This window comes from Bacteroides sp. (assembly GCA_036351255.1).
Classification (GTDB): Bacteria; Bacteroidota; Bacteroidia; order Bacteroidales; family UBA7960; genus UBA7960.
This window is the reverse complement of sequence record JAZBOS010000100.1, coordinates 1-50,716: the sequence shown is the minus strand read 5'-3', so window position 1 is coordinate 50,716 and position 50,716 is coordinate 1. Positions and strand designations below refer to the sequence as shown.

At 47.4% G+C, this 50,716-nt stretch carries 37 protein-coding genes; 12 read left to right on the top strand and 25 right to left on the bottom strand.

All coding sequences use genetic code 11. From position 1 onward, the window contains the following. Together V2I46_09870 and tsaA are read right to left on the bottom strand one after the other, a co-directional pair. Positions 1 to 117 (bottom strand): YqaE/Pmp3 family membrane protein (locus V2I46_09870; GenBank protein MEE4177806.1); only part of this gene is annotated, 117 nt, incomplete at its 3' end. A 219-nt stretch (positions 118 to 336) separates the two neighbouring features. Beyond that, positions 337 to 816, bottom strand: coding sequence for a tRNA (N6-threonylcarbamoyladenosine(37)-N6)-methyltransferase TrmO (gene tsaA, locus V2I46_09865; protein ID MEE4177805.1), 480 nt, complete (start codon positions 814 to 816; stop codon positions 337 to 339). A gap of 713 nt (positions 817 to 1,529) precedes the next feature. On the opposite strand from tsaA, the gene V2I46_09860 reads away from it, so the two are divergent. Beyond that, on the top strand, positions 1,530 to 1,976 hold the full coding sequence (locus tag V2I46_09860; GenBank protein ID MEE4177804.1) for a C-GCAxxG-C-C family protein: 447 nt from the start codon (positions 1,530 to 1,532) through the stop codon (positions 1,974 to 1,976). Between the two features lie 61 nt (positions 1,977 to 2,037). On the opposite strand, the gene V2I46_09855 is transcribed toward V2I46_09860, so the two are convergent. The 4 genes from V2I46_09855 to V2I46_09840 all read right to left on the bottom strand — a co-directional run bounded on the left by V2I46_09855 (position 2,038) and on the right by V2I46_09840 (position 8,753). Next, entirely contained in the window at positions 2,038 to 6,324 is a 4,287-nt protein-coding gene (locus V2I46_09855; protein MEE4177803.1) for a T9SS type A sorting domain-containing protein, read from the bottom strand. 293 nt (positions 6,325 to 6,617) lie between these two features. After that, a complete protein-coding gene (locus V2I46_09850; protein ID MEE4177802.1) occupies positions 6,618 to 7,052 on the bottom strand; it encodes a nuclear transport factor 2 family protein in 435 nt (144 codons plus the stop codon). Between the two features lie 250 nt (positions 7,053 to 7,302). Next, positions 7,303 to 7,758, bottom strand: coding sequence for a DUF2147 domain-containing protein (locus V2I46_09845; protein MEE4177801.1), 456 nt, complete (start codon positions 7,756 to 7,758; stop codon positions 7,303 to 7,305). Between the two features lie 119 nt (positions 7,759 to 7,877). After that, on the bottom strand, positions 7,878 to 8,753 hold the full coding sequence (locus V2I46_09840; protein MEE4177800.1) for a hypothetical protein: 876 nt from the start codon (positions 8,751 to 8,753) through the stop codon (positions 7,878 to 7,880). Positions 8,754 to 8,869: 116 nt separating this feature from the next. Here V2I46_09840 and treS point away from each other — a divergent pair, with 116 nt between their 5' ends. The 5 genes from treS to V2I46_09815 all read left to right on the top strand — a co-directional run bounded on the left by treS (position 8,870) and on the right by V2I46_09815 (position 20,557). Further along, on the top strand, positions 8,870 to 12,172 hold the full coding sequence (treS, locus tag V2I46_09835) for a maltose alpha-D-glucosyltransferase (GenBank protein MEE4177799.1): 3,303 nt from the start codon (positions 8,870 to 8,872) through the stop codon (positions 12,170 to 12,172). 54 nt (positions 12,173 to 12,226) lie between these two features. Beyond that, positions 12,227 to 14,089 carry a malto-oligosyltrehalose trehalohydrolase gene (gene treZ / locus V2I46_09830; protein ID MEE4177798.1) on the top strand — a complete coding sequence of 621 codons (1,863 nt, stop codon included), beginning with the start codon at positions 12,227 to 12,229 and terminating at the stop codon, positions 14,087 to 14,089. Positions 14,090 to 14,272: 183 nt separating this feature from the next. Continuing rightward, positions 14,273 to 15,850, top strand: a complete 1,578-nt coding sequence (otsB, locus tag V2I46_09825) for a trehalose-phosphatase (GenBank protein ID MEE4177797.1) — start codon at positions 14,273 to 14,275, stop codon at positions 15,848 to 15,850. 14 nt (positions 15,851 to 15,864) lie between these two features. Then, entirely contained in the window at positions 15,865 to 18,354 is a 2,490-nt protein-coding gene (locus tag V2I46_09820) for a glycosyl hydrolase family 65 protein (GenBank protein MEE4177796.1), read from the top strand. 10 nt (positions 18,355 to 18,364) lie between these two features. After that, positions 18,365 to 20,557, top strand: a complete 2,193-nt coding sequence (locus tag V2I46_09815) for a bifunctional alpha,alpha-trehalose-phosphate synthase (UDP-forming)/trehalose-phosphatase (GenBank protein MEE4177795.1) — start codon at positions 18,365 to 18,367, stop codon at positions 20,555 to 20,557. Here the strand turns inward: V2I46_09815 and V2I46_09810 are convergent. From V2I46_09810 to V2I46_09770, 9 genes are all read right to left on the bottom strand, one after another. After that, the gene (locus V2I46_09810) at positions 20,554 to 21,489 is read right to left on the bottom strand and encodes a mechanosensitive ion channel domain-containing protein (protein MEE4177794.1); all 936 of its coding nucleotides are present in this window, start codon (positions 21,487 to 21,489) and stop codon (positions 20,554 to 20,556) included. The two genes, V2I46_09815 and V2I46_09810, sit on opposite strands and share 4 nt — an antisense overlap. A 130-nt stretch (positions 21,490 to 21,619) precedes the next feature. Beyond that, positions 21,620 to 22,858 carry a dipeptidase gene (locus V2I46_09805; protein MEE4177793.1) on the bottom strand — a complete coding sequence of 413 codons (1,239 nt, stop codon included), beginning with the start codon at positions 22,856 to 22,858 and terminating at the stop codon, positions 21,620 to 21,622. A 79-nt stretch (positions 22,859 to 22,937) separates the two neighbouring features. Next, a complete protein-coding gene (locus tag V2I46_09800; GenBank protein ID MEE4177792.1) occupies positions 22,938 to 23,492 on the bottom strand; it encodes a hypothetical protein in 555 nt (184 codons plus the stop codon). Positions 23,493 to 23,495: 3 nt separating this feature from the next. Next, a complete protein-coding gene (locus V2I46_09795) occupies positions 23,496 to 24,242 on the bottom strand; it encodes an outer membrane lipoprotein-sorting protein (protein MEE4177791.1) in 747 nt (248 codons plus the stop codon). A gap of 27 nt (positions 24,243 to 24,269) precedes the next feature. After that, on the bottom strand, positions 24,270 to 25,544 hold the full coding sequence (locus V2I46_09790) for an FtsX-like permease family protein (protein MEE4177790.1): 1,275 nt from the start codon (positions 25,542 to 25,544) through the stop codon (positions 24,270 to 24,272). Beyond that, positions 25,541 to 26,716 carry an FtsX-like permease family protein gene (locus tag V2I46_09785; protein ID MEE4177789.1) on the bottom strand — a complete coding sequence of 392 codons (1,176 nt, stop codon included), beginning with the start codon at positions 26,714 to 26,716 and terminating at the stop codon, positions 25,541 to 25,543. The genes V2I46_09790 and V2I46_09785 overlap by 4 nt, the downstream gene beginning before the upstream one ends. A gap of 11 nt (positions 26,717 to 26,727) precedes the next feature. Further along, positions 26,728 to 27,420: an ABC transporter ATP-binding protein gene (locus V2I46_09780; GenBank protein MEE4177788.1), complete on the bottom strand. Its 693-nt coding sequence runs from the start codon at positions 27,418 to 27,420 to the stop codon at positions 26,728 to 26,730. Positions 27,421 to 27,456: 36 nt separating this feature from the next. Further along, positions 27,457 to 28,593, bottom strand: coding sequence for a hypothetical protein (locus tag V2I46_09775; protein MEE4177787.1), 1,137 nt, complete (start codon positions 28,591 to 28,593; stop codon positions 27,457 to 27,459). Positions 28,594 to 28,623: 30 nt separating this feature from the next. Then, complete coding sequence (locus V2I46_09770) at positions 28,624 to 29,226, bottom strand: TetR/AcrR family transcriptional regulator (protein MEE4177786.1); 603 nt, start codon at positions 29,224 to 29,226, stop codon at positions 28,624 to 28,626. 193 nt (positions 29,227 to 29,419) lie between these two features. On the opposite strand from V2I46_09770, the gene V2I46_09765 reads away from it, so the two are divergent. Next, positions 29,420 to 31,447: a TonB-dependent receptor gene (locus V2I46_09765; protein ID MEE4177785.1), complete on the top strand. Its 2,028-nt coding sequence runs from the start codon at positions 29,420 to 29,422 to the stop codon at positions 31,445 to 31,447. Positions 31,448 to 31,451: 4 nt separating this feature from the next. Here V2I46_09765 and V2I46_09760 read toward each other — a convergent pair whose 3' ends face one another. The 9 genes from V2I46_09760 to V2I46_09720 all read right to left on the bottom strand — a co-directional run bounded on the left by V2I46_09760 (position 31,452) and on the right by V2I46_09720 (position 40,827). After that, positions 31,452 to 31,670 (bottom strand): hypothetical protein, encoded by a 219-nt coding sequence (locus tag V2I46_09760; protein MEE4177784.1) that lies wholly within the window; start codon positions 31,668 to 31,670, stop codon positions 31,452 to 31,454. Positions 31,671 to 31,746: 76 nt separating this feature from the next. Further along, on the bottom strand, positions 31,747 to 32,628 hold the full coding sequence (locus V2I46_09755; GenBank protein MEE4177783.1) for a dihydrodipicolinate synthase family protein: 882 nt from the start codon (positions 32,626 to 32,628) through the stop codon (positions 31,747 to 31,749). Between the two features lie 86 nt (positions 32,629 to 32,714). Beyond that, positions 32,715 to 33,644 carry a glyoxylate/hydroxypyruvate reductase A gene (locus V2I46_09750; GenBank protein MEE4177782.1) on the bottom strand — a complete coding sequence of 310 codons (930 nt, stop codon included), beginning with the start codon at positions 33,642 to 33,644 and terminating at the stop codon, positions 32,715 to 32,717. Between the two features lie 3 nt (positions 33,645 to 33,647). Further along, positions 33,648 to 34,235 (bottom strand): CDP-alcohol phosphatidyltransferase family protein, encoded by a 588-nt coding sequence (locus V2I46_09745; protein ID MEE4177781.1) that lies wholly within the window; start codon positions 34,233 to 34,235, stop codon positions 33,648 to 33,650. 18 nt (positions 34,236 to 34,253) lie between these two features. Next, positions 34,254 to 34,928 (bottom strand): hypothetical protein, encoded by a 675-nt coding sequence (locus V2I46_09740; protein MEE4177780.1) that lies wholly within the window; start codon positions 34,926 to 34,928, stop codon positions 34,254 to 34,256. A gap of 20 nt (positions 34,929 to 34,948) precedes the next feature. After that, the gene (locus tag V2I46_09735; protein MEE4177779.1) at positions 34,949 to 35,668 is read right to left on the bottom strand and encodes a phosphatidate cytidylyltransferase; all 720 of its coding nucleotides are present in this window, start codon (positions 35,666 to 35,668) and stop codon (positions 34,949 to 34,951) included. A 41-nt stretch (positions 35,669 to 35,709) separates the two neighbouring features. After that, positions 35,710 to 36,507 (bottom strand): sulfite exporter TauE/SafE family protein, encoded by a 798-nt coding sequence (locus tag V2I46_09730; GenBank protein ID MEE4177778.1) that lies wholly within the window; start codon positions 36,505 to 36,507, stop codon positions 35,710 to 35,712. Positions 36,508 to 36,677: 170 nt separating this feature from the next. Continuing rightward, the gene (locus V2I46_09725; protein ID MEE4177777.1) at positions 36,678 to 37,259 is read right to left on the bottom strand and encodes a CDP-alcohol phosphatidyltransferase family protein; all 582 of its coding nucleotides are present in this window, start codon (positions 37,257 to 37,259) and stop codon (positions 36,678 to 36,680) included. Between the two features lie 322 nt (positions 37,260 to 37,581). Further along, positions 37,582 to 40,827, bottom strand: coding sequence for a glycoside hydrolase family 2 TIM barrel-domain containing protein (locus V2I46_09720; GenBank protein MEE4177776.1), 3,246 nt, complete (start codon positions 40,825 to 40,827; stop codon positions 37,582 to 37,584). 267 nt (positions 40,828 to 41,094) lie between these two features. Here V2I46_09720 and V2I46_09715 point away from each other — a divergent pair, with 267 nt between their 5' ends. The 5 genes from V2I46_09715 (at position 41,095) to V2I46_09695 (ending at position 48,868) form a co-directional block, all read left to right on the top strand. Further along, on the top strand, positions 41,095 to 42,936 hold the full coding sequence (locus V2I46_09715) for a sodium:solute symporter family protein (protein ID MEE4177775.1): 1,842 nt from the start codon (positions 41,095 to 41,097) through the stop codon (positions 42,934 to 42,936). Between the two features lie 50 nt (positions 42,937 to 42,986). Then, positions 42,987 to 44,054: an aminoglycoside phosphotransferase family protein gene (locus V2I46_09710; protein MEE4177774.1), complete on the top strand. Its 1,068-nt coding sequence runs from the start codon at positions 42,987 to 42,989 to the stop codon at positions 44,052 to 44,054. 101 nt (positions 44,055 to 44,155) lie between these two features. Continuing rightward, complete coding sequence (locus V2I46_09705) at positions 44,156 to 45,568, top strand: Gfo/Idh/MocA family oxidoreductase (GenBank protein ID MEE4177773.1); 1,413 nt, start codon at positions 44,156 to 44,158, stop codon at positions 45,566 to 45,568. Between the two features lie 581 nt (positions 45,569 to 46,149). After that, positions 46,150 to 47,031 (top strand): hypothetical protein, encoded by an 882-nt coding sequence (locus V2I46_09700; GenBank protein MEE4177772.1) that lies wholly within the window; start codon positions 46,150 to 46,152, stop codon positions 47,029 to 47,031. 460 nt (positions 47,032 to 47,491) lie between these two features. Then, the gene (locus tag V2I46_09695; GenBank protein MEE4177771.1) at positions 47,492 to 48,868 is read left to right on the top strand and encodes a sigma-54 dependent transcriptional regulator; all 1,377 of its coding nucleotides are present in this window, start codon (positions 47,492 to 47,494) and stop codon (positions 48,866 to 48,868) included. Positions 48,869 to 48,892: 24 nt separating this feature from the next. Here the strand turns inward: V2I46_09695 and V2I46_09690 are convergent, their stop codons facing one another. Then, complete coding sequence (locus tag V2I46_09690) at positions 48,893 to 50,458, bottom strand: ATP-binding protein (GenBank protein MEE4177770.1); 1,566 nt, start codon at positions 50,456 to 50,458, stop codon at positions 48,893 to 48,895. Positions 50,459 to 50,716 lie beyond the last annotated feature (258 nt).

The following is a 50,716-nucleotide window of genomic DNA, read 5'->3' as shown; positions in this document are numbered from 1 at the left end:
TCCGGGAACCCATCCTGCAAGGGTCAGCAGGAATACGATGAGCACGGAACCACAACCCTGATCGATCACCGCCAGGGGTGGAAACAAAATGGCAAAAAGGACTCTCAGGAAAGACATGAAATTCGCTTTTTTGGTTTCTGATGTAATGGCCTGTCATGCTCTTTTCTTAAAAAGCAGGAATCATCTGCTTTTTAAATAGGTTGAACCAGGCTTTGCCAGGCATTCCTGATGCAAATATAAAAATTTCCTGTAAAAAAGGGATAACACCCTGGTTTACAGCCAGGGGGTTGATGATCAACGATTGGTATTTCGTAACACATAGATTCGTGAATGTTTTCAGCTAAACCGGTCGTCTGACCTAACTTCATTAGGATACCCGGTGACCCTGTTGATCCATCCGCTTTTTTCAATTTCGTGGATGTCAAACTGGGAAATATAAGGTTTAATGTCGAGCAGGGGGGTGCCGTCGAGCATATCCACATTTTCCACCTCCAGGATGTTGTCGGTGATGCTGATGAGTTTTACCACCGAAAGCCCGATGGCATTCGGCCTCCTGGGAGCACGCGTGGCAAATACCCCGTGGGGCTGGTCGTCAAGAAACGGGACCACCTCCAGCTCAAAACCTTTCGATCGGTGCAAGTGGTAAATCAGATAAATATGTGAAAAATGCTCCAGGTCGAGCAAACCTTTCACAAATCTTTTCTTCAGAACCACGGTTCCCTTGATGCCTTTCGCGCCGCTCGACTGTATCGGCATCCCTTCCTTGCGTTTATAAGGCGTATGGATGGTCCCAATGGGGGTGAATGGTATGGCCATGGCTTGTTGTGTTTTATCCAGGTTTTTTCAAACCTCAAATTGATTTAATTCGAAATCCTTCAAAAACAGGAAGTCGTTTTCTGTTTTTTCTTTTTTGTGACCTAATGAGCCTGGATTCAATAACATTATTTGATGGTCCGATAAAGTTACGCCAAACCAACAAATGGAGTGAAAGAAAAAATGGAGATTGAGATTTAGTGGGCGCACCTTAAATGTGTTTTTTCAATTATTATTTTTCATTTATCAAATCCCGGGGAACATGGTGTTTTGCCCGGTTTTTTATACCAGATCTTAATGCGCTCCTGGTTTTTTTCTCCCTTAAATGTTCGGACTGAAAGCATACCAAAGAGGTAGTTAATACGGAGTTAATACGGAGTTTATTCGGTTTAAACCGAATAAACTCCGTATTAACTATGAGTCAGGTATGGCTTAGGAGTGTTTTTTTTGTGGGTACGACTTAGGAAAAAATTTAAAATGATAAATGATAAATTAAAAATGAAAGAGAAAGTTAAGCGTAATTTAGGGGGGTACGACTTTTTGAAATTTATTGTTCTATCTTCCGAATTATTATTTTCGGATCAGTTCTTTCCAAACCATGGAAATTCTGATTTTTTGATTTGATAAATCAATCCTCGAAAGGCAGTTGATTTTTGCCGTGATCTGGTGAGAATCTTGCCGAATGCTTTACCTTTGTTTTATCAAAAAGGAGGGTTATGACGGAAAGACAGAAAAAAGCGGAGGCTGCCTTTTTGGGTGGTTATAACTGTGCGCAGTCGGTGTTGCTGGCCTTTAATCAGGACATCGGGCTTGCTGATGAGGCCTTGCTGCGGATCTCCTCGGGTTTTGGCTCGGGCATGGGCCGCATGCAGGAGACCTGCGGAGCGCTTACCGGCGGAATGATGGTGATCAGCTACCTTTATGGCAAGCACAAACCCGTTGACCCGGTTTCGAAGGAGCGATCCATTGAAATGATCAGCGCATTTGTAAAGGCTTTCAGGAAGAAACACAAGCAGGCCAACTGTTTCGACCTCCTTGGACTTGACCTGGGCACTGAAGAAGGCAGACACCAGCAGAAAGCCGATCCTTCCTATAAAAAGAAATGCACCACTTATGTGACGGATGCGGTGGACATCCTTGAACGGGAAATCCTGGAACTGTAAGGAAAAAATGAAAAAGGGCCTTTTCGAGGGCCCTTTTTCATTTTGAAAACGAATGCTGGTCTTATTTCACAAGCATTATTTTCCTGGAGATTATTGCGTTTCCTGAATAGACGCGGAGGAAATAAACCCCCGGCCTGAGGCCTTCGAGCCTGATTTCGGCTTCAGCCATTTTGGGGCGCTGCTCAAGCATTATCACTCCCTGAAGATCAATTATTTGCAGGTAATCTATGCCTGCTGGCAGGCGCAGGTTTACCCTGTCGTAAGCAGGGTTGGGGAATGCCTGCAGTTCATTGTCAGCTAAAACATCTTCAATGCTTGTGGTAGATTGGAAAAAAGCCCCGAATAGTGTATCCTGACCCAGCACTACAGAAATTGGATTCTGCGTGAATGGATCATAACCATTAGACCATTCACTGAAGATATAGCCATCATTGGGGATGGCCAGCAGGGTAAGCTCGGTTCCTTCTTCAAAGACATAGGGACTGCTTTGTTCCTCGTTGCTGATGCTGACGGTAACCTGTCCGCTGCCCTCAGGTTCCACCTGTATGATCAGCTGGTAGGTGGGGGGCGCTTCAGACTGGAAGTTGGCAATGAGCAGGGCTTCCTGGGCTGGCATCGTTAGCGTGAATTCGGGCGCTTCGCTGACCATCTCCCCGTTAAGGGTCCAGTGCTCAAACAGGAAACCTTCAGCAGCCTGGGCAGCAATCGGGATTTCATGCCCGGCCTGGTATTCGCCGGCCGCATACTGGCTGACGGTGCCCCCGTGGGGCGGGTTGGCACGCAGTCCCAGGCTGTGCAACTCGATAAACTGGTTGCGGGCAATGTTGGTCAGGATGGGCGGATTCTGATCGAAATAAATGGCTGCGGTATTCTCGACAATGGTGCCCGGGGCGATGTCATCCTTTGCCTTGATCAAAAACTTCACGTGCCCCTGGCTGGCCTCGAGGTTGTTGGCGCTGTAGTCGAGATAGATATTGTTGAAGGCGAACTTCATAACAGGGCCATCCTCGGTGCTGATCTGGGAGACCTGCACGGGATGGGTGCTCTCGAGCAGGCTGAAAGTGTTGAGATCGAGATTATCATCGATGGCATCGAGAATATAAACATCCTTGGCCGAGAAATTGCCGTCGTTCTGGAAGCGGACGGTATAGGTGAGCCACTTCTTGTCGATGTGGGTAAGGGCCACTTCGTTGGTCGAGCCCGGGTTGGCAAGCTTGTCGTTGGGGTCATACGAGCTCATGATACGCGGGCGGTAAGGGCCGTCGTTATATATATCCTTAGGATCGATATAGGGTGGCTCTTCGTAAATATCCTCCGGCAGGATGTAAGGCGACAAATCGCCCGGGTCACCGCTGCGGGGATCCTGCAGGCGGGGGATGAGGAAAATATTGTCGCCCCCGCCCGGATTATCGGGATCGCCCGAAAAATCACTCGAACCTACCCTGGCCACGCCATAGGTGATGGTGTTGCCTGTATGTTCGGCCGAGAACAGGGCAGTCTTCACTTCTATGATATAAGTCTCCAGCGGGGCGATGCTTCCCAGCACCAGGCTAATGGTGGTGCCTTCTTCTCCTTCATTTATAACCGGTTCCACAGCCATCTCTTCCTGGTTATAGTTCCCTGGGTCCAGGTTGAAGCTCCACTGGTGGTTCCTGGGGTTGATGGTGAGGCTGGAGATCAGGTGAAGAATGCCGTTGGGGCTGAATTTGTAAACATTCACTTCCTCAATGTCGGGGATCGTAGTCTCGGGGGTTTCAGGATCTTTCAGGAAGACAAAATCAAGGTCAAGATCGTTGAAGGTCTTGCTATAGGAAACGTTTCCAATGGCGGTGACGAAGGAATTCTCGAAGTTTTCGCGTACGAAGCCCCAGGCCCCGGTCTTGGCTGAGGATTTCACCACCAGGGAGTTGATATTCTTTGACTTAAGCAGAAAATCATCGACTTCGTGGTCTTGTTCAAAACCACTCACTGTGATTTGCTTTTGTGGTTCCTCGCAAACCGCAAAGCTGTTGACCACGGGCAGGGTGATGACGTAATCGGTTTCCTCACCAATGAAGCTGAAGTAATAGGTTCCGTCGCTGGCGGTGAAGGTATCCACCTGTCTGTCGCCCGCCACAAGCGATACTTTCTGGTTACCAAAGCCTTCACCTTCGTCGAACTGGTCATTTTCGTTTACGTCAAGATAAACCCTCCCGGTAATGCCATAGGTTTTACCCCAGTTGAGGAAGGGGGCAGAAACATTATCAAGGGAGGCCTTGAGCCATTTACCCGATCCGTGACCCCAGAAGTTGCCTTCGGCATCAAAGGTCATTGCCGGCCGGTAAAAACCAACGTAGGGAATTAAGCCATTGGTGCCTTCCACTTCGAGGACACTGAAAGCAACATCCACGGTGCCGGGATTTTCGATTGTAATGACTTTAGCGGCATCGTGGGTGAAGATATGAATCCTGCCGTCCACATCGGCCATGCCACCCAGCATGTTGCTGTACATATGGCTGTAATCGGCGCCAGTATATTTGGTAAAATCCACACCATCGAAATAAATGACTGCCGAACTTCCCACGAAGGTCATTTTTCCGTTGGGCATTGGAATGATGGCATTCAGGTAACCGATGCTGCCGCTATTGGTTTGATAGTTTGTAGTCGTGGCGGTTATGGGGTCGAATTTCTTGGCCTCGATGTTGTTATCCACCATGCGGAAGAACCAGGCATTGCCTTCACTGTCGAGGTTGAAGTCGTAAAGGTATCCATAGGCTTCCTCATCGAGTTGGTGCTGGGCCACGATCTTGTTGTTCTTATAAACAAAAAGACGCCTGCCCGGGCGGTCGAAAGCCCAGATTTGATCCTTATACCTGCGGAGTTTCACAATCTGGTTGGTGCCGGGATCCTGGAGATTGTACACCAAGGGGCTATCGATTTTTTTGGCTGCACCGCCATAGATGACGGGAAGCTGGTCGTTGTCGACGAGAAAGGAGTTGGTGCCCCCCAGGCTGTATTGCCTGCTGGAGTTGCCTTCCGAATCCCAGTAGGCCAGGATGCCTCCATCGTAGTCATTGAAAAAATATACCCCATCTTCTGCAGGGTAAGCATAACGGTAACGATTGGCAAACTTGCTTGAAATGTTGGTGGACTGGTCATCATTGATCCCGCTCCACTGCCCGTTAGCATAAATGGCGGCTTCGTAATTTTCATTTTGGGAGGAGGATCCGTCATGGGTAAAAAGATAGATTTTATTGTTATACCAGTGCACCCCATGAGGGGCATAGGTCATTGGAAACCCTGTGGCAGCCATCTCAGCCATTGAAATGAAAGTCAACTGGGGCTCGGCTTCACCGAAATCAATCTGCAGGTAACCGCTGGCATTGAGGGCAGTGGCCCAAAGGGTGCCCTCGCCGTCGATGGCCACACTCTCAAAATTATAGTTGATGGCAGGATTGCTGGAGGGAAAGGTATAGGTGGTGAAGGTATTATCGGTCACATTCATTTTTGCCAGGGCGCCAGAAGAATAACCGCTTAGCGCAATCCAGAGGTTTCCTTCCTGATCAAACTGGAAATCGCGAACATAATCATGAGAAAGTTGATTTCCTGTATTGAATACCACATAGTCACTCAGGTCAGACAAATTGGTCTTATAGAGGCCATTGGAGCTGCCTATGTATAAGTATCCTTCGTGCACCAGAAATTTCTTTCCGGCAAGGGCACTGCTGCTCGACCCGGGCATGATTCCCAGATACTGGAGATCAGACCCCGTAAGGCTGAAAAGATAATTGGTCGTGCCCGCACTTGCGAGGATGTATGTCTTTTGGGTAACAGGATCATGGGTGAACACTTGCGAATAAACAAAGCCCAGTGAACCCCCATCATTGTTTAGGTAGGGAAGGATTTCAAATTCTTTGGTTTCCAGGTCAAGGATGTGCAATTTATCCATGTTCAGGTGAGTGAACAACAACTTGCCTTCGGGAGTGACCATGGCGTTCCGGATGCTGGCTGCATTGGAAGTGGGGCTTGAACGCGGTGCGGTATAATCGGGGAAGTTGTCCCAGCTGCCGTCTTCCTTCAGGATGGAAATGCCTGAAGGCGTACGAAACACCAAATCATCGTTATAATGGTTGATGACAATGTCCTGGATGCTGCGGGCATTGAGTCCATAACTGGCTTCAACAACGCCCAGGTTGCCGACACGGTCGCAGAAACTGATCTTGCCTATCGCTTCTGGAATTTCTGTTTCACAAGCATTTGGGTAATAGGTCACCTTGGTACCCGTGTGATAGGTTTCCAGCAAGGTTGCCTGAGCTGCAGCAGATAAACCTATCATTGCTGCCAGCAAAAAGGATAACATTCTCTTCATAGCTATTGAATTGATGAATTAAAAAAGTTAAACGCTTATTTGAATTTAAGCATTTCTTTTTAAAACATCAAATCAAAATTTCTATATACATATGTTTTTTGGTGTTAAAGCACTATAAATCTTCCGGTCATTCAGAAAGAATTCATTCTGTGCAAAACACAAAAAAGGGGCGGGGTAATGAAAAAACAGGCCAGGAGGCTTTAATCAATGGTTAGGTGAAACCTAAGCAGGTAATCTCCTGAAAAGAATTATAAAATACGCGGGCAGTAGGCGAAAAGGATTCCAGTTTTGCCTCAATGCTGGTAATAGACCTTGCTAACGATCTTCCAGCCGTCGCTGAATTTATACAAAGAAATGTAATCCGTAAAGATCCGGATGCTTTCGCGGTAGAGTTCGAGTTTAACCATTGCCACGGTACCGGTAACCTCTACATCGATAAATTTCCCAGTGATGTTGGGCTGAGTCGTGTTGGGGTTTGCTTTTCGCTGTTCAACGCGCTCAATCCAATTGCTGATAGGGAATTTCGAGAGCTTCCCGTCACGGAAAACAAGCATTTCAAAATCGGGGTGGAAGCCATCACGGATGGTCTGTATATCGCCCAGATTCTGGAGGCCATCGATATAGGCCCCCTGTATGACCTGCTTTACGACTTCTTCTTCACTCATGGTTTGTGCAGACAGCCCAAAAGGGAGGAGCAGAGACAGGAAAATGAGAAACATTTTTTTCATGATTGCTTTTTTTAAATTAACAATGATTGAATTTCTTTCGGAGGAGTGTATCAATTAATATGCCTTTATTTTTAATGCCTGTAAAAATCAATTTATTAAGGAAATCAGGGGTTTTGGGTTTGGTGAGCCTTAGCGCACTTGTCTGTATGCCTGCGCACAGTCATGTCCGAAGGCGGACTAAAAGGAAACGGTCTGAAGCCTCCCTGGGGCTCTTCAGACCGTTTCAATCCTATCGCAAAGAAGGCAAGCCCTATTGACGAATGGCCCTTTCGCGGGTCCAGAAGGAGTTGCGGCCAAGCATGCGCATGCCCATCACATAGCCACGCAGCACCAGTTTGTTGTTGCCGTCGAGTTTCATAAAGGCGGTATAGGTTTTCCCGTTGTCGGGATCGTAGATGGTGCCACCAGTCCATTCCTTATCGCCTGCATCGTAGGAGAAGCCTTTGAGAATCTGCAATCCGAGCAGGCGCTGGTTTTTCAGGTTTGCTTTTGGGTTTTCCTTGTCGAGTTTGGGTCTTCCGTTTTCATCGAGGGGTTCATCGAGCCAAACGATTTTTCCCACGAACTGACCATTGGAAGCCTTGGTAATCTCGATCTGCGAAGTGCCTTCTTCGGTGAGCCAGATACCCAGGATGGCGTCGGCCTGTGCAAAAATGGGCAGGCTGATTAGCATGGCCACAGCCATCAGTAAGAGTTGTTTTTTCATGTGTGAATTTTTTTGGTGAATAGGTTTTGTATGACCCGAAAAAACCTTCCAGAGGGGAAGTCTTTTCACGGCCATCAAAATTAAGAAAATAAATGTTTAAAACAAGTGTGGCATAAGGATCATCCGATCTCCATCATTTTTCGGAAAAGCGCTTCAAGATCAGTGGATAAGTCAGGGTCCTGATCAACGAGGAAGCGGATAAGGGCTTCTCCTCCGGCGTAAAAGGAGAGCCGGCTGAAGTCGCCGTTGCGCCCAACCCGGTTGATTTTGTGGCCAAGTTGTTGCCGGAGTTTGTTTTCAATAAAAAGAGCAAATCCTTCTTTCCATTGTTGCCAAACCATATATTGGTAGTCGAAAGGGCTGAGCATTTGCTGCAGGGCTTTGCTGTTGAGCCATAGGGCTTCTTCGTCGCCGCGGTCGAGGGCGCCGAGCATTCGCCGGTAGGTTTCTTCCACGCGGTCATCGTCATAGGGGAAGGGATGGTTCATTTCCCACATGAAATCCTGTTTTTCGGCCGCATGCCGGGCCAGGGGCAGGGTTTCGCGCAGGGCAGGTTCCACCGTTTCCCATTGGTGGCAATGAATGAACTCGTGGAAGATGGTGAGGTAACCCAAGGGGGTGTCGAACACATCACCGGTGACGATGCAAGCGGCCTTTCCCCCGTAAAAATCTAGCGGGAAGGCCGCCCGCACCCCTTCAGGCACGGGCATGTTTGTGGGTGCGTGCGTCACCAGACGGTATTGGGTTCGGGTGGAGTCCAGGTCAAAGACGTAGAATTGCCCATCCTGGGCCACGGCAATGGGGTAGAGGTTGCTGACAAAGGGATGTACGCCCTTGAGCAGGTCGCGGTATTCAAAGACACGCACCAGGGGCTCCTTGTAATGCCGGGCCATGGCCTCAGGTGTTATCAGCGGGGCTCCAGCCAACTGTCCCATCAGCAGCATGGAAAGGAAGAATAACTTAACGGTTTTCATTTTTGCCTTGTCAGCGTTCATCTGATTCAAATATAAATAAAAATGCCTGAAAACCAGCCTTCAGGATCTTTTTTTTATTTTTTGTATCTTTGTAATACATTGAAATTCTGTCAAATAATTTCCACTTTCCATCATCTATGCGTTTATTAAATTCTGAGCCTGACCATTCTCTTTGGTACAAAGATGCCATCATTTACCAAACTCACGTTCGTTCGTTTTACGACAGCAACGGGGATGGCATCGGGGATTTCAGGGGGCTGATCGAGAAGCTGGATTATATTCAGCGACTGGGGGTCAACACCCTCTGGCTCATGCCCTTTTATCCATCTCCATTGAAAGACGGGGGCTATGATATCTCTGATTTCACCGACATACATCCTGATTACGGGACGCTTGCTGACTTCCGGCGTTTTGTAAAGGAAGCACACCGGCGAGGGTTAAGGGTCATCACCGAATTGGTGCTGAACCATACCTCTACCGAGCACAAGTGGTTTCAGCGGGCGCGCAAGGCCAAGCCCGGCAGTGCTTATCGCGATTTTTATGTGTGGAACGATACACCTGATAAGTATCAGGATGCCCGGATCATCTTTCAGGACTTCGAGGTATCGAACTGGACCTACGACCATGAGGCCAGAGCTTATTACTGGCACCGCTTTTATTCGCATCAGCCTGACCTGAACTTTGAGAACCCGCGTGTACAGGCTGAGATCCGGAAGATCCTTGATTTTTGGCTGGAGATGGGCGTGGATGGTTTTCGGCTGGATGCGGTACCCTATCTGTTTGAGGCTGAGGGCACCAATTGTGAAAACTTGCCTGAGACCCACGCATATTTAAAAAAGCTGCGGAAATATGTGGATGACCATTATCCCGGGCGAATGCTTTTGGCAGAAGCCAATCAATGGCCCAACGATTCACGCGCATACTTTGGCAATGGTGATGAGTGTCACATGGCCTTTCATTTTCCGCTGATGCCGCGCCTCTATATGGCCTTGCGGATGGAAGATCGTTTTCCAGTGGTTGATATCATGGAGCAAACCCCACAAATTCCCGACAACTGCCAGTGGGCCATATTCCTGCGTAACCATGATGAGTTAACCCTGGAGATGGTCTCTGACGAGGAACGCGATTATATGTATAAGTCGTTTGCGCAGGATCCTCGCAAGCGAGTAAACGTGGGTATCCGGCGTCGGCTTTTTCCCTTGCTTGGAGGTGACCTTCGCAGCATCGAAATGCTGAACTTCTTGTTGTTCTCAATGCCCGGGACTCCCATCGTTTATTATGGGGATGAAATCGGGATGGGGGATAACTATTACCTCGGAGACCGCGACGGGGTGCGCACCCCCATGCAATGGTCGCCCGACAAAAATGCAGGCTTTTCGGCCGCTGATCCCCAGAAACTTTATCTTCCGGTGGTCATCGACTCCAACTATCATTATTCCACCGTTAATGTGGAGAACCAGGAACGCAATCTTTCTTCCTTTCTGTGGTGGAAGCGGCGGGTAATTGCCAAGCGTAAGCAATATAAGGCTTTTGGAAGGGGCAGCATCCGTTTTGTGAACACCAATAACCCAAAGGTCCTGGCTTTTGTCAGGGAATATGAGGAAGAGACTATCTTAGTTGTGGTCAACCTCTCGCGCTATTCGCAGAGCGTTGAACTGGACCTGCATGAGTATATTGGTTCGGTTCCAATGGAAATCTTCAGCCGCAATGACTTTCCGCTCATCACCGATGAACCCTGGACATTCAGTATGCAGTTTAAAAATTATTTTTGGTTTGAGCTTCGCAAGCCAGGCAAAGAGATCTCGGAAGGAGATGCGAACCTTGAATTGTTAACCTGCAGCCGCCGGCAGTGGAAGGAAATGAGACCTTTGTTGCAGGATTCCATAAAATATTACTTATACGACCACATCAAGCGCAGCAAGTGGTTTAGCGGCAATGCCCGGAAGTTACGCGATATCAAGATCGTTGATATCTTGTCACTCCAGAAGGAAAGAGATACCCCTTTCCTGTTTATTGTTCAGCTAGACCTGATCGAGAGTAACAAGGATATCTATATGATGCCGGTATCCCTGGCCTTTAACAATCGTGCTGCAGAAATGCGGGCCAGGAACCCTGAAGCGGTGATTGCCCCGATCAGGATGGATGGGGAGGACGGGCTGCTTTACGACGGGGTTTTTGATCCCTATGTCGAAGAGGTATTGTATGGATTAATTCGTAAACGAGCAAAACTGAAGGGACTTGAGGGTGAGTTTGAAGGTTCCTCGGGGAGACGGCTGAGGCAGCTGAACCCCGAAGATGCTTTTCTGAAGACGCAGGTGGTTGCCTGTAAGCGATCCAATACTTCGGTGACCTTTGGTGACAAGTTTTTCTTTAAATTGTATCGCAATCCTCAGGAAGGGGAGAATCCGGATGTGGAGGTCCTGAAACATCTCACCCGTCACACCCCGTTTCAGGCAATACCTGCCTATGTGGGTCGCATCGATTATCATAATCCTGGGATGGAGACCACTTCAATGGCCATGCTGGAAGACCTGATTCCCAATGCGGGGAATGCCCGGGAAATGACGGAGACTGCCATTGAACAATTCTTTGACAAGGTGATCAGCGAGCGGGATGAGCTTTTGAAGGATCCCATACTTTCAGAAGAGGCCCTGCAGGAACTTATTGGACCATTTTTCCTGGAGATGGTGGAACAACTGGGGAAACGCACTGCAGAATTGCATCTGGCTCTTGCTTCTTTGAAAGATATTAAAGGTTTTGAACCGGAGCCCTTTTCCTTGTTATACCAGAAGTCGTTGTATCAATCGCTGCGGACTTTCGTAAAGCGTACTTTCAGTTACGCCCGTAACCAGATGGAAGAACTGGAAAAAGGTAACCAAAAATTGCTTCAGGAAGTAATGGATGGTCAGGACATTTACCTTGGACATATGCAAATGATACTTGAAAAGGGGAAAATCGCTTCTTTTAAGACGCGTATTCACGGGAATTTGAAACTCGACAAATTATTGTTTACAGGAAAGGACTTTATCTTTACCGACTTTGAGGGAGAGGTGGAGTTTCCGCTGAGTGTGCGTAAGATTAAGCATTGTCCCCTTAAGGATGTTGCTTCGCTGCTGACTTCGTTTCATTATATTGTTTATGAGGGGTATTTCTTTCGCAAAGAGTTCGTGCCAGTGGATGAACATTACCTGCGGCGGCTGGTGGAGCGCTGGTATGAAAAGGTTTACGAGACCTTTGTTCGGGGCTATGTAAAAGAGGCCCGTGCTTCCGGGCTGATCCCGGTCAATGATCAACATATTCAAAACCTGCTGAATCTTTTCATTTTTGAGAAAGCCATTCGTGAGATAGGAAACTTTATGAAGAAAGAGCCCCGTTCACTGATCATTCCGATAAAGGCTTTGCATAGGATCAAAGCCGATATTGAACAAGCGCAGGAGTAGAACAATCTGGGTTTTATATTCAAATTTTTTTTAAAGCAGACAAATGCTGCCTTTATGAACAGAAGGATGCTTCCGGGGATACATTTTCCAGGTGGGGATCTGGCACAAGCCCTTTGCTGGGCGCCAGTTGCCCGCAGTCTGGAAGTTGTTACGGCAGAGCAAAAGCGTTATCCGCTGGAGCGTGTCGCTGAGGGCTGGTGGCAGGGGGATTGTCACGGGCTTGAACCTAGAACGCGCTATTTCATTGAGATCAATGGGAAGGACCGCTATCCTGACCCTGCATCCTTTTCTCAGCCTGATGGGGTTTACGGGGCCTCTGAAGTTCTGAATCTAAATACCATCAGAAGCCAAAGGGTGGAGGGCTGGCAGGGGATCCCCCTGCAAGATCTGATCATTTATGAGCTGCATGTGGGAACATATACCCCCTCCGGTACTTTTGAAGGAGTAATTGAAAAATTGCCTTATTTGGAGGAATTGGGTGTGAATGCCATAGAACTAATGCCTGTGGCATCCTTTCCGGGCGCGCGCAACTGGGGTTACGACGGGGTTTTTCCTTATGCCGTTCAGCATTCTTATGGAGGGGCTACAGGCTTGGCAAACCTGATTAACGCTTGCCATACATTGGGAATGGCAGTGATCGTGGATGTGGTGTATAACCATATCGGACCTGAAGGCAATATTTTAGGAGCCTTTGGACCGTATTTTACCCGACGGTATAAAACCCCCTGGGGTATGGCATTGAATTTTGACGGGAAGGGCAGCGCTGGTGTTCGAAGTTTTTTCCTGGAGAATGCCCTGATGTGGTTGCGTGATTTTGATTTAGACGGACTGCGACTGGATGCAATTCATTTCATTTTTGATAAAAGCCCTAAGCACTTTCTGCAGGAATTGAGTGAATCCGTGAGTCAATTGAATGCCTCCAAAGGGGGTAACCATTTTCTTATTGCCGAAAGTGACCTTAATGACCCAATGGTTTTTGAGCCAGGGGGAAAGGGTGGTCTTGGTCTGGATGCACAATGGTGTGATGACTGGCACCATTCGCTGCATGCCTTGCTTACGGGAGAGCGTCAGGGTTATTACCAGGACTTTGGAAAGTTTTCACACCTGGTAAAGTCCTATCGGGATGCCTTTGTATACGATGGCGTTTATTCGTCTTTTCGTAAAAGGATCTTTGGCAAGCCCGCTACTGGATATCCTGTTCATAAATTTATAGTATTTACACAAAATCATGACCAGACGGGCAACCGCGCGCTGGGTGAACGTTTGACAACCCTGGTGGATTTTGAAAGCTTAAAACTGGCTGCCGGGGCATTGCTTCTTGGGCCTTTTGTACCTATGCTTTTTATGGGTGAAGAGTATGGTGAGGACAACCCTTTTCTTTATTTTACCAGTCACGGCAGCGAGCGTTTGGCTGCGTTGGTTCGAGCAGGCCGCAAACGTGAATTCAGGTTTTCACTGAAAGGGGGAGAGCCCCCAGATCCGCAGGCAGAAGAGAGTTTTCAGCGCTCCCATTTAAAGTGGAATTACCGGGATCATCCCCAAAAAGAAAGACTCCTGAGGTTTTATAAAGAATGTATTAAACTTAGAAAAGAACATGCCCTGCTCAGTAGGGGTAAGAAGATAAATTTGCATGTACGGTCGCTTCAAAGGGATAAGGTATTGTTTCTTTTGAAAACCCTTTACCTGGGAAAAATGCTTTTTGTGTTCAACTTTTCTGAAAAACCTTTTAAGGGGAAGATAGCCAAAGGGGAGGGGGAAGGAAAAGAATTGGTTTTGTATTCAGCACATAAATGTTGGGGAGGGACCATGGAAGATGGTCATAATCCCTTAATGCGGGGATATGAGGGCGCATTTGAAATATCTATTCAGCCAAAATCACTCGTTGTTTTTGTGCAATCCAGGAGAGGTAACTTCTGAGTTTTCTGTAAATATCGATATTGTTTCCAACCCTTGCGAGATGCATTATGATTGGAGGTTTGCTCATTATTCTTTTTGGGCAAAAAGGAGGAGGGGTTTGGAAACCTTCGCGGAAATGATTATATTAGGGGTTTATATTTATTTACTGTCTATCAATATAAATATTTGATTAAATGAAAAAATATGGGAGACAAGACCGAGCAAACAATAAACAGATCAATTATTGATGCCCTGATTTTTGATCTGGATGGGGTCATCACCCAGACCCGCAGAACCCACAAAAAAGCCTGGAAAGAGATGTTTGGCCTTTTTTTTGCCAAAAGCCATGCAGAACAGGCACCCCTGTCGGAAGAAGATTACCAGCTATATATTGATGGGAAACCCCGCTATGAGGGTGTACGGAGTTTTCTCGATTCGCGCGAGATCAGTCTTCCTTTTGGAAAACCGGATGATGAGCCAGGCTTTGAAACCATTTGTGCCTTGGGTAACATCAAGAACCGGATGTTTAATGAGATCCTTGATAGGGATGGGGTAGAGGTATACCCCAAGGCGGTTCATCGTTTAAAGGAATGGAAGCAAAAAGGATTTAAAACCGCCATTGTTTCATCGAGTAAGAATTGTCAGAAGATCCTTGAGGTAGCAGGTCTGCAGGCTTTTTTCGATGTCTTTGTGGATGGCTTAGTTTCAGAAGAACTTGGATTGAAAGGAAAGCCTGACCCCGATATTTTTGTGGAGGCCACCCGCAGGCTTGATGCCTGTCCTGAGAATTCCATTGTATTTGAGGATGCCATATCAGGAGTGCAGGCAGGTCAGCGGGGTTTTTTCGGCCTGGTTGTAGGTGTCAACCGTTTTAACAATCGAAATGCCCTGCTTCAAAACGGAGCTGATATTTGCATTGACGATTTTGAGGAATTGGGTCTTGAGGATCAAGCATTGCTTGAGGAATATTTTTCACAGCAGGGAACCCCCGTTTTTCCGGAAAATCATAAGTTATTTGAAATTCTTTTGAAAAGAACTCCCGCCATTTTCCTGGATTATGACGGCACATTGACCCCCATAGTTCCCCGGCCAGAAGATGCTGTCATCTCGAATGATATGAAAGAGACCCTTCGCAGCCTGGCTGAAATCTTTAAAGTGGCGATTGTCACAGGTCGGGATAAGGAAGATGTGGAAAACCTGGTTGGATTGAAAGAACTTATCTACGCTGGCAGCCACGGATATATCATAAGTGGTCCTGGGGGCTTATCGATGGAACACCCTGATTCAAAAAAAATCATTCCCAAACTTGATGTAATGGAAGTGGAGGTGAAGGAAATGCTTGAAAAGAGGACCAAAGGCACTCAACTCGACCGCAAGCGATATGCCATAGGAATCCATTTCCGAAATGCCCGCCAGCAAGACGAAGAGGTGGTATATGAGGTGGCCAGGCAGATGCTGGAAAAGTACCCGGGACATAAGATCGGTGAGGGTAAAAAGATCGTTGAGATCAAGCCTGACCTGGATTGGCATAAAGGCAAAGCGGTGGAATGGATCCTTGAGGCTCTCAGCTTGGAAAACCAGGACGAAAGCATCCCTGTTTTCATTGGAGATGACATTACTGATGAAGACGCTTTCGAAACACTTAAGGGGAAAGGCATTGGGATATTGGTAGGTGGTCACGGGCAAAAAACCCATGCCCGATATTCCCTGAAGAATGTTTACCAGGTCAGGATTTTCTTTGAAAAACTGATTGAATTATATAAAAACCGTAAAAATACCTGAGAAAGGAATTGTTAATGGATCAAGACTGGACAGTAATATACAAGGGATTTGACAAAAAGGAACATCCGCTTCAGGAAGCCCTATGCTCACTTGGTAACGGTTATTTTGTGATCCGCGGTGGGCTTGAAATGGCAAGGAATAAGACTGGGTCTGAAAGAATGGCAAAGGGTAATGCTGAGGCTAAATCTAAGGTTAGGGAAGAATTTAAGGATAAGGATGAGATTGCGGGAAAGGATTGGAATTATCCGGGAACTTATTTGGCCGGAGGGTACAATCGTTTGAAATCGGTTGTTCAGAACAAGATCATTGAGAATGAAGACTTGGTTAACTGGCCCAACTGGATGTTTTTAAATTTCAGAATCGATGGCGGGGAATGGTTTGACCTGGAGCACGTGGAAATCCTTCATTTTGAAACTCGGTTGCATTTGAAGGCAGGCATTCTAGAGCGGATCATGCGTTTTTGCGATGCTGAGAAGAGGGAAACTAGCATTATTAGCCGAAGACTTGTGAGCATGGATAACTATCATTTATCGGCTCTGCAATGGCAATTCAAGGCTGAAAACTGGAGTGGGAAAGTGACCTTTCGTTCAGGCATTGATGGATGTATTATCAACAATAACGTGGCCCGATATGCTGACCTGAATCAGGATCATATTGAAGTACTGGAAAAGGGGGCCATTGGGGATACTTCTGTATTTTTAGTAAGCCGTAGCCGTCAGTCGCAGATCATAATGGCCCAGGGCGCTCAATTGAAATGCTATCAAGGGGAAAAACTTCTTGAGTTAAAGCAGCAAAAGGCAGAGCAGGAGGATTTCATTGCAGGCGATTTTAAAATTGAAATCATTCAGGGAAACACCATCACCTTAGAGAAGACAGCTGCTTTATTCACTTCGCGCGACTTTGCCATCAGTGATCCCCTGAATGAGGCCAAGAATCTGATCCAAAGGATGCCTTCTTTTGAATTGCTGGAAGAAAAACATTCCCAGGTTTGGGAGCATTTGTGGCATTACAACGACATTGTGATAAAAACCAGCAATGGCTTCGATCAGTTAGTGCTGCGGTTGCATATATTCCATCTTTACCAGACGGTTTCCAACAACAGCATAGACTACGACATTGGCATTCCTGCAAGGGGATGGCATGGAGAGGCCTATCGTGGACATATTTTCTGGGATGAGCTATACATACAGCCGTTTATTGACCTTCACCATCCGCAGTTGTCACGCTCTTTGCTAATGTACCGTTACCGTCGTTTGCCTGAAGCACAAGATGCGGCCCGTGAGGCTGGTTATCGCGGTGCCATGTTTCCCTGGCAAAGCGGAAGCAATGGTCGGGAAGAGACCCAGAAAGTGCATTTGAACCCTGAATCAGGACGCTGGATGCCAGATGTATCCCATTTGCAACATCATATCAATGCGGCAATCCCATACAACGTATGGCATTATTACCAAAGTACGGGCGACATGGACTTCCTGCTTTCTCATGGGGCAGAATTAATTCTTTCCACGGCTTTGTTCTGGTCGAGTATCGCTCAATTTAATGAAAAACTTGAAAGGTATGAAATACGGAACGTAATGGGCCCCGATGAGTACCATACACACTATCCTGATTCGGAAGAACCTGGGCTTCACAACAATGCCTATACCAATATTATGGCCGTATGGGTCATTCAGCATGCGTTGGATTTGCTTGAACTGCTCGATCAGTCCTGTTGCATTAATCTCGCCCATAAAGTTGAATATACTCCTGAAGATATTGACAAATGGAAAGATATTACTAAAAAGATGCATGTTCCATTCAACAAGGAACAAATCATCATGCAATTTGAGGGGTATGAGAATTTGAAGGAACTCGACTGGCAGCATTACTACAAAAAATATGGAAGCAAGTCATTACGCCTCGATCGTATCCTGGAGTCAGAAGGTGACTCCTGCAATTTCTATAAGGCCAGTAAACAGGCCGATGTGCTCATGTTGTTTTATCTTTTTTCGCAAGAGGAGTTAAGTGCCATTTTTAAAAAGCTGGGATATAATTTTGATCCGGACAGCATTCCAAAAAACATTGAATTTTATCGCAAGCGTACTGCCCACGGCTCGACCCTGAGCCAGGTCATCCATGCATGGGTGTATGCCCGTTCGCGTCGCGATGAGTCTTGGAGGCGTTTTCGCGAGGCTCTTATGAGTGATTTCAGGGACGTCCAGGGTGGAACCACACATGAAGGTATCCACTTGGGTGCCATGGCTGGCACTCTCGACTTGGTGCAGCGTTGCTATAGCGGACTTGAAATACGGGACGATGTGTTATGGTTCAATCCCAGGCTGCCAGATGACATTGCATTGGTGAGTTTCCATCTGCGCTATCGTGGTCATTGGATGAAACTGATCATTAATCAAAAGAAGTTAAGTATACAATTTGATAAAGGATGGGCTAATCCTGTGACCATAGGCGTAAAAGGCGTGACTCACCTTTTTGAAACCAACGACTGTAAAATATTTTACCTCTAATAATAATACCATGAGATTATTAATCGTTTCTAACCGTTTACCTGTGGCATTAAGCCAGGAAAACGGAAAATTCCATTTTGAGAAAAGCGCTGGAGGACTGGTTTCAGGACTTAGTGATTTTCTGAAGGGCTTGGGCAAGGATGAAAAAGAAATTACAGATTCCATCTGGATGGGATGGCCAGGGATGACTATTGAGGAGGGAGATCAGGCAAAGGTGCGCTCCACTGTTGAGGAAAAATATAATGCATCGCCAGTTTTTCTTTCCCAGAAGCTAATGGATAAGGTGTACCTGGGCTTTTGCAACAAGACAATTTGGCCGCTGTTCCATTATTTCCCCAACTATGCCAGTTTTGAAAGGGAATACTGGAATGAGTACATTCGTTCTAATGAGATATTCTGTGAGGAGATCTTAAAGGTCTTACGGCCTGATGATATTGTGTGGGTTCACGACTACCATCTGATGTTGTTGCCGGCCATGCTTCGAAAACGAGTGAATAACCCAATCGGGTTTTTTCTGCACATCCCCTTTCCCTCCTTTGAAATGTACCGGCTGTTTCCCAAAGAAAGCAGGACAGAGATTCTGAGAGGATTGTTGGGATCTGATCTTATAGGTTTCCATACACACGATTATACGCAGTATTTTTTGCGGGCAGTGTTAAGGATCCTTGGAATGGAAAACCATATGGGGACCATAAACCTTCCCGACCGTGTTGTCCGGGTGGCAACCTTCCCAATGGGAATTGAGTTTGACAAGTTTCACAATATGGATGTTTCCCCTTTCCCCTCTGAGAAACCAGGCCCGGGTGAACCCCGGGTAATCCTGTCCGTGGACCGGCTGGATTATTCCAAGGGACTGGTAAACCGGCTGCAGGGCTTTGAACTGTTCCTGCGGCAAAATCCAGAGTGGCACGGAAAAGTGTTTCTCAATATGATTGTGGTTCCTTCACGGACTGGGGTAACTTCCTACCAGAAGATCAAGCGCAGGCTGGATGAACTAGTTGGAAATATCAACGGCAATTACGGGAAATTTGATTGGACACCCATCATTTACCAGTTTACGTCCCTGCCTCACAAAGAGTTAATTGCGCAGTACCGCCTGAGTGATGTTTCGCTGATTACCCCACTTCGCGATGGAATGAATCTTGTTGCCAAGGAATATGTTGCCTCCCTTCGCGACAAACTTGGCGTTCTGGTGCTCAGTGAATTTACAGGTGCTGCCAAAGAACTTGGTGAAAGCATTATCATCAACCCAAACAACATTTATGAGATTGCTGATGGGATTGCTGAAGCCCTCAATATACCGGAAGAAGAGCAGATCAGGCGCAATGACATCATGCAGAAGAGGCTGAAGCGTTACAATGTGACCAAATGGGCATACGACTTTGTTGAGAGTTTGCTTAAAACCAGCCGAATTTCAAATTATACTTCTGAAGCCAGATTACTAAAAACGGACCTGAAGGACCAGTTGCTAAAAGAATACCAACAAGCAAAAAACCGTTTGATCATTGTAAATTACGATGGAACCCTGGTTCCCATCCATAGCAATTTAAAGAAGGCCAAACCGGGTCCGGAACTCATCGAGTTGCTGACAAATCTTAACCGGACCGAAAAGACTGATATTGTGATTATCAGTGGTCGTGGGAAGGAAGACCTGGATGCCTGGCTTGGGGATACCCCAGTGAACCTGACCGCAGAGCATGGCTGCTGGATCAGGGAGGCCCTGCAAGGCGACTGGGAATTGTTTAAACCGCTTAGTAATGAGTGGAAAGCAGAAGTGATACCCATCCTGGAGATGTATACCGACCGTTTGCCGGGAGCATACATGGAAGAGCGCGATTATTCCATTTCCTGGTATTATCACAAGGCTGATATTGAGCAAGCTGCTTTCCTTTCAAAAGAAGTAAGCGACCATTTGCTTTCCATTACCACCAATATTGGGGTACAAGTGCTCACGGGCCACCGGGTGATAGAGGTTAGCAACTCGGGTATTAACAAGGGAGAGCTGGCCATGCACTGGCTTTCGCGCAAGCCCTATGATTTTGTGATGGCTATGGGAGCCGGATGGTCCGATGAGATGCTTTTCCAATCGCTTCCCGTGCATGCATGGTCCATCCGTGTGGGGATGCTTTCAACAATTGCCAAAAACGTACTGAAGAATCAGGCCGATGCCTTGGAGTTATTAAAACTTTTAGAAAAACATTAAGTCATTGCCGTTTTGTCCTCTGGATTTTCCTTAATAACTACCCTGGTCCGGGGCAGGCATTGAGGATATTCACGCTGTATAAAAGAAATCAGTTTCTCACGCACATATACACGCAGGTCCCAGGCTTCCGGACTGGTAGGTGCACTCATCAGGGCACGGATCTCCATTGTGTGTTCCTTTGCATCCGTAACTTGCAACACATTCACCTTTCCGTCCCATAGAGTGGTGGCCTTTAATAGGCGGGTAAGTTCTTCTCTCAGGGCTTCTATCGGAAGACTGTAGTCCGTATAAAGGAAAACGGAACCAAGGATGTCAGCTGAAGTACGTGTCCAGTTCTGAAAAGGCTTTTCCAGAAAGTATGTTGTGGGTACCACCAAGCGTCGTTTATCCCAAAGGCGTACTACTACATATGTCAAATTGATCTCTTCGATCCATCCCCATTCATTTTCAACGATCACTACGTCATCAATACGAATTGGCTGAGTAATGGCTATTTGCAAACCCGCAAGAATGGACCCCAAGGCTTTCTGAGCTGATAAACCGAGGATAATCCCTGCCACCCCTGCAGAGGCAAAAAGGCTTATGCCTATGTTGCGCACTTGCTCGAACAGCATCAAGGCAACAGCAATTCCGATGAGGATAACAATAAAAATAAGGATTTTTTCAAGGATGTTGTATTGGGTATACACTCTTCGCGTATCCAGGTTATTGGATTCCTTGAGGTCATAATTCTTCAGTAGCTGATTCTTCAGGATACTTATCAGGGCAACGATTCCCCAAGTGACACTAATCACGAAAAGGACCTCGCCGGCTTTTTTCATGCCTGCAATAAACTCAGGATGGTCAATGCCGATCGGTTGGATGCCATACTGCATAAAAAAAGACAGCAATAAAATAAAAGCAGGAGCAATAAACCTTGAAAAAACTTTCATGGATTTGAGTATTGATCAACGTAAAAACCACAAGGAAAACCATGTTGTTAAATATTCAACAAAGAACATGCGGTGAGGTTCATTATTGAGACCTTGGTTAACCAAAAGCGCAAATCTGGAGGGGAAAAGATCAGGACCGCTTGCCGGCTATCCTTTCGTTCTCGCGGAATACGCGCATGAAATTGCCTGCCCAGATCTTCTCAATGTCTTTTTTGCTGTAACCGCGGCTTACCAGTTCAAGGGTAATGTTTCCCATTTGGGTCACATCGTAGCAGTCTTCCAGGGCCCCGCCTCCGTCGAAGTCGGTTCCAATGCCAACGTGATCGATGCCGATGAGGTTCACGATGTGGTCGATGTGGTCGACCAGGTCGGACACGGTAGCCATGGGGGCGGGATATTGGCGGTTGATCTCGTCCCACATGCTTCGCAGTGTATCCATTTCTTCTTCTGAAAGCAGCTCACGGTCAGGGAAGGCGGCACGCATGGCAGCAAAGGCCGAGTCGCGCTGGGCATTGGCCGGAAGTTCTTTTACATAGCTGCTCAACACGCACATTTGTATTACCCCGCCATTTTCGGCCAGTGCAATCAGCATATCGTCGTCCAGGTTTCGAGGATTATTGCAAATGGCCCTGGCATTGGAGTGTGAAGCAATGACAGGTGCCTTGGTGGCTTCCAGAACGTCATAAAATGCTTTGTCAGAGATGTGGCTCACATCTACCATCATTCCCAGGCGGTTCATTTCGCTGACCACTTCACGGCCGAAACCGGAAAGCCCATCGTGCAGGGGGCCTTCTTCATCGGTTGAGGAGTCGCATATTTGATTGTTACGCGTATGGGAGAGGGTAATGTAGCGGGCGCCCAAATCGTAAAAAGCTTCCACCATGGACAAGTCTTCCCCCACAGGGTATCCGTTTTCCAGTCCGATATAAATGGCTCTTTTCCCTTCTGATTCCAAACGGTAAGCGTCTTTTGGGGTCAGCGCCAATTCGGCCTGATCCGGATGCTTTTCAAGGGTCTGGTGAAGCATATCGAATAAATCGATGGCTTGACTCTTCGCCCTTTCATAGGCTTCCGGGTTAAGTGGTCCCTGGCTGAGGAAAACGGCAAAAAAAGCGGCATCCTGACCACCTTCTGCCATTCGCGGGAAGTCGATTTTTCCGGCACGCCCCTGTGATTCATTGCGCTCACTGATGTCGAAACTGCTGCGCATCATCCGCAAGGGCGTATCGGTATGGCTGTCAAGCGTGAGCACCTCCTGGTGGATAGCTTTTGCTTTATGCGCCAGTTTTTCTTTAGAAGGCTGGCAGGAAACCATTACGATTGTCATGGAAACCATGGCAAAAAGAGAAATCAAACGGGGTAGTTGCATTGGATAAGATTTTAATGGCGTAAAAGTAGAAATTTTTAAATCTTTTCCAAACCACACCGACTGTATAATTCATAGAATCTCATTTTCTCTTTAAGGAACTGATCAGGCCCCAAACCGACAATCCAATGATGATCAGAATGGAAAGGAAAACCAGGACCCATTTGGCCATACCCATAATGGAAGTGAAGCCAGCCAGGGCAGTGGCCTTATGTGGAAATAGCTTCAGCAGGCCCAGGATGCCGGCATTCTCTACAAAGTCGAAGATCATGGCAGTCACAGGAAGCAGGTTTAGCTTCTGCAGGGACGTTCCATGAAACCCCGTCATTTTCAGGGTCCAGCTCATGGAGAATGCCATCAACCCGCCGTAAACAAATGGATACAGGGAGTCAATTACCGCAATGGTTGTTATATATCCCTGCCTTCCTGCCTCCCCGTAGCTGCTTAACAGGTAATTGGCCTGATCGGGTCTGAAGCCGAAAAGAGTGTCGAGTAGGGGCATTCCTTCACCGGGGCCAAAATGAACAATGAAGTAAGGGAAGAGGAAACGATTGAAAACCACCAGCAGCGCTATAAGGATCAAAATAATGAGCCCATTGGCTTGCCTGAGCAGCCAGTTAGAAAATTTGCTGATCATCTTTTACCTCCTGAGTGAAGCTTTGCTGAAAATGTGTTCAGGGATGTCTTCATTAAATCTGATGGTGAGGACCTTAAATTCCGTGCCATCGCCTTGTTTGAGCATGTCTTTGAAGACCATGGTGGTGGGATACCAGCGACCGTCGATTTGCTTTACATCCGAAAAGATAGTTTTTTTCAGCAATTGCCCGCTTTTTGCAAAAAGATCCTCCCGCAAGGGAACAAAACGCTCGGCATCGATCCATATCTTCCTGGAATCATAGGCCAGGTCAGGAACCCTGGCCTTCAAATGAAGCACATAGGCTGGCCGGCCATCCATGGTTTCTTCTCCCAGAAATTCTGCCTCGTATACATCCGTTAACTTGCGGTCTTCCATCAGGTCTTCATATGACAGGTCGGAACCCATTACCGACTGCCTCAGCATGTGTCCCGAGATTTGAATGATACGGTCTGTGGCAGGCGAATAAATCCATAACTGGTCTTCCAGTTTCAGCATTTTTGTACCTGCATCCCGGGGAGGTGAGAGGTACTCGGAAAACGATTGAGTGTCACCCACTGAATAAGTGCGAACTGTCATAGTCCTGCTTCCTCTCCGTCCATTGATCGTCATACTCGATTCCAAAATACTGGTCTCCGAATAAGTATTGCGGTCCACACGATCAAGGATCTCATTAGCCGAAGGTTGAGCTAAGCCTTTGGAGGCCAGCAGGAAGAGACCCATTATCAATGAACATGTCCTAAAATTTTTCATTTTCATTTTCATTTTTCATTTCCAAAATTAAGCTTCCAGCTCTTTAAACAACTTGGCTGTTTGCCGTTTATAAATTCCAATACCTGAAAGGGCGGTACCAATCACTGTGGATAACACCCCTGGAATGAATCCTAGGTAAAAGTCCGGTGGGGTAATTCGGCAGCGAATGGTGTTGGGCATCATCATAGAAGCTCCGTCCATCATTCCTTCAATATTTATGCCATGAGTCTCCATATACCAGGCTAGAAGCAGGCCCAAAGAAGTACCGATCACAGAGCCCACCAAACCAATGATGACCGATTCATAGATCATGGTCCGGTAAATGTGACCTTTTTCTTCTCCCATAGCCAGGCGAACGCCTACCTCACCATACCGCCTGAGCCCACCAAGCAGCCCGGCATTCCATAAAACTAGACCCATGGCAAAAATGAAAACGAGAGAGATGTAATACGACCATACTCCAGCCATTTGGATGTAAGTGTCCATGCTGCCTTGCTGCCCCAGGGTCTTCATTACAGGGGCAAATTCATCCGGGTCCTCTTCATACTGGGCATTGAAGGCACCTGCAGTTTCCTTTGCAAGTTTATCCTCATAATACCCCCCGCCAAGAAAACCAATGATCTCTCCTGCGGCATCCTGCATGTCCAGGGCCATGCGGATGTCTTCAATGTCAGCCAGAATGGTTCCCCTGTCGAGCATTTCAACCCCAAAGGAGAGGGTCCCCGATACCTTGAAATTATACATGACCATGCTTCCATTCATGCTGGAGGCAATGAGGGTGATTTCATCCCCGGGCTGAATGTCCATTTTTTTGGAAAAGACCTCGCTGATCAATGCTTCACCAGGCTGTTCAGGGAGGCTTCCCCTGACCAGCACCCTTTCCAGGCCAAGCCGCTCCGCTTCCCTGGAATCCTTCGAGAGCAGGTCCAGTCCCATTCCCGCTGCAGGCCCCTGCGCGCGGGTTTCACCCTGTTCATCCGGCACGTCGAGCAGACCTCCGAACTGGATGCGCTCAGCCCATTCCATGTCAGGAAATTGCTGGGAGAGATCCTCCATCAGGGAAGAAACATCAAGCAGGGCCAGATCATTGGGCAGCTGATTCATCTCTTCAGCATAAGCTCGGGTCATTACCTTGACGTGCCCGTGAGTAAACCGGGCGTTGAGTTCTATGGTCTCTCCCATAAAACCCTTAATATATGCGTGGAGCCAAACGGTAAGGAAAACACCTATGGTTACCACAATGATGGGCAGGCGGCTCCGGCTCTTGTCGCGAATCAATCCTTTGATGAGAAATTTTATCATTGCAGTTTCCCCCTTAAAGCTTCAGTTGGATTCATTTTGGCAATTTTTCGTGAAGGCAGGTAGCTGACAATTGCTGTGGTGATCATCATCAGCAATACGGTCGATACCACCAGCCCAAGGGTATATATCGGGTAAAGGGTTTGGGCCATTGCCATCCCAAATTCACTGGCATCCATTGGCAGGGTCCAGCCTACTTTTGACTGCCAGTAAAGGAATGGTAAGCCATAAAGGGTCGCCGCAAGGGCTGCAAGTACGGCATGCATTGTGCCCTCAATGGTAAAAAGCCCTACTACTTCCCTGCGGGTATATCCAAGGGCTATATAGGTGCCAATCTCTTTCTGCCGCCTGAAAATGGAAAGTACCTGGGTGTCGAATATGGCCAGCATAGCCAGCAAAAGCAATATGGCATACAGAACCGTCTGTGCAGCACTTTTGGTTTTTATCAGGTCGTCTACTTGTTTGGTGAGGACCTCTTTGGGTTTCAGGGTCCAGCCTGTTAATTCAGGCCTGGGGGCATCCGGGTCGCGGAAAGTGAGAATGGTGGCATGGCCTTCAAGCAGAGTCAATGTTTCCAGGCGGTCCAGGGGAATGTAAACCTGGGCCATTTCTACGGCAGGGACATTGGAAGAGAAAATGTCGACGATCACGATCTCTGCAGCATCAAAGGTGCCATTGGCGTCCCGCCAGCGAAGGGTAACCCGGTCCCCTGTTTTTAGTTTAGTATTATTGGCCATCATATGGCCAATGAATGCAGGGATAGACTCCACAACGGTATCCAGCTTTTGAGCAGGAAGTTTCCACAAGGTCTGTTGCGGCCGGATGCCCGTGATGGTCACAGCCTGCATGCGCCCCTGGGGAAAAATGTGCCCTGGAATGAGCAGGGTGGGTTCCATGTCGCCTGCTCCTATTTCAGGCATCACTTCGCCAGGGATGGGCGCATTGCTGATATCAAGGGTCAATGGGTCATAAGGATCATAGGTTTCGTGCCAATATTGCCCCCCGGCGATCTGGTATTGGGTCATGTCGGTCTTAGCCTGATGATCCCAACCCACCAGGATCCCCTTGATCCAAATGATCACAACAAAGGAAAATGAAAGCACGAACACGTTTAGCCAGGTTCGCAGCCCGGCCCCGATCAGGTTTCGGTATGCCAGTTTGATTGCGAGTCTCATGGTTCAGTGTTTTAATTTTTTTGAATTATTTCCTCATTGTCAACCCTGCCGTCCAGCAAAAATATCTTGCGGTGCAGGTAATTAATCACCTTCTCGTCGTGGGTGGCGAAAAGGAAAGTGGTTTTCAGCTCTCGGTTCAGATTTTCCATCATTTTCAAAATGTTATGAGAGTTGGCTGCATCCAGGTTTGCGGTGGGCTCATCCGCCAATACAAGCGATGGTCTTTTGACCATGGCCCGGGCAATAGCAACGCGCTGGCACTCTCCCCCTGAAAGCTGAGGGGGCTTGGACTGGACCTTGTCGGTAAGACCTACCCATTCCAGGGCATCCATCACCATCCTTTTCCGGTCTGCCCCGCCCAGCTTTAGCAATAATAGCGGAAACTCTACATTCTCATACACGGTATGCACCTGCAGCAGGTTATAACTCTGGAAAATAAACCCCAGGCTTTCCTTGCGCAATTGGGCGGCTTCCTTTTGACTTAGTTTGCCAATGCCTTTCCCCATTACGTTGACGGTTCCTTCTGTGGGCACATCCAGCGAGCCTATGATGTTGAGCAGAGTGGTTTTCCCTGAACCACTTGGCCCTACCAGTCCGGCAAATTCGCCCTTACCAAAGCTCAGGTCTATTTCCCTGAGGGCGGTAAAATATCCCTTCCCCATCGGGAAGCGCTTAACCAGGTTTTTGATCTCAATGATTTCCATGGCGGTGTTTTTTTGTCAGAAGTCAGAACAAAGAATTTAGTGGTTATACACGATCATAATCTGAAAACCTTTTCCGGCAAACATTTCTGCACCTTCCGATTGCTGCGGCAACTGAAAAGTTTCCGGGTTCCAGAACCCCATCAGGTAAAAGGTGAACCGGTTCAATTGACGCTGCCAGCTGGCAAAGGAATACCAATGTTTGTTGGTCCAGTCGTAATAGAAGATGGTACTGATATTGTCGAGAATGTTTATGGGGTAAGAAAGAGAAGTAGCTGAGAAATGGGTTTTGTTTTTTAAAGCGAAGGGATCCCTGTCATAGGAGAAAAGCAACTGCTCAAGGATTATGTTCAGTCCATTTCCCAGGTTGAAAGTATAATCCATTCCCAGGTTCAGGATTTCCTGGTTGGTAAAGTCGAAAAGATCCTGGCGCTTATTGATCCAGGTGCCTTCCAGCCATAAGCCTACTTCCACATCCAGCTTGATATCAAATCCATAGCGGTTCTCAGAGATTTCGGGGAATGTAATGTACATTCCGGGGAATTCTATGTCAGCCTTGCGGTGATGGAAGGTCAGAGCCCCTTCTCCGCGGGGCACAGGGACCTGCAGACGCCCTCCGTATTCAGGGGTCTTTGGCGTAGTGGTGCCTATTTCCCAGGTCTTGGGCCCTTCATTACCATATAACCCCCATAGCCAGATATTGGTATTATTCAGAAAATAATATCTCCCCAGCAATCCCCAGACTCCGTCTGTAAGCTGAAGGGGGTCGCGCGGGTCCACCTGGTCAAACCACATCAGTGGCCTTAGCATGCTGGCTGATCCGAAGTTGATCTTCTGCAAACCCAGCCTAACTTCCAGCTGGCTGGTGGAAAAACGGGCCCAGGCCCGGTAAGGTTTGATCTTTCCTTCCGTGTGCAGGCTGTCAAAAGGATGTAAACCCCCGCTCCCGTTCATGTTAGCTGAAAATTCAAAGTCAACTTGGGGGCTCCCCTCCGGTAACAGGCTGAAATTCAACTGCGGAAGGTAACGGGCCCCTGCCCAAAGCGGTAACGAATTGCCGGGGTTCACATTGACCCAGGCAGAGGCCTGTCCCTGGAAATCAAAAACAGGCTGGCTGTGGCCTTGAAAAACCAGCAGCATCAAAAATCCAGGTAGTATGAATGCCCTTTTAAACATCGCTTATTTTTTTTCTTTTCTCAATACTCGTCACTCACTAGGCTTCTCGTTTCCTTCCCCGGGCACGATTCCAAAAGTGAACAATTTAGTCAGCTCCATCACCAGTTCCTGGGGGTTGTCATACAAATTCAGCAATTCGGGACTGGAAAGCATTTCACTTATTTTTGTTGATATTACAAAAAAAGCTTCGGGTTTAAAATCCTTGCGAAACCATCCTTTCTGTTGTCCAAGTTTGAAATCTTTGATGATCTCTTCCCAAACCTGATGAGTTTTCTTTTCTATGTGTGAAGAAAGCCCAAGTTCAGGAGAACTGTAGAAATCCTGAAGAAACTCCGGACTGATATCATTGGTGCCCTCCAGTTTCATCTGCAGGATCTGCTGCATCTTTTCCATTGCATTCGTTTGATCATCAGCCATGATTCCCTTAAACCTGCCGATGGCATCATCAACCACCTGGTCAAAAACGGCCTTGGCAAGCTCCGTTTTGTTTGCAAAATACCGGTAGAAGGTCATCTTGCTTACCAAAGCAGTGTGGCAGATCTCTTCCACTGAAACCCGCTTGAAACCATGTTTCCAGAAAAGATCCTTTGCACTGCTCACTAATGCTGTATATTTTCTGCTGGTTTTTTTCATATACAATGTTACAATTACTTTCACAAAGTTACGAAAAAGTTTTAATTTGCAACATATCGTAATAAAAAAAGTAAAAAATAATTTTTTAGAACAAGATTGAAGTTTTATTGTTGGTTATTTCAGGATGTGTAAGAAAGGAATTCTTGTTTTTTCCCTGATCATTTTTTCTCTGTCAATACGGGGACAGGATAACATGCCTCCCGCTATTGAAGGGGATACCTTGAAGGAAGTTGTGGTAACAGCCTTTAATGCCACACGAAGGTTATTGTCAATCCCTGGCTCCCTGACCCTCATCTCTCAGGCCCAAATCGAATCTGAAAATCCGGTCACAGTGATACCCCTCCTTCAGCAGGCCAGCGGGGTATTTACCCATTCAGGAACCCTGAGCACCAGCCGGATTACCATCCGGGGCATCGGCGCCCGTGAGCCATACTCCACAGGCAAGATCAGGGCTTATTTCAATAACATTCCCCTTACAAATGGTTCAGGAACCTCTATTGTTGAGCATATTGATCCTTCGATCATTGAGCGCCTGGAGATCATTAAGGGACCAGCCACTAGTGTTTACGGAGCGGGATTGGGAGGGACCATCAATATAGTCTCACGCCAGCCTTCCCTTCGCCCATCAGGAATAACCAGTACCACCCAGGTGGGCTCTTATGGACTGCTCAGGAACAGCCTCCTGCTTGACGGTTCACGCGAAGACATTTCCGGCAGCCTGGTTTACAGCCGGACCTCCATGGATGGTTACCGCCAGAACAGCGAATACCGCCGGGACGCCCTTACCGGAATTGGTCAGTATATCATGGATCAGAAAACAAAGGCAACCGCCCTGCTGTATTATTCTGGAATGAAGGGTTATATCCCTAGTTCTGTTGACAGTCTGACTTTTATGAATGATCCCCGGGCGGCCGCCGCCAGTTGGGGAAATGCAAAAGGCTTTGAAGATTCCCGGAAATGGCTTGCCGGAATTTCGGGTACTCACGCTTTCACTACCGATTGGCAACTTGACCTTAGCCTGTTTTCCACCCTGAATAATGAAATGGAACGGCGCCCCTGGGACTTTCTTTATGAAGACCGCATAAGCGCTGGCACCCGCATCCAGGCTTCCTGGTCTCCCGCAAAGGGATTGATGTATTGGAAAATCAGCGGAGGGGCTGAGCTGTTTTTTGAAGACTTCCGTTACAGAACCTATGAAAACCAAGGACTTGATCAAGGTCAGGGACAGATCATCAGCAGCCATCGCGAATCCATTCGGTTCTTTAATTTCTTTGCTCAGGCCGATCTGGATTATGGTCGTTTGAATCTCTCGGCCGGATTGAACGCAAATACCAACCGGGTGAATTACCAGGACCTCCGGCAGGCAGAGGGGGCAGATCGATCAGCCATTTATCGTTACGGCATTATTTTAAGCCCCCGCTTGAGCGCCAACTTTCGCTACAACAAGTACCATGCAGCCTTTGTTACCCTTAGCCATGGATTTTCTCCTCCCTCTATCGCCGAAACCCTCACCCCCGATGGTTTTGTGAACCTCGACATCCTGCCTGAGAAAAGCTGGAACCTGGAATCGGGATTCAGAGGAAGCATTCTGGATCACCAGTTGTTTTATGATCTGAGTTTTTATCGCATGATGGTCAGTGATTTGCTGGTGGCCGAAAGGGTAGGACCCGATGCATGGGTCGGTAGAAATGCAGGAAGCTCCGTGCACCAAGGGATTGAAGTTGAATTCAATGGGAAATTGTTTCGGTCAGAAACCCTGAAAGGCAAATGGTTGGATCTTCGTGAAATTTCCTGGCGAATGGCTTATAGCTTTAATGAGTTCCGCTTCCGTGACTTTGTGGATGAGGGTGTGGATTATTCCGGGAAGCAAATTCCCGGGGTACCCCGCCATTTTCTGAATTCCGGACTTTCCTTTCATTTCATGGGCGGGCTTTATGCAAGGGCAGCTTTCAGCCTGTCGGGGCGAATGCCAATGAATGACCTGAACACCCGTTATAGTGAGGCCTATCATTTGCTTGACTTAACCCTTGGTTATCAGCAAGATGTCGGGAATTGGAAACTGGATCTGTATGCTTCTGTAAACAATCTTACCAATCAGCATTATGCCTCCATGATCCTGGTCAATGCTCCTTCCTTTGGGAATAACCTTCCGCGTTTTTACTATCCCGGGCTCCCTGTCCATTATGCATGGGGGCTGCGTTTGGGATTTCAGAGGCATTAAGGAACTACTTTTCTTTTTCTTGCTCTTCCGCTTCCCTGCGAAGCCTTTTCCGCCAGAGGTAATACAGGATTACCACGGCAATGGGGATCACGATGAAAAGAACAATGTTGCCGGGGGTCTCAAAAAAGCCAACCGGCTCATTGTCAGTTGGGATATGGGTGGGAGTCTGGCCAATAGTTACCATTGCCTGCAGGAACAATAACAAGGAGATCAGCTTTCTCATGCTTGACATTTTTCAGGTTTCTGAAAGATAAACATTCGAAAAAAGGGAAGGTTCACCTGCTTGATCAGCGCCCGGCTTATAAGACCTCTTCCATCAGTTGCAGCAATTGTTCCCTGCGCTCCTTTTTCAGGGGCAGCAAGGGTTTACGGGAGGCTCCTCCATATAAACCGAGGTGGTCCATGGCTTCTTTAAGCGCAGGGACTCCCCACTGACGGGTTACCGCCAGGTTGAGGGCAATGATCTTTTCCTGAAAAGCCTGTGCTTCCTCCATCTTTCCTTCCCCGAACAATTGGTAAATCTCGATGCATTGTGCCGGGGCAATATTGGCCAGGGCGGCAATGCCTCCCACGGCGCCCAGCTTCAGGGCGGGCAAAAGGAAACCCGCCGAACCGGCCAGCACCTGGAAGCCGGGCTTTGCGCCATGGATGATCTGTTCCATTTTTTCCAGGTTCCCCCCGGAGTCTTTCAGCCCGATGATGTTGGGATGTGCAGCAATGGCCAGGATGGTTTCGGCCGTCATATCCAGCCCGCTGTTCGAGGGCATGTTGTAAATGATTACGGGGATGGTGGAAGCCTCGGCCACGGCAGCATAATGGCTCACAAGCGCCTCCAGGTCCATCTGCCCTTTGTAATAGGAGGGATTGAGCACCAGCACAGCATCAGCGCCTGCCTTCCCGGCTTCACGAGTCAGTTGAATCGTATCACGGGTCGATTCGCATCCTGTCCCTGCCAGCATCAGCTTATCGGGCGCTATGACTTCCCGCGCCGCATAAATGACCTCCAGCTTTTCCTTATGCTCAAGCATCACCAGCTCGCCATTGGAGCCCAAAACAAGAAAACCTGATAAATCATATCGGCTGAGTTTTTGAATGTTTTGACGTAGCTTGTCGGGACGCAGATTCTCTGATTTGTCAAAGGGTGTTGTCAGGGGAGGGAAGATGCCGTGAAGATCGATCATAATAAGGCTGTTTTTTGCTTGCGAATATAGTTGAAAAGCAGATTCCCAGGTCAGGGATATAAATATTGAATCAGAAAAACGCTTTCTCAGTATCCCGCTTCCCGGTTCACCATGTTTAGCAGGGGTTCTCCGCGCAGGGTACGGTAATAGTTCTCAAGGATCTGGGGAGCTACAGAATCCGGATCGGTCAGGCTGGCATTATGAGGGCTGATATGAATTTTGGGATGGCTCCAGAAAGGATGCAGAGACGACAGGGGCTCCTCGTTGAATACATCCAGGCTGGCACCATCCAGGTGACCCGAATCAATCACCTCCATCAGTTCTTCATCGACCACGTGTGCCCCGCGTCCCACATTGATTACCCAAGCCCCTTCGGGCAGCATAGACAAGTGTTTCCGGTTCAGTATTCCCTTGGTTTCCGGGGTGAGGGGCAGCAGACAAACCAGGATATCGGTCTGACCCAGGAAATCCTTCAATTGTACTTCTCCAAAAAATTTCTGATAGGCAGTGGGTTGCCCCTCGCTTCGGCTCCAGCCAAAGACTTGGAAACCGACCCTTAACAATCCGGAGGCCACGTGATGCCCGATGATGCCCGTGCCCATGATACCTATCCGCACCTGGTCCAGGCGCAGGTAGCGTTTTTTCTTCCACAGCTTTTGCTTTTGCTGCTCTTGAAAAAGGCGCAGATTCTTCATCCGGCTGAGAATCAAGGCCAAAACAAACTCATACATATCCTGCGAAAGCAAGGGGTCAATGATGCGCACGATCCGGATGTGCTGCGGGATGTCAGGGTCCCTCATCAGGTGATCCACACCTGCTCCCATCGATGAGATCGTCTTTAGCTTGGGGAATTCCCTGAAAATGCCAGGCCGGTGATTCCAGGCCAGGGCAAAAGCAACCTTCCCCGGATCTTTTAACGCTTGCAGGGTGATGACCTCCACCTCCGGGTCAGCCTTTTTTAGGGCCACTATCCAGGGCTGCAGGTTCAGGGTTTCACTGACGATCACAAGGGCCATATGCTATTCTTTTTCCTTCCTCATTAACCAGTACAGGCCTTTTACACCCGACTTAATGTCGTCGAGCCTGAGCAGCACCAGGATCTTTTCTATATAGGCCAATACGCCCAAACCCACAGCGAGGTAATATAACCACGGGATAAATTCATAAATAAAAAGGACAATGAAGAAAAACCCCTGCAGATAACCAGAGGTTACTGCGGAATAGAGGTGAAGCCCCGGAATCTTTTTAAAACGGTAAAAGGCAATGATGTAACTCATTATCAGTACGGCAAAGAAAAGGTACAGCAACCAGGCGTGAGGTTGAATCTCAGCCCATTTAAACTTGACAATTCCAAAAAGGGCCATGATATAAATTCCAATATCCGCCAGGTTGTCGAGGGCTGCCCCAAAACGGGTCTGCAGCTTAAAATAGCGGGCAATATTCCCGTCCAGAATATCGGTGATCAGGCTGGCACTGATCAGGATGGCAAACCACCATTCCTTACCCAGGAAACCAAGGACCAGAAGCACGGGGAAACTAAGCAAGCGCAACAGGCTTAGGGCGTTGGGTACATTCAGAATGTTTTCTTCTCGGACCATTATTTTCATAATGTAAGAATTTTTGAATTAAAGAAATAGAATCAGCATTATAAGGACACTAATAGGGATCAGCAGGTTATCCAAACCCCTCCAGCTGAACAACTCGGTCAGGGTACTTACCAGGGCAATGCCCAGGGCGAACCAAAAGGTTTTTACATCGAAAACCATCCTGTTGAAATACAAGGCAATGATACTGATGATGAAACTGGAAACGAAGAAAGAACCCGATCCCAGCCAGGTCTTCTTCAGCTTTCTGCCAAACAATTGGATTTTGCTGTTATACTGCTGAAGGTTCAAACCCAGGATCCCTGCGATGGGGTCGCAGATGGCCAGGATCAGCATCGGCAGTATGAAAAGAAACTGGTTGTCCAGCTTGATGGAGATCAGGAAAGTAATGTATATAGCCACTGGCAACATATAACTTCCCACTGATTTGCGGTCAATATCATGGATGGATTTTAACTGGGTGCCGTGCCGGCTGATGAACAGGATGATAAAGAACCCCACAGCCATAAAAAGCACATACCAATGGTCGTCAAAGAGATAAGGGAATGTAATGGTCGACAAGGTTGCCGTGAAATGAGCAAACTTGCGGGTGATCTCTCCCTTGATGCCCAATCGCCTGTAGGTCAGCTCATTGAAAATCAGCAACAACGTGATGCCAATTGAAAACAGGATGGTTAGTACGATCTGGTTTTTCATTTCCGCGGTGTTTTAGGTTCTTAAATGAGAACAGCCAGCGCGATCCAAGCACCGCCTGCGATCAGACTGTCAAAACGGTCAAGAAAACCCCCGTGTCCGGGAATGAGGCTACTGTAATCCTTCACCTGGTATTTCCGCTTGAAATAAGAGGTTAAAAAATCACCGATAAAAGCAAACAAGATGATTCCCAAAGCCAGTTGAAAGGCCTTCAGGGCGGGTGTGCCAACCAGCCCCCTGATCAGCAGGGTGCTGAGCAGGGCGATCAGGGTTCCCCCGATCAGACCTCCCAGGGTTTTGTTGGGACTGATCTTTGGGAAAATTTTTCGCCGGCCAAAAAGTTGTCCCGAGATCTGGCTGAAACTGTCAAATATTGAAAGCACCAGGAAAGTGAACAGGATCAGGCCGGGATCAAGCTTACTAAAACGCAGAAAGCCGGCAGAAAAAATGGCCAGGATTAAAAAGGACAGGACAAAAAAAGCCTTATGCGAAAAACCTGATTTCCAGAATAGCCGGGTGATTTCGATGAATCCCATGCCAATGATCAGAATGGCCAGGATATCAAAAAAGAAAGGCTTTAGAACGATGCTGAAAAACAACAGGTTGATGATCACAAAATAAGTGGCCAGCTTGGTATAACTTTTTCTGGCTTCACGGGCTTCTTTGCGGCGATTGATCAGGTAGAACCCCAGGGCTCCCAGCACGAAATAGGAAAGGATGATGATGTAAATGGTTTTGATCATTAAGCCACCGTTTAAATTATCAATGGTTTAAAAAAAGATCATCAGGTTACAATCATGATCAGGCCAACCAAGGCCATGGCCAGGGCATAATATTGCTTGATTTTTCCTTCAGCCCGCCCGATCCTGATCCCTGCCAACAGCCTGGGGCTTGAAAAAGCTCCGATGGTTGCCCCAAAAGCGAGGAAATAGACCAGGGTCATATCGATTTCCCCTACCAGAAAGTGGGCCCCAAGGGCTGAAACTGTATTGACAAATATAATCATTAAGGAAGTCCCCACCACCATTTTTATGGGCATGCGCAGGGAAAACAAGCCTGCAAGTACCGGGGCCGTGCCACTGGTGCCGAAAGTCCCTGTGACCATCCCTCCGATATATCCGTACACTGACCCAAGAAAAGTCTTTCTAAGGGGTGATTTCTCAGGGATGACTTGATCATTCTTGATTTTTTTCTGGTCCCGGAAATTGTTAAAAAGCATATTCAGGGCGAGGAGAAAAGAATAAGCTCCGAAAGTGGTCTTAAGTTGCTCAGCGGTCATCAGCCCGGTAAATCCAGCTCCTGTAAGGGCTCCCAGGATGCCTGCCAAACCGAAAACCACCCCCATCCGCAAATCAATATTACCCTTACGGTAATGTGCCACAGAACCTACCAGGCAAATAGGAAGGGTGGCCGCCAGCGAAGTGGCAACGGCCACCTGGGCATCTACCCCAAACAACAGGATCAGGATGGGTGGGAAAAAGAAACCTCCGCCTCCGCCGATCAGCGACGCCAGGAATCCGATGATAAATCCTACCAGCGGCAGCCAGAGATATGCATACTCAAACGGACTGTGAAATATCATAATGGACTTTTTCCCCGGAACCAAAGGTGGAAGATATTCACAGCAAAACCAAGGCCTCCTGAATCTCTTCCCCAGGTAAGATTCCTGATATTTGGCCGAAAGGTAGGTAATATTTTTGAATATATAGATTTAGAAGGGGGTTTACAAACCGGAGATAAGGGCTATCCGCTTCATCTTCCATGTTTCTGTTCTTTCATAACCCAGTAAAGCCCTTTCGCATTCGAGCGCATTTCTGTGAGGATGAATTGAATGCTCAGGTGCTCAAGGGCGGCCAGAATGCCCCAGGTCACCATAAAATAATACAGGGGAGTGATGAACCCAAAGGTGAAAAGAATGATGAAAAAGAAGGCCTGAATATATCCTCCGATCTTAAAAGAATAGAGGTGAAAACTGGGAAGGCGGCCAAACTTGACCAGGGAAAACACCAATGTGGATGCCATCAAAACAAACCAGAAAATGAAACTGTGAATGTGGGGCAGGAAGTCATCGAGCTTAAAAACCACCAGGCCCAGGAAAGCCAGGAAATAGGTGAAGTCGTCGGCAATGGAGTCGAGCTTTGCCCCAAACTCGGTGGCCATATTGAACTTCTTGGCAATGAATCCGTCGGCCACATCGGTCACCAGGTTAATCACCAGGAACAAGGCAAAAAACTTTTCATGGCCCGAAAGGATGAAATACAAAATGACAGGGAACATCAGGAGCCGGTAAAAGCTCAGCAGATTGGGAATCGTCAGGATTTCCTTCTTATTCATCGCCCCTCCTTCCTGTTAAATGAACAAAATATCAGGGAACAATTGAAAGCTATTACAAATGTAAGGATTTTCCTTCCCCTTCGCAATAGCTCCCTGTTTTCCTTTGAATGACAGGCTTTTCGACACGCCTGTCAAGGTCGTTTTTTATTTCAAAACATCAATATTTTCGGGCCACAGAGGGAGTTAATACGGAGTTTATTCGGTTTAAACCGAATAAACTCCGTATTAACTCCGTATTAACTATGAGTATGGTCTGAGATTCTAAGCGGGCAGAACCCTGATTGCGTCCTCCAGAAAAAGTTCAAGAAAGCAAAGGCAAAACTTACCTGCTTTTGCCGATCTCTGTCATTTCCTCCAGGGTGTTGACCTGGATGGGGATGAGGGTGAAGCCCCAGGCATAATCGCGGTCAGGTTTCAGCTGATATTGTTCAAGGGGGCGTGCCCCCCAGCTGTCGACCCCTGCCACGCCACGCTGCCCGAAGTCAATGTTCCAGCGTACCAGCTTGCGGGGGCTGACCTGCGAGATATGTTTATTTTCGAGATGGACTGGCCCGTAGTCATATCCCTCGCGGGCATCCAGGTCCTGGCTGAGATAGGGCAGGGCCGTCATCTCCAGGCTTTCATCATCCGGATCACTCACGGCCATCAGGCCAATGCCAAAGGCATTGGTAAGGGCGGCCCAGCGGACATCCGTTTTGTTGCCATTTTCCTGGGGGCGCTCGTAGGGCACCAGCAGTTCGGATACCTTGCTTGAATAGAGGTCAACAAAAGCGGAAGCCTTGCGGTCGGGGTAATTCTCCCATGGGCCGCGGCCATACCAGGTAAACTGGTTGAAGGCATCGCGCAGGCAAAGTACCATCCCTGCACGAGGGATGTCGGAAGTTTCATTAGACGAGGCGCTGAGGTGATTGCGGAGGTGTACCTGCCCATTGCCTGAAATGGTATATTGCATTTCGAAAAAGGTTTCCACCGTTGGCAAGGACCATTGGATGCTTATCGCATAGAGATTCTCAGCCTTCTTGATCAGCTCAAAACTCGCTAATCTAAGTTCCCGGACTGCTTTTTTCCAGTTAATATTTTCTGTGGGCATCCTGTTGCCAAAGTCATTGTCAGTGGGCGCCCTCCACAGGTCTGGCTGGGGGCCCATCCCCTGGTAGAGGAACTCTGTGCCCTCATAGGCATAGCTTTCCAGGATGCCTGTCTGGCGGTTGAACCGAAGGGAAACGCTTTCATTGAACAGTCTGACTTCCTGTTCGTTTTCTTCCAGGCTGAGGGCCGGACCATGGTCGGCGGTGAGCTCCTGCCTTTCAAACCAGGGCAGCTTCACCTGTTCGTTAGCTGCCAAATGTCCGGCAGGGACCATAGCGGTTTCCTCGAGGGTGCGGGCTTCAAAATGCAGGAAATACTCCGTATTGGGCTGCACTTCAATAGCTCCCAGGAATAGGTTGAAGACCTTGCTGGAATGGGGTTCAACAACAATTTCAGGCATCGTCAGATTTTGCAACACCCGGCCGTCGGCTTTGATATAGGCAGTGAAAACAAAATGATTTAAGGGAGTAAAATCATAGCGGTTTTCGATAAGCACCCTGGCGGTGCCTTCGTGCACGCGGAGCACCTTAAAACGAATGGATTCGTGGGCTTTTTTCACTTCATACAACGCTGGCTTGATGCCCCTGTCAGGGAATACGACACCATTGAAGAGGAAATTGCCATCGGAAGGCAAACCTTCGCCGTAGTCGCCCCCATAAGCAAAATAGGATCTTCCTTCTTCATCGGTTTCCCTGACGCCCTGATCGACCCAGTCCCAGATAAAGCCCCCCTGCAGCTGGGGGTATTTGTTGATCTCGTTCCAGTATTCCTGGAAGTTGCCCATGCTGTTGCCCATGGCGTGGGCATACTCCGAGGGGATGAAGGGCCGGTCGAGCTGGTGCTGGCCAAACCACTCGAAGGTGGCAGGCGAGGGATACTGGGGAACGATGATGTCGGTGTTCCAGTCGAATTCCAGGGCAAAGCGGCTGCCGACCTCGGTGCGTTCATACTGCACGGGTCTTTTGCTGCGGTCGGCCGCCTTGATGGCCTCATAGCCTGCATAAAAATTAACCCCATTGCCGGCTTCGTTTCCCATCGACCAGATGATGACCGAGGGATGGTTCTTGTCGCGCTTCACCATGCGAACCATCCGGTCGGTATGGGCGGCCTCCCACTCAGGGAATTTGGCCAGGGAGCGTTCGCCGTAATACAGGCCGTGTGATTCAATGTTGGCCTCATCCACCACATACAATCCATGCTCATCGCATAACTCATACCAGCGCTCGGGGAAAGGGTAGTGGCTTAACCTTACCGCATTGAAGTTAAACTGCTTCATCAGGCGAATGTCCCTGAGCATATACTCCTCGCTGAGGTATTGGCCGGTTTCGGGGCTGTGTTCGTGGATGTTGGTGCCCTTCAGGGTAATGGGAACGCCGTTTACGAGCAACTGCCCGCGGACGATCTCCACCCTGCGGAAGCCTATCCTGGTGGAGGTAGTTTCCAGTATCCTGCCCCTGCGGTCTTTGAGGGTGATCAGCAAAGTATACAGGTTTGGGAATTCGGCGCTCCAGGGTTTAACCCCCATGACGGCTCCGTTGAAAACTTCCGTGTGCGTTGCATTCCCGTCAAGGGTGATCTTTGAAGTACCCTTCGATAAAAAACCATCCCCTTCCATGACTTCATATTCCAGGGTAATGGGGGATTTCTTATCCAGATGGTTTTTCAGATCAATGTGAAGCGCCAATAGCCCCAGTTCGAAACTCGGGTCAAGATCAGTTACCACTTCAAAGTCGGCAATACGGGTTTGGGGCTGGCTGTAGAGGAAAACGGAACGGTGAATGCCACTTACCCGCCAGAAGTCCTGGCATTCGAGGTAGCTGCCATCGCTCCAGCGGTATACTTCTACGGCTACCATATTGGTTTGTCCGGGTTTTACATAAGGGGTGATGTTGAACTCAGAGGGGAGTTTGCTGCCCTGGCTGTAACCCACCATCTGTCCGTTGACCCAAAGGTAAAAAGCCGATTTGACCGATCCGAAATGAATGAATATTTGGCGATTATCCCAGCTTTGGGGCAAATCAAACGTTCGCCTGTAAGAACCCACAGGATTGTAATCCTGGGGGATCCTGGGTGGTTCAGGCCCGTTGTTAAGTTCAGTAATGGGGGTACGCGGGTCGGCAAATTCATAGGGGTGGTTTACATAGATGGGGTAGTCATAGCCCTGGAACTCCCAGTTGCCTGGCACCTGTATGAGATTCCAGCGGCTCACATCATAATCCTCACGATAGAAGTCAGCGGGCCGGCTGACAGGATTATTGGCCAGGTGAAAGCGCCATTGTCCGTCGAGCAACAGCTTCCAGGGAGCGTCCTGATGATCGGCAGAGAGGGCAGCCTCACGCGTGTCATAACTGAAAAACACGCTTCGACCTGGTTCCTTGTTACGTTCCAGGATGTTTGGATCTTCCCAATCGGCCTGCGAAAAGGCAATAGATGAAAGGAAAATCAAAAAAAGTCCGGTTAGAATCCGCTTTCTCTTCATGATGGAATGGGCTTGATTTTTTAAGGATATTCCGTGTAAAAATAATGATTTGTTTTCTTTCTGTTAATTGGCATTTTCACCGGATTTTGCTTTTGCACTGTTGGCTCAAGTCATAGGCGGGCTGGCTAAACACCCCATCCGGGAAAAGTTTTTTAAGACCCTGATCCATTTTTCAATCGGTTTTTTTACATACTTTTACCCCTGATTTTGTAATCCATAACTGCTCTTATAAAACGCATCAGCGTAAACCCATTTAATCATTAAACTATGATACTACAAAGAATAGACTGGGTTGTTGTGGCAATCTTTTTTGTTATCCTGCTGACCATTGGATACCTGGCTTCACGACAGGCAGGCAAGAGCACGACCAACTTTTTTCTTTCCGGCCGCAATATGCCCTGGTGGCTGCTGGGAGTCTCGATGGTGGCCACCACCTTCTCCGCCGACACGCCCAACCTGGTGACCGATATGGTTCGTACGGGTGGTGTGGCCAGCAACTGGTTGTGGTGGGCTTTCCTGCTGACAGGGATGTTGACGGTATTTGTCTATGCCCGACTGTGGAACCGTTCGCAGGTGATGACCGACCTGGAATTTTACGAATTGCGCTATAGCGGGAAGATGGCAGCATTTCTGAGGGGCTTCAGGGCCATTTACCTGGGTTTCTTTTTCAACGTGATGGTGATTGCCAGCGTATCCCTTGCCTTCATTAAGATTGCAGGGGTGATGATGGGGATCAAGCCGGCCCCGGCCCTGATCATTGCGGCCGTTATTGTAGTATTTTATAGTGGTCTGGGAGGATTAAAATCTATCCTTTGGACCGACCTGTTTCAGTTTAGTTTTGCGATGTTTGGAGCCATTTTGGCAGCCGTGCTGGTGGTGAAGTCACCCGAGGTAGGCGGCCTGTCGGCCTTGTTCGCCCATCCCAGTGTGGCCGATAAGCTTAGCTTTGTGCCAAGCCTTTCGCAACCCGAATTGTTTTTGAGCGTCTTCCTCATACCCATCGCGGTGCAGTGGTGGGCTGCCTGGTATCCCGGGGCGGAACCCGGCGGGGGAGGCTACATTGCCCAGCGGATGCTTTCCGCCAAAAATGAAGACCATGCCGTGGGTGCCACCCTCCTGTTTAACTTCTTTCACTATGCCTTACGCCCCTGGCCGTGGATATTAGTAGGCCTTGCCTCCCTGGTCATTTTCCCTGATATCCAGTCGATGGTCGATCAGTTTCCGGATGTTTCCACACAATATATCAAGAACGACTTCGCTTACCCAGCGATGCTAAGGGAGTTTCTGCCCGCAGGCTTGCTGGGCCTGGTGGTGGCCTCGCTGATCGCCGCCTTTATGTCGACCACCGCATCACAGCTAAACTGGGGATCTTCTTACCTGGTGAATGACTTTTACGGCAGGTTCTATAACCCCAAAGCCACCGAGAAGCAGAAAGTTGCTTTCGGAAGGTTTAGCACTGTCATGCTGATGGTGTTCTCGGTACTCCTTGCCCTGGTGCTTCAAAATGCCCTGCAGGCTTTCCAGTATCTGTTGATGATTGGGGCAGGCACTGGTCTGATCTATATCCTGCGCTGGTTCTGGTGGCGTATCAATGCCTATTCAGAGATGGCCGCCATGGTCGCTGCCGGGGTATTTTCCCTGATATTTATTCTGATCGAAAACTTTGGCCTCACCCGCCTTGATAACAATATGGTGGAGGTGTTGGGCTTCACCACAAGCTTCACATACTGGAACATCATTAAGTTTGTGGGCGTGACCTTTTTGACCTCCATTTCGTGGATTGTTGTCACCTTCCTTACCCATCCCATCAGCGAAGAAACCCTCAGGAATTTCTACCGCAAGATTCGTCCCGGCGGACCCGGATGGAAGGCAGTGGTGGATAGGGCAAGGGAAGAAAACATAGAGCTGGTGAAAGAATCGGATCTCCGTTGGGATGTGCCGACAGGAATTCTTTGCATGGTCTTTGGGGCTATGGCCATCTATAGCTTGCTGTTCTCCATCGGGAGCCTTCTTTACGCCAAATACGATCAGATGGCGGTAATGATTGGTATCACCGTGGTTTCAGCCTTCCTGCTGCTAAAGTCCTGGAAGAAGCTGAAGTCGAAATAAGTAAACCCCTTTGTATAGCACCGGCCCAAATGACGGGCCGCTGATTTGAAATGAACCTCTTTAGCCTGAAAAAGATTGCCGGGGAGTTTTTCCCATCCCAGGCCATTGCCGAGATCGTTCCTTTCGGGGAAGGGCACATTAACGATACCTATAAACTCAGCCTTACCGGGACCCAGGAGGCTTATATCCTGCAACGTATCAATACAGGGGTATTCAAGGACCCCGTAGGACTGGCGATGACCCATCAGAAGATTCAGGAAGCCCTGGCCGGGAAGGATCATCCCATGGTGATTGCCCGGCTGATACCAACTCTTAACGGCCATTTCATTCACTTTGACGAAGAAGGAAATGCCTGGCGGATGACATCATTCATTCAGGATTCATATACCGTGGAGGTTGTGGAGGAACCCTGGCAGGCCTATGAAGCGGGGAGGGGTTACGGTTGGTTTAACAAGGTTTGCCATCAGCTGGATGCCACTGATTTTAAGGAAGCTATCAAAGATTTTCAAAGGGTTTCCTTTCGGATTTGGCAATTGGATGAAGCTGTTAAAAACGACTTGGCAGGGCGCATGGAATCCGTGAAAGATATTGTTGCATTTTATAAGGATCGCCAGGAAGTTTTTTGCCTGATGGAAAAGCTTACGGATGAAGGGGTGATTTCCCTTCGGGTAGTACACAACGATACCAAGATCAACAACCTTTTGTTTAGGGGAAAAAAGGCTGCTGCCGTGATCGATCTGGATACGGTGGGCCCGGGCATCCTTCACTACGATTATGGGGACGCCCTGCGAACGGGTGGCAATACCTCGGCCGAAGATGAACAGGACCTCGGGAAGGTTGACTTCAATATGGAAGCCTTTGAAGCATTCACCCGGGGGTATATTGAACAAATCAAAGAATTTGTTACAAAGGTTGAGAAGGATTATCTTTACCTGGCGCCCAGGCTGATGGCTTTCATTATGGGGATCCGGTTCCTGGCCGATTACCTGAACGGTGATGTATATTACAAGACCGCTTATCCCGGGCATAACCTCATTCGTAGCAGGGTGCAGCGAAGGCTGATCGTTCGTATGGAGGCCCTTGAGGAAGAAATGAAAGCCATCATTCAGAATGCATGAACCTGGAGACATTTCAGGGCGGCTTATTTGTTAAGGGCAGGGGACATCCCCTGCGGGGAAACTGGACTCATAATTTATTTCAAATCATAAACCCAACAATCATGGAGAAGAAACTGTTCCAACCGTATTTGCTGGCCATGCTGTTTTTTTTGGCGGTATTCGCTGGCTGTAATGCAAACCAGGAAAAGGAAGGTGAAAAGCTATTTGAAGCCCGGGAAGTATTTGAAACCCCGGAGCGTCCGGCGGGGCAGACGCACGTGCTGGAACTGAGGGCTGAACCTATCGACACCGTTCGCATCGGGCTGATTGGCCTGGGGATGCGCGGGCAGGGTGCGGTTCACCGCCTCAGCTTCATTGAAGAAGCCAAAATCGTGGCCATGGTGGATGTGGTCCCCGAAAATGTGGAACAAGCCCTGGAGACCCTTCGGCAGATGGGACGTCCCGAAGCCGATGTCTATACCGGTGCTGAGGACTGGAAGCTGGTGTGCGAACGCGATGACATCGACCTGATCTATGTTACCACGCATTGGGACCTTCACGCCCCCATCGCCTTGTATGCCATGGAACAGGGCAAACACGTGGCGACTGAAATCCCTGCTGCCCTTACCATTGAAGAGGCCTGGCAGTTGGTGAATACAGCTGAGAGGACCCGCCGGCATATGATGATGCTCGAAAACTGCGTGTATGATTTCTTCGAGATGGCCACGCTGAACATGGCACAGCAAGGCCTGTTTGGCGAACTGGTCCATGCCGAGGGCGCTTACATCCACGACCTGCGCTCGATGCTTTTTGCCGAAGAAGGCGAACCCGGCCATTACTGGGATATGTGGCGGCTGAAACACAATGAGGCAAAGAACGGTGCCCTTTATCCGATGCACGGCCTGGGACCATTGGCCCACGCACTGAACATCCACCGCGGTGACCGCATGGAATACCTGGTGTCGGTGTCAAGCGGACAATTTGGCCTTACTGAATATGCGAAGGATAAATTCGGCGAGGATTCTGAATATGCGCAACGTGATTATCAAAGGGGGGATATGAACACTACCATCATTAAAACGGTGAAGGGCAAGACCATCAAGATACAACATGATGTGACCAGTCCGCGTCCCTATAGCCGTATCCATATGCTGAGTGGCACCAAGGGTTTTGCCCAGAAATGGCCCCGAACCGGCATTGCCCTTGAACCCGATGCCCACAGTTACCTTTCAGATGCAGCACTGGATTCCCTGCTAAAGGTTTATGAGCATCCCCTTGTTAAGGAAATAGGGGAGAAAGCCCGCCAGGTGGGCGGCCACGGAGGCATGGACTTCATTATGGACTATCGCCTGATCTATTGCTTGCGCAACGGATTGCCCCTCGATCAGGATGTCTACGATGCGGCTGAATGGTCTGCCATCATTGAACTCTCACAAATCTCCGTTGCCAATCAGGGCATGCCGGTTAAAATTCCTGACTTCACCCGCGGGGCCTGGGATGAACTGAAAACCGTAACTTATTTCACGGTGGATTAGGTTTTTTGGAAAGTCCCTTTCATTGCCTCTTGTCCATTGGGCTTGAAAATTTGGTTAATCTTGATGATATTTTTTCATCAGAGCCAGTCGTTGTCCTTTAAGTAAGGGTTCACTGGGCTTGGCTTAAAATTTCCAGGGCCATCTCCCGGATCTTTGGTCCTGCCAGTTCGTGATCTACCAGGATTACCCGTACAAAATCCCTGCCCTTTTTTGTAGACTGAGCCCGCTGCCAGTGGATGTGTCCATTGTGGGGATGCGTGTTTAGAATGGAAGGCTGGCCTCAGAAGGTTCTGGCCTGGGCAAAAGTAAGTTTCAATGTGTTTAAACCCCGAGAAAAGTAGTTGCTAATCATTTTCCAATGGTGGTTGTTTCTGACCGGAAATAATGCTATCAATGAATTGGGAATATTGCAACACTTTGAGAAAATTATTTCTCATGGTTTTTCTTTTTGATTCACTGGAGAAATAACCCGATAATTCGAAAGGCCTGTATTACCAGCTGATTTAATTTTCTTTTAGTAATTTGAGGTATATTGGCATGATTGTTTATTATAAGAGGTATCAACCTTTAAAACCATCATAATGAAAAAGTATTTTAAATTTTTAGTATTGGGTCTTGTAGTTCTAATTTTTGCTTCCTGCAATCAGCGAGAGGAGCAGCTTGAACAAGAAGTGGCAACCCTGAATGAAGAACTTGAACAGCTCCGCCAGGAATCCCAGGAGAAAGAAGAAAATATCAAAACGTTTTTTGACTCCATGGCTCAGATTCGGGACAACCTGAATGAAATTAAAGTGAAGCAAAACCTGATTACTGAAGAAACCCGTGGTCAGGATCAGGTGGGTCAGGATGTTCGTAAGCAGATTGAATCTGATCTTGAGGCGATCAGCAAACTGATGGAAGACAACAAGAGGAGGCTTGCCGAACTGAACCGGCAATTGCGCAATTCTAATGTCAAAATCACTGAGTTTGAAACTATGGTTGCCAGCCTGACCAGTGAAATTGAGGAGAAGAACATTGAAATATCTACCTTGCGCGATAACATGAATGAACTCAATATTTCCAATATGGCGCTGGCTGAAACAATTGAAACACTGGAGGAGGAGAAAATGGAAAACCTCCAGATTATCGAAGAAAAGACTGAACAATTAAATACAGCCTACTTTACTTATGGAACACGCGATGAGCTGGAAGATAAGGTCATCATTGAGAAATCCGGTGGTATTCTGGGCATTGGCCGTACTTTCCTGGTCAACTCAAATATTAACAGTGAATACTTTACCCGCCTGAATATCACGCAGGTTGACAAATTGCAGGTCCCAGGAAAAAACCCGCGTTTAATAAGCCAGCACCCCGACGGAAGCTATTCTGTTGAAATAATTGATGAAGAGGGTGCACAGATTGTTATTGAAGACCCTGCTCAGTTCTGGAGTACTACAAGATATTTGGTTGTAAGTATTGATTAAATCTTAAAGTTTTCTGATCCTTTCCCCTTGTCAGATTAATATCAATACTTAAAAAGCTGACCGGAATTCCGGTCAGCTTTTTTTTGTCTTTTTTTTCTTTTTCTTCAAATTTCCCAATGTGCGTAGAAAAAGGATTTGAAGGCCGTTTAGATCCCCTTTTAATTTTTTATAACAGAAAAAAGCAAGTTAAACAATAGGTCTTGATATCCTCATGCCAGGTCATATGCTGGTTTAATTTGATTCAAGAATGGCGTCTTTTTAAACTTCAAACATTATAGACTATATTTGTATTGATCAATTCAAGGAACTTTCCCTGCTGGTTTTTTTTCTCAGCGACTTGGATGATCCTATTGCATGAATGCATTACAAGAACACTTGCTTAGGGAAAAGAAAAAGGGTAATTTGGATAAGTTGCTTTCCAGGGACGGTAGCCTAAAATAATTATTTTTATTGGGGATAGATGAAGAGAAAGATATTAATTGTAGATGACGATGTAAGTTTTTCCATTACTTTGAAAACCTTTTTGGTTAGGCAGGGTTTTGAAACAGACGAGGCTTTTTCTTCTCAGAAAGCTATGGAGAAAGTATTATCAACCCCATATGATGTAATCCTCACTGATTTTCGGCTCCCCGATAAAAATGGGATTGAACTCTTAAAAAGCATCAAAGAAAAAACACCGAATTCCCTTGTGATTTTAATGACGGCTTATGCGGATATACGAATGGCAGTTAAGGCCATAAAGCATGGAGCTTATGAATACATTGCCAAGCCTGTCAATCCTGATGAGCTGCTTTCACACATTAAATCCGGTCTGGAAAGAATTGCTGAGCCTCCAGCGGGTGATTCCAACAAGCGGGAAAGATCATTCAATTCAAACCTCCCGGCACTTGAATACCTGGAGGCCAGCAGTAAAGAATCAAAAGTCATTCATGAGCATATTGATTTGGTCGCCTCTACCAATATGTCAGTGATTATTCAGGGAGAAAGCGGAACAGGGAAGGAGTACATTGCCCGAAGGATTCATGAGAAAAGCCTTCGCAATTCAAAACCCTTTGTGGCTGTTGATTGCGGTGCACTCTCCAGAGACCTTGCTGGCAGTGAATTTTTCGGACACATAAAAGGCTCTTTTACCGGAGCCATTCAGGATAAAACAGGGCAATTCGAAGCGGCAAATCTTGGAACCTTATTTCTGGATGAGATCGGTAACCTTTCTTATGAAATACAGATGAAACTCCTGAGAGCCATCCAGGAAAGAAAGATCCGGAAAATAGGAAGCAACACTAACATTCCGGTGGATGTGAGAATTATTGTAGCTACAAATGAAGATTTGCAAAAGGAAGTTCAAAAAGGAAATTTTCGCGAAGATCTATATCACAGGCTCAATGAGTTCAGCATCATGGTTCCTCCGTTAAGAGAAAGAAAAGCTGACATTCCCTTATTCGTTTTGCATTTCCTTACACTCGCCAATCAGGAGCTCAACAGAAATGTGACGAAGATTCCGGATAGTTTGATGGAAATACTCATGAATTATAGCTGGCCCGGAAATATTAGGGAGGTTAAAAATGTGATTAAACGGGCTGTACTATTATCAAAAGGAGAGGAGTTAGACAAAAGTGCATTGCCTAAGGAGATTATTTTTTCTCAGATGATGGGTCAAAATGCACCCATTGAAAATGAAAATGACCTGAAAAGCCAAACTGGCAAAACGGAGAAAGAAATTATCCTGGCAACCTTGCAAAAAGCAAAATTCAATAAATCATATGCAGCAAAACTTCTAAACATTGACCGAAGGACGCTGTACAATAAACTGAAGCAATACGGAATTTCGCTCGATTAATTTGAATGAGTTGTTATCCTGGTTTTATTGGGAAGCTATTTCCTTAAGATCCTTTTCTAATGAGTCGATCAGTTGTTTACTACAGCTAATTAAACTAGAAACACTCTCCTGGATTTCCTGATTGGAAATGTTACTATTCTGCTTGCGATTTAGCTTTTCCAGGTAATATAATGCCTTATCTGCCTTGAGAAGTCCAAACATATTGCTCATCTTATGCGCAACCGTAAAAATCCCGTTCTGGTTATTTTTCTTTAGGTACTCTTCCATTTTTATAAGGTTTATCCTGGTATCCTTAATAAAAACTTCAATAACGGGCACAATAGCCTCGGGATTGGCACTGGTAAAGGCAATCAGGCCCTCAAGATCGTAGTTTTTTTCAGCTTTTTCTGCAGCACTATCAATCGGGGTTTTCTCTAACTGTTCGTTGGCAGAATTAACTGAATCTGTATTTGGAAGTGATTGGGATAACAATTCTTTTATCTTTCCAAGGAGCAGGGTTTCATTTATGGGTTTCGATAAATAACCTTCTATCCCGCTTTCTTTAATTTCCTTAAGGTTTTCAGGGGTAATGTCAGCCGTGCAGGCAAGTACCGGGGTTTTTGAATTAACTGCATGGGGGTCTGTGCGCAGTTGTCTGATCATTTTTACCCCACAGATGCCAGGCATTTGCATGTCGGTTATGATGAGGTCAAATTTTTGTTCTTTCAGCAGTTCCAGGCCTTCCCTCGCATTTTCTGCCTCAAAAAATGTTATTCCATTTATCGGGCTGAATAAGGATCTTAAAAGCAAGTGGTTAAGTTTGTCGTCGTCAACCAGCAATATTTTGGCCAAAATCTCATCCTGAGCAGCATCGGTCTTCTGCACTTTTGCTGTTTCCTGCTTTTCAGGAATTAGCAGTGGTAGATGTACCGTAAACCTAGAGCCCTCGCCCTCCCGGCTGAACAATTCAATACGGCCATGCATAGCCTCAACGAGTTTTTTGCTGATTGATAAGCCTAGTCCGGTCCCTTTGTGACTCCTTACTTCCTTATTGTCGCCCCTGGAGAATTCTTCAAAAATATGCTCCTGTTCAGTAATTGGTATCCCTATGCCTGTATCGCTTATTCTGATTTGAATATTGTTTAGGTTTGGGTTTTCCTCACTTAAGGTACCTGACAGGTTCATTTCAACGGATCCTTCATTCGTAAACTTGATGGCATTGCCTGCAATATTCAGGAGAATTTGCCTCATCCGAATAGGGTCGGCCAATACAAAAGGATGTTTTAATGCCTTTGTTTCGAGCTTGAAATCAATATTTTTCTCCTGGGCAATGACCGATAGGATTTGGTAAACATCTTTAGCAAGTTCCGCTAAGTTCAAAGCGACGGGTTCCAACTCTATTTTGCCCGCTTCAATTTTTGAATAGTCCAGAATTTCATTTATGATATCGAGTAGGTGAGCGGAAGATTGCTTAATAGCACTGACGAAGGTTTTATGCTCTGTTTTAAGATTTATTTTCTCCAGCTGGTTGGAAAACCCAATAATGCTATTCAGCGGGGTTCTTACCTCGTGGCTTATATTAGCAATAAACCTTTGTTTGGCCTGGACCATATCTTCAGCCTTTTCTTTCTCTTGTATTAATTGTTTTTTGTAAAACCTGCTTTTGTTTACATCACTGATCAGCACCCAGGAAAAAGCAAGAAGTATGACAAGGGTAAAAAGGATGGTAATAAATATCTTCTCTGTAGTTTTATTAACCGTCGAATGTGCTTCTTCAGCCACTTTCATTGCATTGCCACTTTCATAATTTTCAAGAATGGTAACGTATTCCCAGATCCGGTCCATTACTTTTTTGTCTTCCAACAGGAT

Bases quoted from the DNA above. Each gene is read 5' to 3' on its own strand.
- tsaA (MEE4177805.1), bottom strand. From the start codon at position 816: ATGGCCATACCATTCACCCCCATTGGGACCATCCATACGCCTTATAAA.
- V2I46_09860 (MEE4177804.1), top strand. From the start codon at position 1,530: ATGACGGAAAGACAGAAAAAAGCGGAGGCTGCCTTTTTGGGTGGTTAT.
- V2I46_09855 (MEE4177803.1), bottom strand. From the start codon at position 6,324: ATGAAGAGAATGTTATCCTTTTTGCTGGCAGCAATGATAGGTTTATCT.
- V2I46_09850 (MEE4177802.1), bottom strand. From the start codon at position 7,052: ATGAAAAAAATGTTTCTCATTTTCCTGTCTCTGCTCCTCCCTTTTGGG.
- V2I46_09845 (MEE4177801.1), bottom strand. From the start codon at position 7,758: ATGAAAAAACAACTCTTACTGATGGCTGTGGCCATGCTAATCAGCCTG.
- V2I46_09840 (MEE4177800.1), bottom strand. From the start codon at position 8,753: ATGAACGCTGACAAGGCAAAAATGAAAACCGTTAAGTTATTCTTCCTT.
- treS (MEE4177799.1), top strand. From the start codon at position 8,870: ATGCGTTTATTAAATTCTGAGCCTGACCATTCTCTTTGGTACAAAGAT.
- treZ (MEE4177798.1), top strand. From the start codon at position 12,227: ATGAACAGAAGGATGCTTCCGGGGATACATTTTCCAGGTGGGGATCTG.
- otsB (MEE4177797.1), top strand. From the start codon at position 14,273: ATGGGAGACAAGACCGAGCAAACAATAAACAGATCAATTATTGATGCC.
- V2I46_09820 (MEE4177796.1), top strand. From the start codon at position 15,865: ATGGATCAAGACTGGACAGTAATATACAAGGGATTTGACAAAAAGGAA.
- V2I46_09815 (MEE4177795.1), top strand. From the start codon at position 18,365: ATGAGATTATTAATCGTTTCTAACCGTTTACCTGTGGCATTAAGCCAG.
- V2I46_09810 (MEE4177794.1), bottom strand. From the start codon at position 21,489: ATGAAAGTTTTTTCAAGGTTTATTGCTCCTGCTTTTATTTTATTGCTG.
- V2I46_09805 (MEE4177793.1), bottom strand. From the start codon at position 22,858: ATGCAACTACCCCGTTTGATTTCTCTTTTTGCCATGGTTTCCATGACA.
- V2I46_09800 (MEE4177792.1), bottom strand. From the start codon at position 23,492: ATGATCAGCAAATTTTCTAACTGGCTGCTCAGGCAAGCCAATGGGCTC.
- V2I46_09795 (MEE4177791.1), bottom strand. From the start codon at position 24,242: ATGAAAAATTTTAGGACATGTTCATTGATAATGGGTCTCTTCCTGCTG.
- V2I46_09790 (MEE4177790.1), bottom strand. From the start codon at position 25,544: ATGATAAAATTTCTCATCAAAGGATTGATTCGCGACAAGAGCCGGAGC.
- V2I46_09785 (MEE4177789.1), bottom strand. From the start codon at position 26,716: ATGAGACTCGCAATCAAACTGGCATACCGAAACCTGATCGGGGCCGGG.
- V2I46_09780 (MEE4177788.1), bottom strand. From the start codon at position 27,420: ATGGAAATCATTGAGATCAAAAACCTGGTTAAGCGCTTCCCGATGGGG.
- V2I46_09775 (MEE4177787.1), bottom strand. From the start codon at position 28,593: ATGTTTAAAAGGGCATTCATACTACCTGGATTTTTGATGCTGCTGGTT.
- V2I46_09770 (MEE4177786.1), bottom strand. From the start codon at position 29,226: ATGAAAAAAACCAGCAGAAAATATACAGCATTAGTGAGCAGTGCAAAG.
- V2I46_09765 (MEE4177785.1), top strand. From the start codon at position 29,420: ATGCCTCCCGCTATTGAAGGGGATACCTTGAAGGAAGTTGTGGTAACA.
- V2I46_09760 (MEE4177784.1), bottom strand. From the start codon at position 31,670: ATGAGAAAGCTGATCTCCTTGTTATTGTTCCTGCAGGCAATGGTAACT.
- V2I46_09755 (MEE4177783.1), bottom strand. From the start codon at position 32,628: ATGATCGATCTTCACGGCATCTTCCCTCCCCTGACAACACCCTTTGAC.
- V2I46_09750 (MEE4177782.1), bottom strand. From the start codon at position 33,644: ATGGCCCTTGTGATCGTCAGTGAAACCCTGAACCTGCAGCCCTGGATA.
- V2I46_09745 (MEE4177781.1), bottom strand. From the start codon at position 34,235: ATGAAAATAATGGTCCGAGAAGAAAACATTCTGAATGTACCCAACGCC.
- V2I46_09740 (MEE4177780.1), bottom strand. From the start codon at position 34,928: ATGAAAAACCAGATCGTACTAACCATCCTGTTTTCAATTGGCATCACG.
- V2I46_09735 (MEE4177779.1), bottom strand. From the start codon at position 35,668: ATGATCAAAACCATTTACATCATCATCCTTTCCTATTTCGTGCTGGGA.
- V2I46_09730 (MEE4177778.1), bottom strand. From the start codon at position 36,507: ATGATATTTCACAGTCCGTTTGAGTATGCATATCTCTGGCTGCCGCTG.
- V2I46_09725 (MEE4177777.1), bottom strand. From the start codon at position 37,259: ATGAATAAGAAGGAAATCCTGACGATTCCCAATCTGCTGAGCTTTTAC.
- V2I46_09720 (MEE4177776.1), bottom strand. From the start codon at position 40,827: ATGAAGAGAAAGCGGATTCTAACCGGACTTTTTTTGATTTTCCTTTCA.
- V2I46_09715 (MEE4177775.1), top strand. From the start codon at position 41,095: ATGATACTACAAAGAATAGACTGGGTTGTTGTGGCAATCTTTTTTGTT.
- V2I46_09710 (MEE4177774.1), top strand. From the start codon at position 42,987: ATGAACCTCTTTAGCCTGAAAAAGATTGCCGGGGAGTTTTTCCCATCC.
- V2I46_09705 (MEE4177773.1), top strand. From the start codon at position 44,156: ATGGAGAAGAAACTGTTCCAACCGTATTTGCTGGCCATGCTGTTTTTT.
- V2I46_09700 (MEE4177772.1), top strand. From the start codon at position 46,150: ATGAAAAAGTATTTTAAATTTTTAGTATTGGGTCTTGTAGTTCTAATT.
- V2I46_09695 (MEE4177771.1), top strand. From the start codon at position 47,492: ATGAAGAGAAAGATATTAATTGTAGATGACGATGTAAGTTTTTCCATT.
- V2I46_09690 (MEE4177770.1), bottom strand. From the start codon at position 50,458: ATGGTCCAGGCCAAACAAAGGTTTATTGCTAATATAAGCCACGAGGTA.